The sequence below is a fragment of the Streptomyces sp. NPDC088400 genome (genome assembly GCF_044753355.1).
GTDB lineage: Bacteria > Actinomycetota > Actinomycetes > Streptomycetales > Streptomycetaceae > Streptomyces.
This window is the reverse complement of record NZ_JBIVMZ010000003.1, coordinates 266,599-324,269: the sequence shown is the minus strand read 5'-3', so window position 1 is coordinate 324,269 and position 57,671 is coordinate 266,599. Positions and strand designations below refer to the sequence as shown.

The window sequence follows — 57,671 nt, the reverse complement described above, 5'->3', positions numbered from 1 at the left end:
CTCGCCCAGCCCACTGCGGATCGCCCCCCGTTGATGGACTACCGGGGGGCCGTATAGGGCCTCACGTACCGCGCGGCTGAGCGCGGAAGTAGGAGGCATCGCCGGATTCCACCAAGGAATCCGGAACCGACCTCCGGGGGCGAACCTGCTCCCAGCATGCCGGAGTAGCGGTGGGTTCCCACCTGCTTCCTCCTTGTTCACGGCGGTTCCCGCAGCCGTGCCGCCCATCCTGCAAACCGAGGTTCCTATGCGCACGTTCCTGTTGTTCGGACTGGCCGGCCTGCTGGCCCAGCTTGTCGACGGCACCCTGGGCATGGCGTTCGGGGTGACCGCGACGACCACGCTGCTGGCCGTGGGCACCGCCCCGGCGGCCGCCTCGGCCGCCGTGCACCTCGCCGAGGTCGGCACCTCGCTGGCTTCCGGCCTGTCCCACTGGAAGTTCAAGAACATCGACTGGAGAACCGTCGGCATCCTGGCCGCGCCGGGCGCGATCGGCGCGGTGCTCGGCGCGTACGTGCTGACCTCGCTGTCCACCGAGAACGCCGCGGTGTGGATCACCACCATCCTGCTGCTGCTCGGCCTGTACGTGCTGATCCGGTTCTCGTTCCTCAAGATCGGCAAGTTGATCACCGGCGAGCGCCCCGGCGCCAAGTTCCTCGCGCCGCTCGGCCTGGTGGCCGGGTTCGTCGATGCCACCGGTGGCGGCGGCTGGGGTCCGGTGGCCACCACCACGCTGTTGTCCTCGGGCCGGCTGGAGCCGCGCAAGGTGGTCGGTTCGGTGGACACCTCGGAGTTCATCGTCGCGCTGGCCGCCAGCATCGGCTTCCTGTTCACTCTGGCGCAGGAGGACAGCCTCAACTACACGGTGGTCCTCGGCCTGATGATCGGTGGCATCATCGCCGCCCCGGTGGCGGCCTGGCTGGTCCGGCACCTGCCGCCGCGGTTGCTCGGCGCGCTGGCCGGTGGGCTGATCGTGTTCACCAACGCCCGCACGTTGCTGCACGAGTTCGAGGCCGCGGACTGGGTGTTCGCGGTCATCTACACCGCCATCGTGGCGTTGTGGGCGGCCGGGGTGGCCGCCGCTAACCGATCACTGCGCGAGGAACGCCGACACGAACCCGCAGCCCCTGAAAAACAGTTCGCCCTACCAGCAGCGGAGGATCACACCACATGACGGCGGGCACTTATCAGCTCTCCCATCTGCACACACTCGAAGCCGAATCAGCACACGTTTTCCGCGAGGTCGCGGCCACCTTCGAACGGCCGGTGCTGCTGTTCTCCGGTGGCAAGGACTCGGTGGTCATGCTGCACCTGGCGCTGCGCGCGTTCTGGCCGGCCCCACTGCCGTTCCCGGTGTTGCACGTGGACACCGGCCACAACTTCCCCGAGGTGCTCGAATTCCGCGACCGGGCGGTGGCCCAGCACGGCGTCCGGCTGGAGGTCGCCTCCGTCCAGGACGACATCGACGCCGGGCGAGTGGCCGACGAAGCCAGCCGGAACCGGTTGCAGACCACCACCCTGCTGCGGGCGATCAACGAGCACCGTTTCGACGCCGTGTTCGGCGGCGCCCGCCGCGACGAGGAGAAGGCCCGAGCGAAGGAACGGGTGTTCAGCTTCCGCGACGAGTTCGGTCAGTGGGATCCCCGCAACCAGCGGCCGGAACTCTGGCAGTTGTACAACGGCAGGCACCGCCGCGGTGAGCACATCCGGGTCTTCCCGCTGTCCAACTGGACGGAACTGGACATCTGGCAGTTCGTGCTCGACGAGGAGGTCGAACTGCCCCCGCTCTACTACGCCCACCGGCGGCAGGTCTTCCAGCGCGACGGCATGGTGCTCGCGGTCAACCCGTACCTGACACCCGGCTCCGGCGAGCAGCCGTACGAGGCCACGGTTCGCTTTCGCACGATCGGCGACGCGACCTGCACCGGCTGTGTGGAGTCCGCCGCCGCCACCCCGGAGGACGTCGTCGCCGAAGTCGCCGCCAGCCGGATCACCGAACGCGGTGCCACCCGCGCCGACGACCGGATTTCCGAAGCGGGCATGGAAGACCGGAAAAGGGAGGGGTACTTCTGATGGGCATCGATCTGCTGCGGATCGCCACCGCGGGCAGTGTGGACGACGGTAAGTCCACACTCATCGGCCGGCTGCTGTTCGATTCGAAATCGCTGTTCTCCGATCAGCTGGCCGCGGTGGAACGCGCCAGCCGGGACCGTGGCGAGGCGTACCCGAACCTCGCCCTGCTCACCGACGGCCTGCGCGCCGAACGCGAACAGGGCATCACCATCGACGTGGCACACCGCTACTTCGCCACGCCGAGGCGGCGGTTCATCATCGCCGACACCCCGGGCCACCTGCAGTACACCCGCAACATGGTCACCGGGGCATCCACCGCCGACCTCGCGCTGATCCTGATCGACGCCTCCAAGGGCGTGCTGGAGCAGTCCCGGCGGCACGCGCTGCTGGCGTCCCTGCTCGGCATTCCGCACCTGGTGCTGTGCGTGAACAAGATGGATCTGGTGGACTTCTCGCACGAGCGGTTCGAGGAAATCCGCGCCGAGTTCGCCTCGTTCGCCGCCAAACTGGACGTGCACGACCTGAGCTTCGTCCCGATGTCCGCGCTCACCGGCGACAACGTGGTGCACCGCGGCGACGCGATGCCCTGGTACGAAGGCACTTCGCTGCTGCACCACCTGGAGGAGGTGCACGTCGCCTCGGACCGCAACCTGATCGACGCGCGTCTGCCGGTGCAGTACGTGATCCGCACGCCGGGCGAGTCCGGGTACTTCCGCGGTTACGCGGGCACCGTCGCGGGCGGGGTGTTCAAACCGGGTGACGAGGTGCTGGTGCTGCCGTCCCGCGCGCGCACCACCATCGCGGCGATCACCGGGCCCGGCGGCGCGCCACTCGACGAGGCCTTTCCGCCGCAGGCGGTCACCGTTCAGCTCGACGGCGAGCACGACATCGGCCGGGGCGATCTGATCTGCCGCCCGCGCAACCAGCCACAGGCGATCCGCGAGTTCGACGCGATGGTGTGCTGGCTGACCGAACACAGCGAGCTGGCCCCGGGCACCAGGTACCTCGTGCGGCACACCACCCGCACCACCCGCGCGCTGGTGGGTTCGGTGGACTACCGGCTCGACATCAACACACTGCACCGCGACGAGGACGCGGATTCGCTGGCGCTCAACGAAATCGGCCGGGTGAGCCTGCGGACGCAGGAGCCGCTGTTCGTCGACGAGTACCGCCGCAACCGTGTCACCGGCAGTTTCATCCTGGTCGACGAACAGACCAACAACACCGTCGCCGCCGGGACCGTGCTGGCCCAGACCACCCGGCCGGAGGTGGTCTGGCACGCCACCGCGGTGAGCCGGGACGAGCGGATCTCGCGGGGCGCCACGATCTGGTTGACCGGACTCTCCGGAGCCGGGAAATCCAGTGTGGCGGTGGAGATCGAGCGACTGCTGATCGCCGCCGGCCGCCCGGCCTACCTGCTGGACGGGGACAACCTGCGGCACGGGATCAACGCCGGGCTGGGATTCGGCGAAGCCGACCGTGCGGAGAGCATGCGGCGCGCGGGCGAAGTGGCCAGGCTGCTCGCCGACGCCGGGCTGGTCACGGTGGTTTCGCTGATCAGCCCGTACACCGAAGACCGGGCGAAGGTGCGGGCGGCACACGAACTCGCCGGGCTGCCGTTCCTGGAGGTCTTCCTCGACACTCCGCTGGCGGTCTGCGAGTCCCGGGACCCGAAGGGGCTCTACGCCAAGGCCCGCGCGGGCGCGATCACCGGTTTCACCGGGATCGACGATCCGTACCAGGCGCCCGAGTCGCCGGAGCTGGTGCTGCGGCCCGAGGACGGTGATCCCGCCGCGATGGCCGCCCTCGTGCTGAACCGCCTGGTGGGCGGAGTTCCCGATTGACCCGGCGATCCAAGCCGCCGACGACCCAGAGGAGTACCCCTGACATGACGACATCCCAGTGCCCGGCCGGAAACACGATCCCCGACTCCGGCGACGGAGTGGTCGATCTCGACGAAGCCTTCATGAACGATCCGTACCAGCTCTACGAACTGCTGCGCACCCAGCGCCCGGTGACCAGGGTGCGGGTGCCGATGGCGCCGCCGTTCTGGCTGGTCACCAAATACGCGGACGTGCGCGCCGGAATGACCGACCCCCGGCTGAGCAAGGACGGCGGCGAGATCGCCAGGATCCTCCGGCGCGCCGCCGAACTGCCCGAGGACGCCGTGGACCTGGACATGGGCCTGCACGACCACATGCTCAATTCGGACCCGCCCAAGCACACCCGGCTGCGCAAGCTGGTGAACAAGGCGTTCACCGGACGGGCCATCGACCGGCTTCGCCCGGGCATCGAGCAACTGGCCACCGATCTGACCGAGGCGATGGCGGCGAAGCTCGCCGCCGGGGCGGACTCGGTCGACCTGATCGAGGAGTACGCGTTCCCGCTGCCGATGACGGTGATCTGCGAGATCCTCGGCGTGCCGGACGACCGGCGACGTGAGTTCGGCGAGTGGTCCCACACGATGCTGACGTCGGCGACGCCGCAGGAGCAGATGGCGGCCGCGGCGGCCATGCGGGAGTACCTGGACGAGCTGGTGGCCGCCAAACGGGCGGCTCCCGGCGAGGACATCTTCTCCGCGATCCTGGCCCCGGGAGAGGGTGCCGACCAACTCTCGCCCGACGAGGCCACCTCGATGGCGTCACTGCTGCTGATGGCCGGGCACGAGACCACGGCGAATCTGATCAGCAACGGGGTGCTGGCCCTGCTGCGCGACCCGCACCAACTCGCGCGGCTGCGTACGGACCCGGCGTTGCTCCCGAGCGCGGTGGAGGAGTTCCTCCGCCTGGAGAGCCCGGTCAGTATGGCCACCATGCGGTTCACCGCCGAGCCGGTGACCATCGGCGACACGACGATCCCGGCAGGCGAGCTGGTCCTGCTGGGGATCGGCTCGGCCAATCGTGATCCGGAGGTGTTCGACCGGCCCGGAGAGCTGGACGTTGGCCGCCCCAAGGGCGGTCATCTCTCCTTCGGGCACGGTATTCACAACTGCCTGGGGGCGGCGCTGGCCAGGGTGGAGGGCGAGATCGCCTTCCGTGTGCTGCTGGACCGGTTCCCCGAGCTCACCCTCGCGGTGGCCCCGGGCGACCTGAGGTGGCGCAGCAGCATCCTCCTGCGGGGGCTGACCAGCCTGCCGGTGCGCGCGGGCGCCCGGTAACAGCCTGATGACAGGAGTGTGGCTTTCCCTGCGAATTCGCAAGGAAAGCCACACTCCTGTCATCCGGTGTGGCGTCGGCGCTGTGGGATTCGCGACGTAGCGGAATGGCTCTTCCGGATGCTAGGTTGATTTTACTTCGGCTTGACCAGAGGTGAATCGGCCCACGCCCGGTTCCGCGATATCGACGTTGGCTCGTGAGGAGGCTGTGGTGGATTACTCAGCGAGTGGATGTTTGGCTCATTTAGGTAGATCTCCCAGCGTTTCCTGGAGAGGGAATGGTGGTACCGGGCTCTCGCGCCATATGACGGCCAGGATCGGCTCCCCCCGTCATCACCAGGCCGGCCCTGGGGCCAGTGGAACCGGTCTTCCAGTCGGCGCTCCCTTTGTCGGAAACCGTGACCCGGTGGTCCAGGGATGCCATGAAAATCATGAAATTCCCAGGACGAATATGCCGGTGCGAGCCGGTTCGGCACTGGATGGGAAAGAAGCGGGCGGCGCCGGATTCGGACTGGGGCGACCTCCCGAGGCCGGCGGCACTGGACTGAGGTAGCTCCGGCGAACACCGACCGAGATCCGGCAGGCGCGCATCTCCTCCGTAGGCGGGCCCGGCCCGATCCCTGACTCCGTGTAGTGCTTGTGACTTCAAATTAATTGCCGTTGGTTTTTATGGTCTTCTGGCAGCCGTCAACGTGGACAGGCAAGGAATACCCCCGGCGCGCGAGTATGCAGCCAGGATTGATGATCAACGTGCGTGAATCATGTGACGTATCGTCACCGCCCTGCCGCCGAGTTCGCCGGGCGCATGATTCCTCTCTGTGCCGGAAATTCCCGGGCTGAAGCACGCCTACCGTAGCGCGAGTAATTTTCGCGTTAAGATCGCATTCGCCTTCGGTGTGACGTGCGGCTGATTTTCCCCGTGTGCTCTGCGACGCCTGTTCTGGCTGTCCGCCCCGGTCGAGGCCCGAAGAATTCAGTCAAGAGCGTACCCAGATAGCTGATCTTGGCATCTGTGACGGATTCGTTCACTGTCGAACGTATCGAACATTCCACCTAGTCCGGCGTATACGGGCGCGAAGTTTCCCATTCTTTACCCGAGCCCTCGATTCGCCGCCGGATACCCATTGCGGGCATGAATTTCCGGGGTGAGGCAGATGAACGGCGGGCAAAATCGTGTTCCGGGGCCGAGCGGACAGGAGGCTCAGCGAACCCGTGTCCCTGCGGCCGCCCGCCGCCCTCGCAGGGACTGACGACAGCAGATGTGCACCGCCGACAAGGGAGAGAATGTGGAGCCTCGGATTCTCGAGAAGCTCACGGAGCCGGCGACACCGCAGACGCAGTCGGTCAGCTGGTCGTTGCACGGCCGTGAAGAACAGGTACACCGCATCGAGGAGTTGATGCGCGCGACGTCCGAGGACCACCGGGGACACCTGGTGGTCCTGGAGTCCGGCGTCGGCACCGGCAAGACCAGGCTGCTGTTAGAGGCCATGGCGCTGGCCGAGCGGAAAGGGTTCGCGGTGCTCGACGGCGTGCCGAAGTCGCTCACCATGATCGGCCCCCGCCAGGGCCGGCACGACACCGACCGGATCAGCTGGCTGGCCGCGCAGGTCGAGGCGGAGCTCGACGGCGATCTCCGGCGTGGCCCGGTGCTGATGGTGCTCGACGACGCGCAGTGGACGGACCCGGCGGTGCTGCGGGCGCTCGGCGGCCTGATGTCGAAACTGGACGACTCGCCGGTCCTGTGGCTGTTCGCGCTGCGTGCCGAGCGGGGCGAGTCGGCCGGCAGCCTGGTGCTGCGGGGCATGGCCCGGGCCCACCGCAGCGACTGGCTCGGGCCGCTGGGCCCGCTGCCCGGTGACGCCGTCGTCGGCCTTGTCGGCGACCTCTTCGACGCGGTTCCCGACAGGGACCTGGTGGAGCTGTGCGAGAGCGTCGGCGGCACCCCGCAGGCGATCGTGGACCTGGTGCACCAACTGCGCGAGGAACACTGTGTGGCGATCAGTGACGGGGGCGCGTCGCTGGCTTCGGGGCCGATGACCTCGGGCATCGCCGTGGCCGTCGCGGAGGATCCGGTCGGGCGGTTGCCGCAGCCGTTGCTGCGGTCGGTGCGCGGCCGGCTGGACGAGCTGTCCCAGCGGGCGCAGAACATGTTGCAGGTCGCAGCGGTGCTGGGCAGCGGATTCGCCCCGCGCGACCTCGCGGAGATGCTGGGCGAACTTCCCGTCCAACTGCTGGGGCCGTTGCAGGAGGCGATGGACGCGGGGCTGCTCAGCAGCGACAGCGAGGGATTCGTGTTCCACCGCGAACCGGTGTGGCGTGCGGTGCTGGGGACCGTCCCGGCGCCGTTGCGGTCGATGCTGCACCAGCAGGCTGCCACCATGCTGCTCGCCAGGGCGGGGGAGCCGACCGTGGGCGCGGCGGTGCATCTGGTGCACTGCACGGAGGCCGGTGACGCCGAGGCGGTGGCCACCATCGGCGAGGCGGCGCGGCGGTTGCTGCCGTCGTCACCCCAGTCGGCCGCCGCGCTGGCCCTTCGCGGCCTGGGGGTCACCGAGCCCGGCGGGCCCGAACACCTCGCGCTGGGGACCACGGCCACCGCGGGTCTGGTCCGGCAGGGCAGGCTCACCCAGGCCGCCGAACTCGCCGAAAAACTGCTGCAGGCGGCCGGGCCCGCCCCGGTGGAGTCCATTCGCCCGCTGCGCACCTGGCTGGCCATGGCGCTGATGCTGCGCGGCGACGCCTCCGCCGCGCGGCAGATCTCTCAGGAGGCCTTCTCCGCCACGGCTCCCGAGGACGGTCCGGACCCGAGCCTCGAACTGTTGGTGCTGAACACGTTGTCGCACGACAACCAGGCCGCGAAGGTCGGCCTGGCCGACCGGGTGCTCGCTGCCACCGGCGCGTACACCGTCGAGGTGCGGGTGGCGGCGTTGAATGTGCGGGCGATGGCGAAGTGGCGCGAAGGCCGGATCGACGAGGCGCTCGCCCGCGTAGAGGACGCGGTGGGGCTGCGTGGGCAGCTTACCGAGACCTGCCAGAGCGATCCACTGTGGACCAAGGCGTGGATGCTGACCAGGCTCCACCGGGTCGACGAGGCGCTGGCCGCGGCCGACACCGCCCGCCGCACCATCGACTGTGACGGCACGGGTGTGCTCACCCCGGTCCCGCTGGCCCTGCGCGCGATGATCTTCTTCGTCAAGGGAGACATCGCCGCGGCCGAGACGGAGGCGGCCGCGGGACTCGCGGCATCGAGGCGGGCGGAGATGCCGCTCTACGACCCCCCGCTCCGCGCCGTTCTGGTCTTCTGTGCGCTACGCCGTGGTGACCTGGCCGCGGCCGCCGACGGGCTGCGGCGGCTGGACGAGTCGATGCCCCCGGAACTGGTCCATTGGTGGTCGGCGATGCGGCGACTGCTCACCGGTCTGGTGTCCTCGGCCAAATTGGGCGCGCACGCGGCGATCGACGAGATACGCGAGCTGGCACAGGACTCTTCCCTGCGCAGGCAGTTGGTGCTCGAAGCGCCGGTGGGCATCGCGTGGTCGGTACGCACCGCGCTGGCGGTGGACCAGCGGCCGTTCGCGGAGCGGATCGTGGCCACCGCCGAGGAGCTCGCCTCCGTCAATCAGGCGCACGGCCCGGTGGTGGCGGCGGCGCGGCACGGCCGGGCGCTGCTGGACGGCGATCTCACCGCGCTCGCCGGGCTCGGGGAGTTCTACGGCGATCCGTGGGCAGTGGCCTCGGTCGCCGAAGACCTCGGCTCACTCCGGCGTGAGACCGACCGCGAGCAGGCCGTGAAGGAACTGAACCGCGCGATGGTGATCTACGAGGAGGTGGGTGCGGAATGGGACTCGGCGCGGGTCCGGCGCAAGCTGCGGCGACTCGGAGTCCGACGCCGCCACTGGAGCCACGAAAGCCGGCCCGAAACGGGCTGGGACAGCCTCACCAGCACCGAAACCAAGGTCGCCCGGCTCGTCGCACAGGGGCTGACGAACCGCCAGGTCGCGAGCGAACTGTTCATCTCCCCGCACACCGTCGGCTTCCACCTGCGCCAGATCTACCGCAAGCTCGCCATCCAGTCCAGAGTGGACCTGGCACGCATCGTGCCATGACGGCCGAGACGTACAGGTTCTCGGCTTTCGCTCAGCCCTTGACGGCAGAGCTTGCGACGCCCTGGACGAACCAGCGCTGGAAGAAGGCGAAGACCACCAGGACGGGCAGGACCAGAAGGACGCCGAAGGCCAGGATCTGGCCCCAGTCCGGGGGCTGCTGGCCCTGGAAGACACTCATCTCCAGCGGCAGCGGACGGACCGACGGGTCGGAGACCATCAGCACCGGCCACAGGAAGGAGCCCCACTGGATGAGGAAGGTCAGGATCGCCACGGAGGCGAAGGCCGGCTTCGACATGGGGACGACGATGGCGAAGAAGGTGCGCCAGGGGCCCGCCCCGTCGATGCGGGCGGCTTCCTCGATGCTCGGTGGGATCGAGCGGAAGAACGTGTGGAACTGGTAGACCGAGAAGGCGTTGGCGATGAACGGGAGCGCCAGGATGTAGAGGGTGTTGCGCTGGTCGTTGAACATGTAGAAGAGCGGCACGGCCACCGACTCGAACGGGACCAGCATCAGCAGCAGGATGAGTGTGAAGACGGCTTCACGGCCGCGCCACTTCAGCCGGGAAAGGCCGTACGCCGCCATCGAGTTGACGAACAGGCCGCCGGTGACGACGACGAACGCCAGCAGCAGCGAGACGCCCATGAAGCGCCAGAAGTAGCCGGTGCTGTCGGAGTTGAGGCTGCTCAGAACGGCGGAGTAGTTGTCGAAGGACAGGTTGGTGGGGAGGAAGCCCGACAGGCCGCCCAGGACCTCGTCGGACGGCTTGAGGCTGCCCAGGAACAGGTAGATCACGGGCAGTACGAAGACGAAGGCCGGCACGCTGAGTACGGCGTAGTCCATGAAGCGGCGCAGGGACGTAGGGGTCGTGCCCATGGAGTCAGTCCTCGTTTCCGGGCCGGACGACGCGGCGCTGGATGAGTGTCAGGACGACGACGATCAGGAAGAAGACGACGGTGATCGCGGACGCCTGGCCGATGTTGTTCTGGTCGAAGGCAGTGGTGACGGCCTGGTACATCACGGTGCGGGTGGCGTCCTCGTCGAGGCCGCCGCCTCGGACCAGGACGTAGACCTGGTCGAAGACCCGGAAGGAGAGCACCGAGGTGAGCATGGCGACGAAGACGAGGGTGCCGCGGATACCGGGCAGGGTGACGTGGCGGAACTGCTGCCAGCGGCCGGCGCGGTCGAGCTCGGCGGCCTCGTAGAGCTCGCCCGGGATCTGTTGGAGGCCGGCGAGGAGGATGATCATCTGGAATCCGACGCCCTGCCAGATGGACAGGACCATGATCGAGGCCATCGCGGTGGCGGAGTCGCCGAGCCAGTCGAAGGCGCCCCAGTTGCCGAAACTCACCGCGTGCAGCGCGGAGTTGAGCATTCCCTGGTCGCTGCGGGCGAGGATCAGCCGCCAGATCACGGCGACGAGCGCCATGGGGAAGACGACCGGCATGAAGAACAGGGACCGGAACAGGCCGATCGCCTTCAGCTTGCGGTTGAGCAGGATCGCCAGCCCGAGGGCCAGGGCCGTCTGGACGGGTACGACGACCGCGGCGAAGGTCAGGTTGTTCAGCAGCGCCCTCAGGAACGGGCCGGACAGGTCGGGGTCTGTGAACAGCCGCCGGTACTGCTCGACACCGAACCAGGTCGGTTCCAGCGGGGAGCCGAGGCGGACGTTGTAGAAGGAGAGGACGACGGCGTAACCGAACGGCACGCCGACGAAGACGATGAGTCCGACGACGGCCGGGGCGGACATGAGCAGTCCGTGCGGCCAGTCGCGGTTCTTGCGGCCCGGCCGCGCTGATCGCGTAGACCGCGCGGGCTTCACGGGTGTCACGGATGGGCTCTGCTCAGGGCCGGGCGGCGCGGAGTGCGCGGGTTCCACGGATATCACGGGAGGGTCCTGTTCCCGGAGGGGGCGGACGCGGCAGCCGCGCCCGCCCCTCCGCTGGGTCCTACGGGATCTTGTAGCCGGCGTTGTCGGAGAAGTCCTGGTCGATGGCGCGGGCGGCCTTCTCCAGGGCGTCCTTGGGGTCGGCGCGGCCGTAGATGGAGTTCAGGGCCTCGCTGAACTTCGAGGTGATCACGGGGTATCCGGCGGTCACCGGGCGGGTGACGGCGACACAGGACTTGGTGATGTCGCTGTCGCCGCAGGGCTTGGCAAGCTGGTCGGCGAAGAGCTGGAGCGGGCCGCCCTGCTTGTAGAGGCTGCTCGTGGCGAGCGCCGTCCTGGTGGCGGGCACCGCCCCGTTGGCGGTCGTCATGGCGGTGACGTTGGCGTCGTTCAGGAGGGTGTCCAGGAATGTGCCGGCGGCCTTGGCGTTCTTGGTGTCGCCACCGATGCCCCAGGCCCAGGAGCCCTGGCCGGTCTTGGGGCCGTTGCCGAAGTCGGGCAGCGGCAGCACGACGAGCTCGTCGCCGAGGGCCTCGCTGTAGGCGGGGTACATCCAGTGGCCGACCCAGCTCAGGGCGACGCGGCCCTTGGCGAAGGCGTTGCCGTCGGTGTTCGGGTCGACGTAGGTCTTCCAGGACTGGAAGGTCTTCATGGCCGAGATCACGGCCGGGGTGTCGAGGGCGCCTTCCGCCTTGCCGTCCTTGAGGAGGGAACCTCCGGCGGACCAGACGATCGGGGCGAAGCCGTAGGTGCCCCACTCGTACGCATAGCCGCCGGTCTCCTGGAGGTCGAGGGTCCTGCCGTCGGAGTCCTTGGCCTTCAGCGCTTTGAGCGCGGCGGTGAACTCCTCGGCGGTCCAGCCGTCGGAGAGACCGGTCGGGTACTTCACCCCGGCCGCGTCGAGCAGCTTCTTGTTGCCGTAGATACCGAGCCCGGAGTCGAACATGCCCAGGCCGTAGTGCTTGCCGTCGACCTCGCCCTGCGCCTTGCTCGCGTCGGTGGCGTTGTCCATGGTCCTGGCGGAGACGTAGGTGTCGATCGGGGCGAGCTTCTTGTTGTAGACGAAGTTCGCCATGGTCGGGCCGTCGAACTCCATCACGTCCGGCAGCTCGGCGGCGTCGGTGGCGGTGATGGTCTTGGTGTAGTCGGCCTCGGGGATCAACTTCAGGTCGACCTTGATCTTGTTCTGCGAGGAGTTGAAGGACTTGACCGCGTTCTGCAGCGCACCGGCCTCGTTCTTCTGGCCCTGATGGGCCCAGACACTGATGGTGCCCTTGCCGCTGCCGGCCTCGGCGGAGGCATCGGTGCCGCCGCCGGAGCCGCAGGCGGCCAGTGCCACCAGGGGGGCCAGGGCCAGGCCCGTACATACGGCGCGGCGGTACTTTCTGCTGGTTGAGCTCATGGCTGTGCCTCCGTGCTGGCCGAGGGTTCGGGGGGCTGACGTGCTTTCCGGGCGTGGGGTGTGGGGCTCAGGGAGTTACTGCGGTCCGCGCGGGCGCGGCGGGGCGGTGGTCTCGCGCAGGACGAGACGGATGGGCATCTGCACCTGCTCGGCAGGGGGTTCGGCGTCGGGCTCGTCGAGCTGGCGCAGCAGCAGCCGGGCGGCCTCGGTGCCCTGCCGGGCGACCGGCTGGGCGACGGTGGTCAGGCCCACCACGTCGGCGAGTTCGTGGTCGTCGAATCCGACGACGGACACGTCGTCCGGGACCTTCAGCCGGTGGCGGCGCAGGGCACGCAGGGCGCCCATCGCCATCTCGTCGGACTGCGCGAACACCGCCGTCGGCGGGCGGGAGGCGGCCAGCAGCTCGGTCATGGCCCGCTCGCCGCCCTCGACCGTGTAGTCGCCGTCCGCCTCCAGTGCCGGATCGTGCTCCACCCCGGCGTCGGCCAGGACTTCCAGGTAGGCGTTGCGGCGTTCGACGGGCGTGGTCCAGTGCAGCGGCCCACTGGCACCCGAGATCATGCCGATGCGGCGGTGGCCCAGGTTCACCAGATGCCGTACGGCACTCTCGGCGCCGGCCCGGTCGTCGATACCGACCACGGTGAAGCCGGGCCGGGCGCCGCCGACCGTGGTGGCCAGCGGCACCCCCAGAGAGCGCAGCCCGGCCGATTCCGCGTCGTCAGGAATGAGGAGCGACAGCACCGCGTCCACTCGCTTGCGGACCGGCAGCCTGGTGAAGAAACGCTTGCGCGTCTCCGGCGAGCCCAGGTTGTACAGCAGTACGTCGTAGCCGGCGGCGCTGAACTCCTTCTCGGCGGCGTCCAGCACGGTGCCGAAGAACCAGCGGCCGACATACGGGACCACGACCCCGATGGTGAAGGTACGCCCGCTGGCCAGGCTGGAGGCGGAGCGTGAGGCGGTGTAGCCGAGCTGGGCGGCGAGCGCCGCGATCTGCGCCCGTACATCCTGCGACACTCCCGGCCGGCCGCGCAGCGCGCGGGACACGGTGGACGCCGAGACTCCGGCGGCGCGGGCGACATCGGTGATGCTGGCCGTCACGGCGGATTCCTCCCGCTGATTTCACGTCGATGTGATCTCTGAGTGACTGACCGTAAACCCGCCCATGCTGTTGCGCAAGCGTTTGCGTTCATATCTACTTGGGCCGATCCCCAGGGGACCTATTTGTTGTCAAGTGTCAGCGCACACGTTTGGGCGCTGTGGAGCGACAGGAACTGTGCATGCGATACGCCCCGCCCGGCCTCTGTGTGAACGACTTCGCCGTCCTGCGCGACGAGGAGGGCACGTACGCGGTGCTGCATCTGCAGGGGCCCTGGACACCGGAGTTCGACCATCTGCGGATGGAGACCTCCTTCGGCCGGGCCACCTCCACCGACCTGGTCCGCTGGCAGCCGCAGGGCACCGCGTTCGGCAACGGACTGCCCGGCCGATTCGACCAGCAGGCGGTGTGGACCATGCATCCGATCCGGCACGGCGACGGAATGGCGATGTTCTACACAGGCGTCTCCGGTCTCACGCCGGACGGCTGGCCGCTCCAGTCGGTCGGGCTGGCGTACTCCGACCGCACGGACGGCACCGGATGGCGGCGCCACGGGACCGTGCCGGTCGTCGAGGCGGATCCGCGCTGGTACCGCACCGGTGAACGCATGGGCTGGCGTGACCCGTTCGTCGTACGCGACGACGAGTCGGACGGCTGGTTCATGGTCGTCTGTGCCAGTGACGCCTCCCTCCCGGCCGAGGTCAGCGGCTGCGTCGCCTGGGCCAGCTCCGACGACCTGGAGCACTGGACCGTCCACCCGCCGCTCATCTCCCCGGGCGACGTCGACGAGCTGGAGTGCCCGGTCCTGGAACGCCTCGATGACGGAACCTGGCTGCTGCTGGGCTCCGTCGGCGCGACCCGTGGCTTCGAGGCATGGACTGCCCCGAGCGTGCGGGGCCCCTGGACCCGGCGCGGCCCTCTTGGCCCGACCGGCGCTTACGCTCCGCGCGTGATCGCCGCGCCCGACGGCTCCCGCGTCGTACTGCACACCACGCCCCGCCATGTCGGCCTCACCGACACCGGGGAACGCTGCCGCGGCATGCTCGCCCAGCCCAAGTCCCTCGTCATACCCGTCGATTCGGCCCCCCGCCTGGGATGGTGGCCCGGCCTGAACTCATGGCTCGGTGAGGAGACGAACGGCCCCGTCGCGCACGCGGTCGGCGACATCCGCGTAACCGGGCCGGTCGACATCACCCTGCGCACGAAGAACCCGGACAGCAACGATCCCGCACTCGCCGTGGGCTGCGACCGAAAAAACCTCTGGGTCACCGGCCCCGACGGGACCCGCCTCGGCGAAACCGTCCTGACGGACCCCGCCACCACGCTGCGCATCCTCACCATCGGCGAGTACGTCGAGATCTACGCCGACGGTGTGTTCGTCCTGACCACCCTGTGCTACTCCGGGCACCCCGCCACGTGGACAGCCGTCACCGAGGGACGCGAACACACCATCCCGGTCCGCCCGGTCCGGCTGCCCGACCCGCACCGCGACGACGCCTCGGCCATCTGGCCCGGCCCGTCACCGCGCTGACCCGAACTCCCCTCCGGAAAGGCCGGCCATGCCCGCCGTGAGCGTCGAAGATCTCGGTGATCGTGGCCAGGTGCGTCACCCGTAACTGGCGGGTGCGCTTGGGCTGTCGAGCGGGCCGCAGAGCAAAAACAACCTCTGGCATGCGTCCTTCGGTCGGGTTGACGGCGTAGGGGCGGGTACGTCCGTGTTCCGCGAGAGCTCAACCATGACATGAGGCTGACGCGCCCTCTGTTTCGCGCGCATGGACACGAGTTCGCGAAAGTATTTCGTAACCGGGGCATTTCGCGTCCTTGTCCCGGCCGTGAATTCCGTGTCAGTGTCCCGGCCAGCAGGCAGGCCGTCGGCAGCGTGGCTCCCGAAAAGCTTTCGTACCGGTCTCCGATCCGCCTGGCTCACCGACGGCATGTGAGAAGAAGAGGGGCACACCATGCGGGGAATCCCGGTCAACGGAAGTCTCGGAAGCCCGAGAACGCGACGCCTCGTCGCGTCCGCGGTCGCCCTCACGGCGGCCATGGGCCTTGCCGCGTGCGGGACTTCGGGACCGTCCCGATCGTCTACGGACTCGTCCGCGAAGAACCTGACGATGTGGGCGCTCAACGACCAGACGATTCTCAAGGAGTCCGTCGACGCCTACAACAAGGACCACCCCGACGAGAAGATCACTCTGCGGCTGTTCGCGAACGACGACTACAAGCAGAAGCTGCGCGTCGCCTTCGGGGCGAACCAGGCCCCGGACATCTTCTTCAGCTGGGGCGGCGGGGCCCTGAACGACTACGTCACGGCCGGCAAGGTCGACGCGCTGACGGCGGCCGAGGCGCACACGGACCGGTTCACCCCGAGCGTGATGCGGAGCGCCACCTTCGACGGCAAGGTCTACGGCGTGCCCGCCAACGGCGTCGCCCCGGTCGTCCTCTACTACAACAAGAAGGTGCTGGCCGACGCGCGCGTCGAGCCGCCGAAGACGTACGACGACCTGCTGGCGGCCGTGAAGAAGCTGAAGGCCAAGGATGTCGTGCCGCTCTCCCTCGCCGCGAACTCCAAGTGGCCGACGCTGATGTACCTGGAGTACCTGCTCGACCGTCAGGGCGGCTCCGAGGTGTTCTCGAAGATCGCCTCCGGTGACACCTCGGCGTGGAAGGACGCGTCGGTCACCAAGGCCAACCAGTATCTCCAGGACCTGTCGAAGTCCGGGGCCTTCGGGGACAACGCCTCCTCCGTCAACTACGACCAGGGCGCCTCCACGGCCCTGCTCTACACCGGCAAGGCGGCCATGGAGGTCATGGGCACCTGGGAGTACGCCAACATAGCCAAGGCCGCGCCCGACTTCCTGAAGAGCGATCTCGGCTACACCGCCTTTCCGTCGCTGTCCGGCGGTGCCGGCGACCCGAACAGCATTGTCGGCAATCCCTCGAACTTCCTGTCGCTGAACTCGTCGACCGAGCACAGGCCCGCGGCCCTCACGTACCTCAAGGACTACGTCCTGAACGACTCCCAGACCGACGCCTACCTCGCCGCCGGCAGCGTCCCGCCGGTCGAGGGCCTGGAGCCGAAGCTGGCGGCGGTGAAGTCGTCGTCCGACAAGGCGTGGCTGACCTTCGTCCACGACCTGGTGGAGAAGTCGCCGAGCTTCCAGCTCTCCTGGGATCAGGCACTGCCGTCGGACCAGGCGGACCCGCTGCTGACCAACACCGACAAGTCGTTCCTGCGTCAGATCTCTCCCTCCGGCTTCGGTGTGAACATGAGCAAGGTGGGGTCGTGACCGTCACTCTTCCGGCGCGCCGGAGAGGAGGCCGCGCCGCCGGCAGCGGCCTCCTCATGGCCGCCCCCGCACTGCTTCTCTTCGGCCTGTTCGGTCTGGTCCCCCTCGTCGGGGTGGTGGCGCTCGGCCTCGCCCGCTGGGACGGCCTCGGCTCCATCGGCTGGGCAGGCCTCGCCAACTGGGGCACAGTCCTGACCGACGGCGCCACCTGGCAGGCGCTGGGGCTCACGGTCAAGGTGATGGCGGTGAGCTGGCTGGTCCAGACACCGATCGCGCTGGCCCTCGGTGTCTTCCAGGCACCGAGGGGGAGGATGCGGGCGCTGTTCGCCGTCCTCTTCTTCCTCCCGCTGCTGCTGTCCGCCGTGGCGATCGGCCTGACCTGGCAGGCGCTGCTCGATCCGTCCTTCGGTATCGGTGCCACGCCCGGCCTGCACTGGCTGGCGAAGCCGCTGCTCGGCTCGCCGGACCTGGCCCTGTACACGGTGATCGCCGTGATCGCCTGGCAGTTCGTGCCGTTCCACGCCCTGCTCTACCAGGCGGGCATACGCCAGATCCCGACGGCTCTGTACGAGGCCGCGGCGCTCGACGGCGCCGGGCCCGTGGCCCGCTTCCTGCACATCACCCTGCCGCAGCTGAAGTACACGATGGTCACCTCCAGCACGCTCATGCTCGTCGGTTCACTGACGTACTTCGACCTGATCTTCGTCCTGTCCGGCGGCACCGGCGGCCCCGGCACCGCCACCCGCGTCCTTCCCCTCTCCATGTACATCACCGGATTCCAGGCCCACGACATGGGCCGGGCCAGTGTCGTCGCCACCCTCCTGGTGGTCTTCGGCCTCGGCCTGTCGCTGCTGACCACCCGCCTGTCCGGCTTCACCCGGATGGACAGCCGGCAGGAGGGCATGTGAGCACCACCGTGACCAAGATCCACGCCGTCACCCGGCAGGCGGACGTCCCCGCGCCCGGAGCGGTCGCACCCAGGCCCGTCCGGCCGAAGTCCGTGGCACGGATCCTCCGCCGCGCCCTCACCGGCAGCGGCGCGCTCCTCTGGGCGGCAACCGTCGTCGTACCCGTCTACTGGCTGGTCGTCACCAGCCTGCGCAGCCGTGCCGACTTCACCACCGACAGCCCACTGGCCCTCCCCGGCCCCCCGACGCTCGACAGCTACCGGACCGTCCTGGACGGCGACTTCACGACCTATCTGCTCAACAGCGTCGTCGTCACCGCGGGGACGGTCGTCCTCACCGTCACCGTCGCCCTCATGGCCGCCTTCGCGATCGTCCGGGGCGCCGGCGGCCGTCTCTCCCGGGTGTCCTTCCGGCTGTACCTGCTGGGCCTGGCGATCCCGCTCCAAGCGGTGATCATCCCGGTCTACCTGCTGATCATCAGGATGCGGCTGTACGACAGCCTGCTCGCGATCGTCCTGCCCTCGGCGGCGTTCGCGCTGCCGATCACCGTGATGATCCTGGTGAGCTTCCTGCGCGACGTGCCCCGCTCCCTGTTCGAGGCGATGATCGTCGACGGGGCCGGCGACTGGCGCATGCTCTTCTCGCTCGCGGCGCCCCTGGCCCGCCCCGCACTGATGACCGTCGCCGTCTACGACGGCCTCCAGGTCTGGAACGGCTTCCTCTTCCCGCTCATCCTCACGCAGAGCGGCGACAAGGCTGTGCTGCCGCTGGCGCTGACCCTCTACCGGGGCCAGTTCGGCATCGACGTACCGGCCACGATGGCCGCGGTGGTGCTCTCCACCCTGCCGATGCTGGCCCTGTTCATCCTGGCCCGCCGTCAGCTCGTCGCCGGACTTACCGCCGGGTTCTCCAAGTAGCCCCCACCACCGGGCAGTTCATCTCCGCACGACGCCCTGGCCATGCGCCCGGCCCCGTCGGCGTGCCCGCGCGACACCGAGGAGTCGTGAATGACGACCACCATGCCCGACCACGGCGGCCTCCCCCAGAGGGAGGACGACCGCCCCTGGACCGACCCCGCCCTGCCCACCGCCGAACGCGTCGAGGCGCTGCTCGCCCGGCTCACGCCGCCGGAGAAGGTCGCGCAACTCAGCAGCACCTGGGAGGACATCGAGGCCGACGGCCCGGAAGTAGCGCCGGGCAGCAACCACTTCGGCCGGGTCGGCGATCTCGACGATACCGCCCGGCACGGCCTGGGCCAGCTCACTCGCCCCTACGGCACACTGCCCCGGCCCGCGCTCGAACACGCCCGTCTCCTCGCCGAACACCAGCGGCAGGTCATGGCGCAGAGCAGATTCCGCATTCCGGCCATGGCGCATGATGAGTGCCTGACCGGTTTCACCGCCTACGGGGCGACGATCTACCCCACCTCGCTCGGCATGGCGGCCACCTTCGACCCGGAGCTGATCCGACGGGTCGGCGAGGCCATCGGCGCCGACATGGCCGAGGCGGGCGTCCACCAGGGGCTCGCCCCGGTCGTCGACGTGATCCGCGACTATCGCTGGGGACGCTGCGAGGAGACCTACGGCGAGGACCCGTACCTGGTCGGAGAAATGGGGGAGGCGTACGTCACCGGTCTGCAGAGCGCCGGGGTGTACGCCACCCTCAAGCACTTCGCCGGATACTCCGCCTCCATGGGCGGCCGCAACCACGCCCCCGTCCACGCGGGCCGCCGCGAGCTCTTCGACGTCATCCTCCCGCCCTTCGAACGGCTCGTCGCCGCGGGCGTCGGCTCGGTCATGAACTCCTACGCCGAGATCGACGGCGAGGCGCCCGCCGCCAGCCGGTGGCTGCTGACCGAAGTGCTGCGCGACGCCTGGGGTTTCGAGGGCACCGTCGTCTCCGACTACTGGTCCCTGCCCTTCCTGGTCAGCGCCCACCGGGTGGCCGCCGACCTGTCCGACGCCGGGGCGCTCGCCCTGCGCGCCGGCATGGACGTCGAACTGCCCGACCAGCGAGGCTTCGGCGACGCCCTCGTGCACGCCGTCGAACAGGGCGCGGTCGACGACGACCTCGTCGACCGCGCCGTACGCCGGGTGCTGCGGCAGAAGGCCGAGCTCGGGCTCCTTGACGCAGACTGGGACCCGCGGCCCCCCGCCCTGCGCGCGGGCGGGCTCGACCTGGACAAGCCGGAGAACCGCCGGCTTGCCCACGCCGTGGCGCGGTCGAGCGCCGTCCTGCTGTCCAACGACGGGACCCTGCCCCTCCCGGCCGGCGGCCGGATCGCACTGATCGGCCCGTGCGCCGACGACGTACGCGCCATGTTCGGCTGCTACAGCTTCCCCAACCACGTCCTCGCCGAGCGCGACGACCTCGGCAACGGGGTCGAGGCGGTCTCCCTGCGTACCGCGCTGGCCGAGGAACTCCCGTCCGTGGAATGGGAGTTCGTCCAGGGCTGCCCGATCCGGGACGAGGACGGCTCCGGCATCCCGGCGGCCGTGGCGGCCTCGACCGCCGCCGACCTCACCGTCCTCGTCGTCGGCGACAAGGCGGGGATGTTCGGCATCGGCACCTCGGGGGAGGGCTGCGATGCCGAGGACCTGCGGCTGCCGGGAGTCCAGGAGGAGCTGGTCGGGGCGGTGTTGGCGACCGGGAAGCCCGTGGTGCTGATCGTCAGCAGCGGCCGGCCCTATGCCGTGGGCCGGTTCGCGTCGGCCGCCGCGGCCATGGTGCAGGTCTTCCTGCCGGGGGAGGAGGGCGGCCGGGCGGTGGCCCAACTCCTGTCCGGCAGAGCGAACTTCAGCGGCAAGCTGCCCGTGCAGATCCCCGCCTCGCCGGGCGGACAGCCGTACACCTACCTCCACCCGGCGCTCGCCGACCGGCAGAGCTTCCTGTCCAACCTGGACCCCACCCCCGCGTTCCCCTTCGGTCACGGGCTGTCCTACACCGACTTCGAGGTCGACCTGCTCGCCGTCGACCGCGAACAGGTCCCGACGGACGGCGAGTTCACGGTCCGCGCGCGGGTGCGGAACACGGGGACGGCCGCCGGCGCCGAGACCGTCCAGCTGTACGCCGTCGACCCGGTCGCCCAGGTCACGCGGCCCGTGCGCGCCCTGCTCGGCTTCGCCAAGGTGGCCCTCGCCCCAGGCGAGCGGGCCACGGTCCGCTTCCACGTCCACACCGACCGCCTGGCCTTCACCGGCCTGGCCGGCCGCCGCATCGTGGAGCCCGGCGAGATCGTGCTCCACGCGGGCTCCTCCAGCCTGGACACACCGGTGCGGGTGGTCGTGCGGCTGGTCGGCGAGGAGCGGGACGCGACGGTCCTACGGCAGCACGCCGTGCCGGTGACCGTCGAACGGGAGTGAGCCGCGGGGACGCGTGAACGAGGGCGGCGCCACCGGTCGGTCCGATCCGGTGGCGCCCTGTTCTCAAACGGTGGCGCCCTCTTCTACAACACGGCCTGGCCCCGGCTCCACTGCTGGGTGGCGTTGCCCAGCCCGGTCCACAGTGCGACCTTCGAGCCGTTGGCCGTGCCCCAGTCGGTCACATCGACGACCAGGCCGTTGGAGCGGTTGCCGATGGTGCCGTCCACGCGGAACGCCCACTTCTGGCCGGTCTTTCCGTTGCAGGCCCAGAGGATGACCTTGGTGCCCGCGGTGGTGCCGTCGCCGTCGGCGGCCAGGCACTTGCCGGACACGCGCAGTTCGCCGGCCGTGGTCCGGGTGATGGTCTGGTTGGCGTTGCCAGAGCAGTCGTAGATCTGCGCCTGAACGCCCGTCTGGCCGTTGGGGACGTCGAGGCAGCGGCTGGAGTACGTGCCCTTCAGAATGAAGGCCGCGTCCGTGGGGAGGGGGTCCCGGACCAGCTGCCAGTCCTGTGAGCCGTCGGTGGTCGACGCGGCCACGGTGACGGAGCCGCCCGCCGTCGAACCGGTCATGTACAGGCTGGTGTTGAGGACCGAGCGCAGCTTGTAGTACCCGCTGGTCGAAGAGGCGAGGGTCCACTGTTTGTCGGTGGCTCCGTCGTCCACCCACTGGGCCAGCTTCTGCCCGGCCGTCGCGGTACCGGTCCAGATGGCGACCGAGCGGCCCCCCGCCTTGTTGAGCAGCGTCACGTTGCCGCCCTTGGTGGTGAGGTGCCAACGCTGAGTGTCGGACGTGGAGTTGGCGGCGCCGAGGACGAGGTCGGGGGTGTTCCCGGTCAGGCTCGCGTCCTGTGTCTTGCCGGACGCGGTGGCGAGTACCTGGCCGGTCAGCCGGTTGACGAGACTGTAGTAGGCGCCGTCGGACCGCCCGAGATCGACCTCGGCGTACTTCACCGGCCCGATGCTGCCGCCGCTCCAGGCCGCCTGGAGGATGAGGACGCGTCCCGTGCCGTCGACGTACTGCAGGTTACGGCTGTACCCGCCGGGCATCGTCGTCTTGTACTGCTTCCACGCGCCGGTGCTCAGCCCGGACTCGTTCACCCAGACGTCGCCGCTGCCGGAGGCGTTGTAGACGATCCGTCCGTCCGGCATCGGGAGGACGACCGGGCTGCCGCCGGTGGACAGCGTGGCCCCGCCCGAGGGCACGGGCAGCGAGGTGATCGCGGCGTCCGTGGCCGAGAAGAACTTCGTCGGGTCGTCGGAGATCCGGTAGCGGACGTTCGTCCCGCCGCCCCAGTACTCGTACGTCAGAAGCCACTTGCCATCGGTCGTCGGGGCGATGGTCGTCATGCCCGGGCGACCGCCGCCGATCTCCGTCTTGCCGCCGCCCATGCTCACCGTGGAGCCCGGGACATCGACGACGGGACTGCTCCAGGACGTGGTGCTGCTGCCGTTCCAGGTGCGGTGGAGGAGGACCTGGCCGGCGGAGTCCCTCGCCGTGTCGTTGGCCGGGTCGAGAGTCGGGGCGCCGGTGCTGGTGTCGTAGCCCGTGAAGTCGCGCTCGTCCGAGTAGTAGGCGATGAGCCTCCCGTTGTGGGCGAGCAGGTGCGGCTCCCAGATGGGGTCGACCTGGGCGTGGCTGTTGGCGGTCGAGACGCGGCCGATGCTGCCCGCGCTGCCGCCCTGCCAGCCGCCGGCCTGGATGATGTTCTTGAAGCTCCAGGTCGCGCCGTCGTCCGTGCTGGCGTACAGGGCGAGCGCCACGTCCTTGCGGTCGCCGTCACCGGTCGGCGTCCAGCTGGAGTTGGCGGCCTTCTGCTCCTGGTAGTAGGAGTCGTCGCCCGAGACGATGCTCGCCAGCAGCAGCGTGCCGGCGCTCAGGGAGCCGACGTCCTGCGGGAGCACGTAGAGATACGGGTTGGTCCAGTTGCTCGTGTACTTCGCGTACGCGCTGTCGCCCGACAGGTACGCCGGAGCCTTGACGTCGGCCAGCTTCGCCCATGTCGTGCCGTCGTCGTCGCTCTTGTAGACGGGCAGCGTCTGGCCCACCGGAGCGCTCTGACTGTTCTCGAACGTCGCCACGACCCGCCCGCTCGGCAGTTGGGCCGACTTCGGGTAGAGCACGCACGGCCTCTTGTTGCACGCGGCGGTGTTGTCCGCCGTATACAAGTTCGCGGGGCTCGGCTGATACGCCGACGCGGTCGTCGCGGAGGCGACGGCGAATGCCACGCCTATGCAGAAGGCCGTCGCCGAAGCGAAAACCTTTCGTGCCCAGGATCTTTTCAACGGCGTTCCCTTCACCGGGGGGATCCCGCTCCCCGTTCCATGAGGGTTCCCTGGGGGTTCGATGGGGGTTCCATGGGGAGGGGAGCGGGGGTGCGGGGCAGGACGCCAGTATTCGCAGGCGACATCGAGCTGTCACCGGCACGTTGCGAAAGGGTTTCGCGAAGTCGCGGGCTACGGGGTATTGACGCGGCCGCGCGGGGACGTCGAGGTCCGCACGACGAGTTCCGTGGCCAGCTCGATGCGCGGCGCCGCGGGCGGCCGGCCCTCGGCGAGATCCATGAGCACCCGGGTCGCCTCGCGGCCCAGCTCCTCGAACGGCTGGCGCACCGCGCTCAAGGGCGGACAGGCCATGGCCGCCACGAGCGTGTCGTCGAAGGACATGACCGACAGGTCGTCCGGTACGGAGAGCCCTCGCTGCCGGGCGGCTTCCAGCACGCCGAGCGCCTGCGCGTCGCTGGCCGCGAAAACGGCCGTGGGCGGATCGTGGGCCCGCAGGATCCGCCCACTCGCGGCGAGCGCCTCGGTGTAGTCGAAGTCGGTCGAGCGGACGATCGCCGGGTCGTAGGCGACCCCGGCCTCCTCCAGAGCGGCCCGGTAACCGTGCACCCGCGCCGCCCCCGCCAGCGAGTGCGAGCGGCCCGCGACCATGCCGATACGGGTGTGTCCCAGCGCCAGCAGGTGCTGGACGGCGTCCCGGGCTCCGCTCCAGTTCGTCACGCCGATGCTGGGAATGTCCTCCGAAGGGGCGCTGAGAGGGTCGATCAGCACCACCGGCAGCCGCTGCTCGACGATCCGCCGCTGGTCCTCCTCGGCCAGCATCGAGATCACGATCACGATCCCCGCCGCGCCGAGCGCCACGCACTCCTCCAGCCACCCGGAGACCGACCGCCGGCTCGTCGTCCCGGTGACCACGTCGATGCCGAACTCTCCGGCCGCGTCCACGATGCCCCGGGCGACCTCCAGGGTGTACGGGCCGGACAGGTCGCGGAAGACGACGATGATCTGCCGGGGCGTCGCGGGATCCCGCTCCCACGGGCGGACGTACCCGTACCGCGCCAGCAGTTCCTCGACCCGGTCCCGGGTCGCCGTGCCCACGTCCCGGCGCCGGTGCACCACCTTGGACACGGTGCTGAGCGAGACCCCCGCCTCGGTGGCGATGTTCGTGAGCAGGCCGTGCTGTGCTTCCTGCCGGTCCTTGCCTCGACCTGTCACCCGATGTCCGTTCCGTACCCCGAGCGTCGGTACACCGGACGCACCGCGCACCTGGCCAGAAACTCCGCCGCAACGTAACGGGCCCGGATCGGCGAGGCAAGACCGGTGCACGCTGTTCTGTGACGTCGGGAGGTTCCCGCCAGGAGGAATCGGCGCAGCACTCGCTGATCATCACGGGGGCGTGGGTGTTGCCGGAGGGGACGGCCGGCATGACCGAGGCGTCCGCGACGCGGCGGCTGACACTTCCCCAATCAACACTTCCCCGTTCAACGACAGAACTCGGAAGTTGAGCCACGACCGCTGCCTTGAACAAGTCACGGGTCTTTTCGGGCAGGGACACATCCCGTGAGAGCGGGCATCTGAGCCATTGCCACACCAGGGTGGATGTTTCGCCTTGATCGCGGCAATGTAGTGGGCGTTCTTGCCGGGAAGCGGAAGTGGGCAGTCCTGCAAAGCGCCGGGGCAGACGATCAATTCAAGCCAGACTCCAAAGAGGAGCACGACCGATCGGGCGCGGATGGTGCCCGAACAAGACGACGGGCGGGCCCGTTCGCCGCCCGCGTCGAGTAGCTGGAGATCCTCCGCGAGGACCGCCTGAAAGGCGACGGCGCGGCCAGACGTCACGCTCGGCATCGTCCGCCTGTACAACCTCAGGCAGGCCGGATGAGGGGCAGTGGCGCTGGTCAACCGGCATGCCGTGGTCATTTACGGGACAATTCTCGGCCACGACCAATGAGGAGGATCCGGGATGGGGAGTTACATGAACCTCAAACCTCCCAAGCTGGGGAAAAATTTGATCACCATCGACAAGCCGTGCTCGAACAGGTCGAACGCCTGCCGGCGATCCTGGGTGCGGGGCTCAAAATACATCGTCACCCCGTGGCCTCCCCTGATTCCTATTGCTGCATCGTTGACACGACTGGGAAAGATCACCCAGACTCAAATCCGGTAGCGCCGATTTCGGGTTATGTGAAACTCGGGGGCAGCGTAACCAGTGACCAGCGGTGATGCCGGGCGATTAGGAGCTTTTGGATAAGCCTCCATTCACCGGGATGTCACTGCACGGCTACGTGGAACAGGAGGTGAAGAGGTGTGAGGATGTGCGTGTGGCATATTCGCCACAATGGCGAGATCTTGGTGGTTCAATTTCTGAACGATTTGTGCTTCACTTGCGCGGCCGGTGGGGAATCGTGATGAGTGCACATGTCGCCTCGTCCACCGGTTCTCAAGCCCTCCTGCCGCCCGGGGTGGTGCGATCCACTATATTTCCCGTTATTCAGCAGCAGATTTCTGTGCAGTAGCCGACCCTGGCCCGGATCTGCGGTTGCCACTTGCGCTTCATTGACGAACATGGCGACACCGGCGGCGGAGGGGGCGGCAAACCGATCTGCGTCGGCCTCGTGATGGCGGCGGCAGGCACCCACAGCGTGCCACAGAAGAATACGAGTTCGCTCACCGTCGAGTAATCGCGGAGAAAACAGACGCGCAGTGCCATGGACCATGGGTTGACGATTGCCGAGACACTTACGCCTGCGGAGTGGATGGATTCCCTGGACAGCCGATGGAACGTCACCTGGCGTGCTCGGCGCCGGGAGCGGCCGGCCGAGAGCAAGGGGCTCAACTCGCTGATCTCCCGGCCGACCGCCTTGAAGTCGGTAAAATTCCGTTCCTTCTGATCCGGACTGTCTTGCCATTGATGCCGATCCGGATGGGCGCGAAATCGAGTTCCCGGCACGGTCACCCCTTCGCACCAGCCCTGCGCCACCCACCGAGAGGAAGCTATCCGTGACCACCCTGCCCGACGTCGTACGGTCCGCGACAAACGCGGTCGCGCACGAACTCACCACAGATTCGCTGCTCCAGCTGGCCAACCGAGAGATCGCCGCGATCCACGTGCGCGGCTATTACCCGATCGAGATCGCGGCCGAGGCCGCCAAAAAAGCAATCAATCACCAGGAACTCGGCCATTACCACAAGCAGTACACCAGCAGTGTCGGTCGTGTCTACATGCCTCACATCGATACCAAATGGGACAAGGAGCTGACGGACAAGTACCACGAGCAGGCGCTCCCGGCGATTGAAGACGTCCGCTCGCTGTTCCATCCCTACATAGCGCCGGTGGACCGCATCCGACTGGAGCTGCAGGAACTGTGGCCGGCAGGCGCCAACCTGCTGCGCCTGCGGGACCGGACCTGCTTCGTCGGTGCCCTCCGCGTCTTCCAGCCGAACACCTCGGAGTTCTGGCCGCACAACGACGCGATCGACCAGGAGACCGACGCCCCCGAGATCGAAGGCGTGCTCAATCAGCTCGTCGCCAACATCTACTTGCAGTCCGCGGACGAGGGCGGCGATCTCCAGCTCTGGCTGCGTGAGCCCACTCCGGAAGAGACGGAGCGGATCCTGGAGGTCGAGGGCCTGGACCCGGACACCATCGAGAAGCCGGCGCTTCAGATCCACCCGGAAGCCGGTGACCTCATTCTCATCAGCCCCCGTCAGCTGCACGCGGTGACGCCGGCCAAGGACCAGCACCGGGTCGGGGCCAGCACCTTCATCGTCACCAAGGGCCCGCAGGAACCGCTCCTGTTCTGGAGCTGACGCACCACCACCAGCCGCCCGGCCACGAGTCGACACCCAGAGGACGACAGTAGATGCTCCCGGCTCACGTCCAAGCGCACGCGAGAGCCCACCCGAACCGTACGGCTGTTGCCGTGGGCCACGATCGTCTGACCTACGCACAGCTCGACGTCCGGGTCTCGCGACTGGCCCGCCGTCTGCGTCACCGAGGCGTCGGCCGCGGGCACCTCGTCGGCGTGTACCTGGACCGTACGCCTGCGACTGTCGCCGCGCTCCTGGCCGCGCTCTCCGCCGGTGCGGCATACACCGTGGTCGACGTGACCGATCCGGTCTCCGAGGGGGCGGGCCGTCTCGCCGCGGCCCGCCCCGACGTGGTGATCGGCGAGGCACCGTATCTCGACGAACTACGTCGACACGGACTCGACGTGGTCGATGTCCACGAGACCGTCCACGAGACCGTCCCCGGGGACGAAGGGGAGCCTCCCGAGGAGGGTGTGACCACCCCCGCCGCGCAGGACACCGCGTACGTGTTGCACACGTCCGGCTCCACCGGGCTGCCCAAGGGCGTCATGGTCTCGCACGCCAACATCAGGCACTACACCGAGTCTCTGCTGGAGCGGCTCGACATCACCGAGCCGCTCCAATATGCCCACGTCACCACGCTGGCCGCCGACCTCGGCAACACGTGCGTCTTTCTCGCCCTGTGGACCGGTGGCACCCTGCATCTGGTGGACGACGCCACACGGCGCGACCCCGCAGGTCTGCTCCACTATCTGCACGCTGAGGGGATCGACTTCCTCAAGACCACGCCTTCGCACTGGAGCGTCCTGTTCCAGGCTTACGGGCTTGACGGTGCCACCAGGCCAAGGCTCCGGCATCTGTTGCTCGGCGGCGAGATCCTGCCCCTGCCGCTGGCCCGAAAAGTCATCGCTTCCGGTATCACCGCCACACTGGTCAACCACTACGGCCCGACCGAGACGACGGTCGGCGTCTCCGTCCATCTCGTCACCTCCGAGACCGACCTCGACGCCCTGGGCGACGCGGCGTCGGTACCGATCGGCCGCCCGCTGGGTGCGAACCGCCTCTTCGTCCGCACGCCGGACGGAGCCTTCCACGAACGGGACGCGACCGGCGAGCTGTACGTGGCCGGCCCTTCGGTCGCACTCGGCTATCGCGGCGCCCCGGAAGCCACCGCGGCGGAGTTCACCGGGGAAGTGGCCGCGCGACATCCCGGTGCCGGCGTGGCCTATCGCACCGGCGACCGGGTCCGGGCCGACTCCCACGGTGTGCTGGAGTTCCTCGGCCGCGGCGACCGGCAGGTCAAGGTGCGCGGTCACCGAGTCGAACTCGGCCACGTCGAAGCCGAGTTGCGACGGATGCCCGGCGTCACCGACGCCCTCGCGATGCTGCTGACCGGCGGGCACGGCCGACTGGTCGCCGTGGTCAGCGCACCGGGTACCGGTGAGCGAGAGGCCTCGCTCCGAGCCCGGGCCCGGGAAGTGCTGCCTTCGTACATGGTCCCGGACCGGATCGAAGTGCTCGAAGCCTTCCCACGGACCGCGAACGGCAAGACCGACCTCGCGACGCTACGTCAGTTGGTCGAGGAGAGCCCCACCGAGGGCCGAAGGGGCCGTTGTTCCTCGGAGGATCCGCTGCTCGACGAGGTGCTGACGGCTTGGCGACGCCAACTGGGGCACGACGACTTCACCCCGCACGACGACTTCTCGTCGGTCGGCGGAAACTCCATCGATGCCATCCAGGTGATAGCGGATCTGCAGTCCCGCGGCCATCGGGTGTCCGCTGCCGCCTTTCTGGCCGAACCCACAGCAGCTGCCCTGGCCACCCTGCTACGGGCGGGCGCGGCGGGCGAGGGCCCCTCGACCACGGACCGGCCGGTGGTTACGTTCGTGGCCGAGGACACCGCGCTGTCCCCCGCCCAGGAATGGTTCTTCCGGCAGCATTTTTCCCAGCCCGACCAGTGGAACCAAGCGTTGTTGCTGGACGCCGACCCGCCCGTCCGACCGGAGATCATGGCCGCCGCGGTGGCCGACGTGATGCGTCTGCACCCGTTGCTCCGCACCGCTTTCCGCCCCGGATCGAGCGGTGTCCGCCGCGTGCTCACCGAGCCCGGCACTCCCTTCACCAGCTCCACCCTGCCCGTCACCTCCGGAGAGGCCGAACGGCACATCGAGGAGACGGCGACCGCCTGCCAACGGAGGATCCGGGTCGAGGACGGCACCCTGTTCCAGGTCCACCTGTTCCTCGGCACGCGACGGAGCCACCTGTTGCTGGTGGCCCATCACCTGTGCGTCGACGCCGTCTCCTGGCGCATTGTCACCGGCGACCTGGCCCACTGCTACGCCGAACGGCTGCGCGGCAGAGCCCCGTCCCTTGCTCCCGCACCCACCGACTTCGGCGACTGGGCGACCCACCTGCGCGTTCAGGCACCTGTCCTGGCCGACGACCTCGCGCACTGGGCCGATATCGCCACCTCGGCTCCGGCCTCTGCCCTCGCCGACGACAACAGCGAGGGCAACGCCGAGACGGTCTGGTTCCGTCTCTCCCGCGCCCAGACCGACGCGCTCAACAGCACCAGGCTGCCCCCTCATGCCGTCCTGCTCGGCGCTTTCGCCCAGGCACTCGCCACAGCGCGCGGCACCGACGAGATCGTGGTGGATGTCGAGAGCCATGGACGACTCCCACTTGACGAGGCCCTTGACGTCTCCCGCGTGGTGGGCTGGTTCACCTCCACTTTTCCGGTCGGCATCGCTGCCGTCGCCGACGACATCACGGCTACCGTCAAGGCCGCTGAGGTCGCGCTGGCGGATGTGCCCCGACTCGGCATCGCCCACGGGCTCCATGGCCGGCCAACGCGCACCGACGTGTGCTTCAACTACCTGGGCACGCTCGCCTTCCCTCAGGACGACGAGCTTCGGCTGTCGCCCTCACGGCACCGGCTCGGCCCTGTCCGCGGGCCGGAGAACGACCGCGGTTACGCCCTCAAGCTCACCGCGCGCCTGTACGACGGCCAGTTGGTCGTCGACCTGTCCTATCCCTCACGCCCGCACGACGTCAGGCAGTTGGCCGACCTGGCACGCGACACCCGGGCGCACCTGCTGGAGGCGGCCGGACTTCCACTGGAGGAAGGGCAGTTCGTGGTGGAGCCCGGCTCCTCCACGGGTCTGCTCGTCCAAGTCCCGCGCACGCTGCAGTTCGAGCCGCCGGCCGGCGGTGGCCCCGGACGGACCGGCGTTCGCGAGTACGGCACGGTGCTCCTCACCGGGGCCACCGGCTTCATCGGTGCCCACCTCCTGCACCTGTTGCTCACCCGTACCAGCGGCACGATCCACTGCCTGGTCCGCGATCGTGACGGCCGCCCGGCCGCCGAGCGGCTGCGCGAGACGCTCGCCTGGTACCTGCCCGATGTCGACTTCGACCGTTACGCCGACCGACTCACCGTGCTGGCCGGTGACCTCGCCGAGCCCGCGTTCGGCCTGTCCGACCAGGAGTACGAACAGCTGGTCCGTGAGGTCGAGGCCGTCTACCATCTTGCCGCCGATACCCGCTTGTTCGGCGACCGCGAGACCTTCATCCGTCTCAACACCGAGCCGGTGCGTGCGGTCGTCGCTCTCGCCTCCACCGGCCGGCCGAAGGACCTGCACTACGTTTCCACTCTCGCGGTCTGCGGTACCGGGCCGGAGGGCGAACCGGCGGTCTTCTCCGAGGAGAACCTCAACATCGGCCAGCGCTTCCTCAACGAGTACGAGCGCAGCAAGTACGACGCGGAGCGGATCGTCCACGAGTTCGCCGCGGCCGGCGGCGCGGGTTTCGTCTACCGGTCGGGCAACGTCACCGGACACTCGGTCACCGGCCGCTTCCAGCGCAACGGCGGTGACAGCCGGCTGGTCCAGCTCCTGCGCGCCACGGTACAGATCGGCCGTGTGCCCAGGGTCGACGCGCGGACGGTGGCACTCAGCCCGGTGGATGTGGTGGCTGAAGGAATCCTGGCGATCTCGCGGAGCGAACGGGTGTCCGGCGGCACCTTCCATGTCGACACGCACCACGAGGTGCTCTACGCGGACCTGTTCGCCGCCCTGCGCGAGCTCGGGTTTGTCCTGGATCCCGACGAGGCCGCCGACTTCGCGCCGCTGTTCGCGGACCATCTGGCCGGCGGCGACGAACAGATCGCTCTGGCGCACTTCTGGGCGAGCCGTCCGGAGCGCAATGTCCGCTACGACCACAGGCGCACCCGTCGCCTGCTCACCCGCCTGGACGTGCTGTTCCCCGAACCGGACCGCACCTGGCTGCATGCCTGGTTGACCGGCCTCATCGACCGGGGTGAGCTGCCGCGCCGACCCGTTCCACTCTCTCCATGAGCCAGCCGATCGATGAATCACAGGGACTCAACATGACAGACCGACGCATCGCAGTCGTGACCGGAGCCTCGTCGGGGATCGGGCGGGCCGTCGTCCGTCACCTCGCCCATCAGGGCGAGCACGTGGTGGCCGCCGGTCGGCGCGCCGAACAACTGACGGAACTGGCCGAGGAGTTGCGTACGGCGCCCGGCCGGGCCGTACCGGTGGCCGGCGACATCGCGGAGGCCGGCCATACCGAGGAGCTGCTGGCCACGGCCGAGCAGGAGTGGGGACCGGCCGACGTGTTCGTCGCGGCCGCCGGGCAGGGCCTGCCCGGCACCGTGCTGGGCTCCGACCCGGAGCGCTGGCAGCAACTGGTGGAGGTCAACTACCTCGCCATGCTGCGTCAACTCCGTGTGGTCGGTGCCGAGTTCCGCAAGCGGGCGGAGGCCGACGGCGGCGTGCGAGTGCGGGACATCGTGGTCATCGGCTCGACCGTCGGACGGCAGGTGTCGGAGGCGAATCCGGTCTACGGCTCGACCAAGTTCGCGGTGCACTCGCTGGTGGACGCACTGCGGCAGGAGGTGTGCTCCTACAACATCCGGGTGACCCTGATCGAACCGGGCTTCGTACGCTCCGGGTTCCAGGAAGCCGCAGGATACGACGCGGCGTGGTTCGAGGCGATCGCCGAGGAGAACGGGCCGCTGCTGGTCCCGGAGGACGTCGCCGACGTCGTCGGGTACGTGATCGGACGCCCGACGCATGTCCACCTCGACGATATTCGTCTGCGCCCCACCCGCCAGCGGGCCTGACCGGTCGTTCGGCCCGTCAGCCGGACCTGCCCGGCCACCGCCCACGTCGGCCGAGTCACGTTTCTCGAGCACCGGATGACAGGCGGCGTCTCAGGGGCGTGCCCGTTTCCCGCGAGGCGGTCTCGGTGCGCAGGGCCTTCACCGACCCCGACATCCTGCTGGCCGGGCCCATAGGCATGGGCAACGCGGAATGGAGTTCCGATGTCTTCGAACGAGAATTACGCCCGCCGGGTGCTTGAGGCGCTGGCATCCGATCCCGACCGGATCGCCCTGTGGCGGGAAGGCGACGAGTTCACCGCGGGCCAGTTCTCCCAGGCGGTTCTCGCGGCGGCGGAAGTCCTGCGTCGGCACTTCACGGAACGCCGGCCTCCGATTGCGGAAGCCACGGATCCTGTTATTGCGGTGCTGACCATCGCCAACAGCCCGGCGACCATCATCTTCCGCTACGCGGCCAACCTCGCCGGGGCCACCCTGGTCCACCTGCACTCCACGAACGCGGTGGATCCCACCGATCAACTGGCCGCCGCCGCCCGGCAGCAGATCCTCAGCAGGACCGGGGCGACCTTCCTGGCAGTCGACAAGGAGAACATCGACGCGGCCCGCGAACTGTGCGACCGGCTGCCCGAGCCACCGCGTCTTGCCGCGCTCGGCGCCCTCGGTCCCGATGTCCTGGACCTCTCGTCGGGCGACCCGGACGCCTTCGACCTGGACGCAGTCGAGACCGACCCCGAACAGCCGGCCGTGGTGATCTGCACCAGTGGTACCAACGGCACCCCCAAGGCCGTCACGATGCCGTACCGCGTCCGCAGCCTCTACCTCCAGGTGGGCCTCAAGGTGGGCTTCCAGGCCCCGGAACCCCTCGTGTACCTGTCGACCCTGCCGGTGAGCAACTCCAGCGGCTCCATCGTCGACCTCGCGCTCGCCTCCGGCGGAACGGTCGTCCTGCACGACGGGTTCGAGGCGGGCGAAGTGCTGCGGGCCGTGGAAACGCACCGCGTCTCCACGCTGACGATCACCCCGCCGCAGCTGTACATGCTGGTCGATCACCCCGACATCGCCACCACCGACCGGTCGAGCATCAGGACCATCACCTACGTCGGCTCTCCCGCGGCCCCCGCCCGCCTGGCCGAGGCCGTCGAGGTGTTCGGCCCGGTGCTGCTCCAGATCTACGGGACCACGGAGACCAGCCCCATCAGCGTCCTGACCCCGCCGGACCACTTGGACCCGGAACTCCGCCGGACTGCCGGGCGCCCGGCCGCCGAGATCCGCATCCGCGACCTGGACGACGACCGTGACGTCCCGCCCGGCGGGATCGGCGAGGTGTGCGTACGGAGCCCGTCCACCATGCTCGGCTACTGGGGCGAACCGGAGCTGACCGCCGTGACCATCCGCGACGGCTGGGTGCACACCGGCGACCTCGGTTCCATCGACGAGAACGGCTTTCTGCGCCTGCACGGCCGGATGGGGGAGGTGATAAAGACCAACGGCATCAAGGTCCGTCCCACGGATGTGGAGAACGCGCTGCTGACCCATCCGGAGGTCGCCCAGGCCGCGGTGTACTGCGTGGTCGACGACGATCGCGTGGAGCACATCCACGCCGCCGTCGTGGTACGGCCGGGCCGCACCACCGACTCCGGGACGCTGATCGGTCACGTCGCCGCCGAGTTGTCCCCGAAGCACGTACCGGCCGTGGTGACGTTCCACGACGCGCTGCCCCTCACCGGAGCCGGTAAGCCGGACAAGCGGATGCTGGCCGCACGGCACAGCGGCGCGGCCTGACACCGACCGCCGCGCCCGTACCGGCCGAGTCCGCCGCGAGCAGCCGCACGCCGCGGAGGGCGCCTGACGGGTGTCAGGCGCCCCTTTCTCGTACCTCTAGAAGAAGCCCAGCTTCTTCGGCGAGTACGACACGAGCAGATTCTTCGTCTGCTGATAGTGGTCCAGCATCATCCGGTGGTTCTCGCGTCCGATGCCGGACTGCTTGTAGCCACCGAACGCGGCATGCGCCGGGTAGGCGTGGTAGCAGTTCGTCCAGACCCGGCCCGCCTGGATCGCGCGCCCCGCGCGGTAGGCGGTGTTCATGTCCCGCGTCCACACGCCCGCACCGAGTCCGTACAGCGTGTCGTTCGCGGTCTTGATCGCGTCGTCGAAGTCGCTGAACGACGTCACGGCGAGGACGGGACCGAAGATCTCCTCCTGGAAGATCCGCATACGGTTGTGGCCCTCGAAGATCGTGGGCTGGACGTAGTAGCCACCGGCCAGTTCACCGTCGTACTCGATCCGCTGACCACCCGTCAGGACCTTGGCGCCCTCCTGCTGCCCGATGTCCAGATACGAAAGGATCTTCTCCAGCTGGTCGTTGGAGGCCTGGGCGCCGATCATCGTGTCGGTGTCCAGGGGGTTGCCCGGCACGATCGCCTCCGTGCGGGCCACGCCCGCCTCCAGGAACTCGTTGTAGTGCCCGTCCTGGATCAGCGCCCGCGACGGGCAGGTGCACACCTCGCCCTGGTTCAGGGCGAACATGGTGAAGCCTTCGAGTGCCTTGTCGCGGAAGTCGTCGTCCGCGGCCCAGATGTCGTCGAAGAACAGGTTCGGGCTCTTGCCGCCCAGTTCCAGGGTGACCGGCTTGATGTTCTCGGAGGCGTACTGCATGATCAGCCGCCCCGTCGTGGTCTCGCCGGTGAAGGCGACCTTGGCCACGCGCGGGCTGGACGCCAGCGGTTTGCCCGCCTCGACGCCGAAGCCGTTGACGATGTTGACGACGCCCGGCGGCAGCAGATCGGCGATCAGGCTCATCCAGAGGTGAATCGAGGCCGGGGTCTGTTCGGCGGGCTTCAGTACGACGGCGTTCCCCGCGGCCAGCGCGGGTGCCAGCTTCCATGTCGCCATCAGGATCGGGAAGTTCCACGGGATGATCTGGGCGACCACACCGAGCGGCTCGTGGAAGTGGTACGCGACGGTGTCGTCGTCGAGCTCGCTCAGCGTGCCTTCCTGGGCGCGCAGCCCGCCCGCGAAGTAGCGGAAGTGGTCGATCGCGAGAGGGATGTCGGCGGCGAGGGTCTCCCGTACCGGCTTGCCGTTCTCCCAGGTCTCCGCGACCGCCAGTTCCTCCAGGTGCGCCTCCATCCGGTCGGCGATCCGGTTGAGGACGGAGGCCCGGTCCGAGGCCGATGTCTTCGCCCAGGCCGGGGCCGCGCCGTGTGCCGCGTCCAGTGCGCGCTCCACGTCCTCGGCCGTGCCACGGGCGATCTCGGTGAAGGGGCGGCCGTTGACCGGGCTGGGATTCTCGAAGTACTGGCCGCGGGCCGGAGGCACGTACTCGCCGCCGATCCAGTGGTCGTAGCGCGATTGGTACGAGACGATCGCGCCCTCACTGCCGGGCGCTGCGTAACGGGACATCTCTGTGGCCTCCCGGGTTCCGGCGCCGCCCGCCGTTGGACGGCGCCCGCGCCCCAGGCTAGAGACCGGGATGTTGCAAGTACGTTGCGTCGGGCCGATGTTGACCGTTCGGATCACATCGGCGCATTGTTCAACTCGGCGCGCTGCCGGCCTTTACCATGTCCGCGCACTTCTCGCCGATCATCATCGTGGTGATGCAGGGATTGACGGCCGGCAGGAACGGCATCACGGACGCGTCGGCCACGCGCAGCCCTGTGACGCCCTTGACCCGCAGCTCCGGGTCGAGCGGCGAGTCGGGGTCGCCCGGTGCTCCCATCCGTACGGTGCCCGCCGGGTGGTAGACGGTGTTGTGGGTCTGCCGGATGTACGAGAACAGCTCGGCGTCGGTCTGTGCGGACGGCCCAGGAGCCAGCTCGGCGCCGGTCCAGTCGGCCATCGGTGCCTGGGCGGCGATCTCCCTGGCCAGCCGCAGTCCGTAGGTCATCACCCGGATGTCGTGCTCGTGCGTGAAGTAGCGGGGGTCGACCTCCGGCTTGTCCCGGAAGTCGCGGGTCCGCAGCCGGACCGTCCCCAGGGACCGGGCCCGGGTGACATTCGGTGTGAGACAGAAGGCGTTGTCCGTGGTGGGATAGCCGCGCCGGTAGGTGTTCATGTCGAACGGCACCGAGCCGTAGTGGAACATCAAGTCCGGCCGGTCCAGGCCCGGTTCGGTGTCGGCGAAGATACCGATCTCCCACCACTGGGTGGAGGAGGTCACCATGGGCCGCTTCGCCTCCCACATGATCACGCCTTCGGGATGGTCCTGGAGATGCGAGCCGACCCCGGGGGAGTCCACCCGTACGTCCACCCCGACGTCCCGCAAGTGGCCGCCCGGACCGATGCCCGACAGCATCAGCAGCTTCGGCGAGTCGATGGCCCCGCAGGAGACGATCACCTCGCGCCGTGCCGCGACCCTGCCGCTGTGGATGGTGTCGGGCTCCAGGTACTCGACCCCCGTACAGCGCCGTTCGTCGTCGAACAGCAGCCGTCGGGCCTGGAGACCGGTGCGGATCTCCAGATTCGGCCGCGTGCCGAGAACGGGATGCAGATACGACACCGAGGCGGAGGAACGGGTGCCGTCCGTACGGGCGTTGATCTGGAACCAGTGCGCGCCACGCACCACCGTGGTGCCGGTGTTGAACGGTGTGGTGGGAATCCCCGCAGCGGCGCAGGCGGCCAACAGGGCCGTACCGCACGGGTCGTGGGGAGGGACGGTACGGATGGTGACCGGTCCGGAGCGGCCGTGGTGGTCCCCGGGCGCGTCGTTGGTCTCCAGCCGCCGGTAGAGCGGGTAGCAGTCCGCGGCGCTCCACCCCGTACAGCCCAGAGCGGCCCACTCGTCGAGGTCCTCGGCCGGGGCCCAGAAGGCGATGCAGGAATTGTGGGAGGAGCAGCCGCCGAGCACCTTGGCGCGGGCGTGCCGCATGAAGCTGTTGCCGTTCTCCTGCGGCTCGACGGGGTAGTCCCAGTCGTAGCCGGACTCCAGCAGCGCCATCCACCGGTCGAGCCTGAGAATGTTGTCGTCGCCGACGTCCGAGGGACCGGCTTCCAGTACGCAGACGGTGACATCCGGGTCCTCGGTCAGCCGCGCGGCCACCACCGCCCCGGCGGTACCGCCGCCGACCACCACGTAGTCGAACTCGTGCAGAGGGTTTTCCGCTGACATCGCTGCTCCAGATCGAGAGGTCCGACTCAGGGGGTGGGGGCGGCCGGCGGCGGTTCCTCCGCCGGTGACCGGTGCGCTTCGAGCGTGCCGGTGCGCCCCCGCTGGACCAGCCAGTAGTACGCGAAGCCGCCACCGGCGACGATGCCGACGAACAGGAACGCGCCCCAGCGCAGATACCAGTGGAACGGTGCGGTCGCGTTGTACACCTCGGGGCGCGGCCAGGCGAGGTTGAGCGACATGGCGAAGCCCCACAGCACGGCGAGGATGTTGACCGGCAGCCCGAACCTGCCGAGCGTGAAGTGCCCCTCGGCGGGCATCCAGGTGCCGCGCAGCCGCTGGATCAGCATGGGTGTGGTGACCAGGAGATAGGCGACATAGATCATGATGATCGCGATGCTGGTGATCACCGAGAAGATCTGCGGCTGGTTGATGTTGATGACCAGGATGGCGACGGCGACCAGCCCGATGAAGATCGCGGGTACCACCGGGGTGCCGAACCGCGGGCTCACCTTGGCGATCAGCGAGGACGCGGGCAGACAGTTGTCGCGGGCCATCGCGAACGCCAGCCGGATACCCGCGGCGTGCACCGCCAGCGCGCAGACGGTGATGGCGACGACCACGCACCACAGCACGATCTGGCCCACGGTCGAGCCGAGCGTCGAGAGCACCACGTACTGGAGTCCGTCCACGGACAGGCTCTTGGAGTGCAGATCGGGCACGGCGAGCAGCGCGAACAGGAGGATGAGGCCGCCGATGAGGAAGGAGGCGATCAGAGCCCGCAGGATCGCGCGCGGCGCGTTGCGCCTCGGGTTGTGCGACTCCTCGCCCAGCGAGGACGCCGTGTCGAATCCGTACATCACATACGCGGAGGCCAGCGACGCGGTCAGGAAGGCGCCGAAGTAGCCGAGCGACTGCCCGGAGCCGAAATCGTCGGTTTGGACGAGCGCGCCGGGGCCGCGGGTGATGTGCGCGGCGAGCAGCCCGATCAGGACGACGGCGGCGATCAACTCGACCATCACTCCGGTGGAGTTGATGGTGGCCATCAGCTTGACGCCGAAGGCATTGACCAGAGTGGTGAAGACGATCAGTACCGTGCCGAGCAGGACGGCGTTCTTCGCCGCGTCGGTCGATCCGCTGCCGTCCCCGACGAACTGGAAGGCGCTGGAGATCTGCGGCAGCGTGATCTGGTACGCGAGGGCGACCGCGGAGAGCGAGACCATGGTCGCCGTCACCATCATCCAGCCGCCCAGCCAGCCGATGTGCGGTCCGCCGAGCTTCTTGGCCCAGTTGTAGATCGAACCGGCGACGGGATAACGGGCTGCCAGCTCGCAGAAGCACAGCGCCACCATCAGCTGGCCGAGAAACACCATCGGCCAGGACCACCAGTAGCCGGGCCCCGCGAACTTGACTCCGAAGTAGAAGAGCTGGAAAGTCCCGGTAAGGATCGAGATGTAGCTGATCCCGGCCGCGAAGGTATGGAAGTTGCCGAGGGTACGCTTCAACTCCGGCTTGTAGCCGAAGGCCTTGAGCGAATCGTCGTCGTCCTGGCTCTGGATGTCCTCGGCGGTACGGGCCTGCGACGCGGGCACGGACGGTTCCGAGGGATCGGGCCCGGACGGCTCGGAGGGCCCCTGGCCGTCTCCCGTACTCACTCGAACCATCCCAGCGGCCGCGGGGCGAGATTGCGCCACACATGTTTGGCCTCCTGGTACTCCGCCAGCCCGGCGGGCCCCAGCTCACGGCCGAAGCCGGACTGCTTCATCCCGCCCCACTCCGCCTGCGGCACGTAGGGCTGGAAGTCGTTGATCCATACGGTGCCGGCCCGCATCCGGGAGGCCACCCGGTGCGCCCGGCCGACGTCCTGCGACCAGACCGCCCCCGACAGCCCGTAGACCGTGTCGTTGGCCAGCGCGACGGCCTCGTTCTCGTCCCGGAACCGTTCGACCGTGAGGACCGGGCCGAACGACTCGTCACGCACCACGGACATCTCCGGGGTGCACTCGTCCAGCACGGTCGGCAGATAGTAGAAGCCGTCACTCAGCGCCGGGTCGTCGGGCCGTGCGCCACCGCAGCGCAGCACCGCGCCCTCGGCCAGACCGGCCGCCACATAGGCCTCGATCTTGTCGCGGTGAGCGGCCGAGATCAGCGGCCCGGTGCGGGCATGCTCGTCGAACGGACCGCCCAATGGGATGGCGCGGGCGCGGGCCACCACGTCCTCGACGAACCTGTCGTGCATCTCGTCCTGGACCAGCAGCCGCGCTCCGGCCGAGCAGACCTGACCCGAGTGCAGGAACACCGCCGTCAGGGCGTAGTCGACCGCGGCCTCGTAGTCGGCGTCGGCGAAGACGACATTGGGGTTCTTGCCGCCCAGCTCCAGGGCGATCTTCTTCACGGTCGGGGCCGCGGCGGCCATGATGCGGCGGCCGGTGACCAGCCCGCCCGTGAAGGACACCATGTCGACGCGCGGGTCCTCGGTGAGAGGCGCGCCGACGGCCGGCCCGGTGCCGAGGACGAGGTTCGCGACGCCGTCGGGCAGCCCGGCCTCGGCGAGCAGCCGCATCAGGATGACGGCGGTGTGCGGGGTCAGCTCGCTCGGCTTGAGAACGAAGGTGTTGCCCGCCCCGAGCGCCGGGGCGACCTTCCAGGCGGTCTGGAGGAGCGGATAGTTCCAGGGAGTGATCAGCGCGCACACACCGACCGGCTCGTGCACCACCCGGCTGTCCACCTCGGGGTTGCCGGTGTCGACGATCCGGTCGGTCCCGCCGGCCGCCGTCAGACTGCCGAAGTAGCGGAAGCAGTTGGCGATGTCGTCCATGTCGTACTCGCTCTCCACGAGCCGCTTCCCGGTGTCCAGGGACTCGGCTCTGGCGAGTACCGCCTTGTCACGTTCCAGCAGGTCGGCGACGCGCAGCAGCAGTCTGCCCCGCTCGGCGGCGGGAGTGGCCGGCCAGGGACCCCGGTCGAAGGCGTCACGCGCGGCGACGATCGCCGCCGCCGCGTCCTTCGGCCCGGCCTCGTCGACGGTCGCGACCAGGGTGCCGTCCGCGGGGCAGCGGATCTCGCGCACCTGCCCGCCGACAGCCGCGGTCCACCTACCGCCGATGAACAGCTCCCCCATGAAGGTTCCTCCTGTCCGGATGGGAACACCCGGGGAGGTCCGGCCAGTCGTACGGGCCACGCACCGGGGTGCTCTATCCCATGACAGTAAGGAGGTATGCCCGGTTTCGCCTGCGGGAGTCGCGCGGAGATACAGGGGGCGAGCGTCGGCCGGTCGAGGCCGCCGGCCATCGGGAACGCGTCGTGCGGAGCGTGCCGGTCAGGAGCGCTGCCACCGGAAACCGGGAGTCAGGAGCCCTGTCACCGGAAACCGCGAGTCAGGAGCCCTGCCGCGCGTCGAGTTCGTCGACACGCGCGAGCGCGGCCGGCCGCTGCGGTACGGGCAGCACGGAGGCGAGCGCGCGCCACACGGGCAGGTCGTCCTCGCCCCAGGGGCTGTACGCCCAGTCGGCCAGCAACCCCGGATCCCCGCGTGCGATGAGCGCCGCCCGGAGCTGGTCGGCGAGGCGCCGCCGCAGCCGCACCACCGTGGGCGCCCGCGAGGAAGGCAGCAGCGGACCCGCGTACGCGCTCATCGCGGAGGCCACCGCCCCGGAGGCCAGCCGCCGGGCCACGGTGTCGGCGTCCGAGTCGACCGGCGCGGCCAGCCGGTACGGGCGCGAGCGCAGCAGTCCGGGGCCGAGCAGACCGCGCAGCCGGGAGAGTTCGGCGCGCAGCGTGACCGGGGTGACCGACTCGTCCTCGTACAGATCCATCAGCAGTTCGTCCCCGACGACTCCCTCCGGGCGGCGCGCCAGCAGGGTGAGGATCTCGCTGTGCCGGCGGCTGAGCCTGACCTTGCGGCCGTCGGCCACCAGCAGCGCTTCGTCCCGCCCCAGTGCGGCGAGCCGCACGGATCCGGTCGTCGGCGGTGGCGCGAGCAGGGCCAGCTGCGATTCCGCGGCCCGCGCTACCGCGCCGACGAACGCCAGACTGTGGGGGTGTGCCAGCCGGTCCCCGCCGGTGATGTCCACCGCGCCGAGCAGCCGTCCGGTGTGCGGATCGTGGACGGGCGCCGCCGCGCAGGTCCAGGGGTGCGCGGGCCGCTGGAAGTGCTCGGCGGCGAAGACCTGCACGGGGCGGTCCACCGTGAGGGCCGTGCCCGGTGCGTTCGTACCGGTCGCGGTCTCCGACCAGCGGGCTCCCGGTACGAAGTTCATCCGGCTCGCGAGCAGCCGGGTCGCCCGGTGGCCCTCGACCCAGAGCAGCCGCCCGTGCGCGTCGCAGACCGCCATCAGATGCTCGCCGTCCATGGCGTACGCGCCCATCAGCTCGCGGAAGAGCGGCATCACCCGCGCCAGCGGATGGGCGTCCCGGTACGCGACGAGTCCGTCGTCGGACAGCTCGACGCTCGCGCCGCCGTCCTGACTGACACGCGCGCGGGCCGACCGCTGCCAGGAGGCGGCGACGACGGACCGTACGGGCCGCTCGACCCGTCCCGCCGTCGCGAAGGACTCGTACGCCCGGCGCAGGGCACCACGGCGTCGCGCCGGATCGGCGCCCGCTTCCAGCGCCACCCATGTGTCGGTCAACGGGGCCTCCCGGTCGGATGTCACCGGACCCGACCATCCTCGCTCCGGCGGCCCCGGGCGGGCAACCGTCCCGCAGAGCGCCCTTCAGCCCTGTTCAACACGCCCTGGCTGAGCGACAGGACCTCGCTCAGCCGGTGCCCTCCTCGCTCAGCAGGTCCGAGCTCAGCAGGTCCGACAGGGCCGCGGCGGGATCGTGACCGGCGGGGCCCGCCGGGGCCCAGCGGCCGTGCTCCTCGCGGTACGGCCACCAGCGTCCGTCGGGTCCGTAGCGCAGCTGGACGCGCGCGTCGCTCAGGGGCCGGCGACCGCCGTCCGGGGCCCCGCTGTCGGCCCGCAGCCGTGGGCGGTCACCGTCTTCCCAGGCCGCTTCGAGAGCCGCCGCCGCCCGCGCGAGGGCCTCGGGCGCCGGCGTCCATTCCCCTTCCAGTACGGCGAGCGACGGCGCGCCCCCGTACCGCCAGGCGCGCACCGCGAGGTCCAGCTCGGGACGCTGCCGGCCGGTGCCCGAGGCGAGGCGGGCGCAGAGGCGGTCGGAGAGACGGGGATCGGGGGCCGAGGCGGCGAGTCGCACGGCGTCCTGACGCATCGTCAAGTCCGGTTCCAGTGGCTGTTGTCCGTGATCAGGTGACAGTGCGTCGGCCAGCAGCCGCAGGGCCCGTGTCGCCGCGTCGGCGGCCAGGAGCTCCAGGGCGTCCGCGTCCACGCCCGACGGCGCCACGCCTTCCGTGCCGAGGGCCGGAGGCTGTCCCGGTGCCGACGGGAGCGGCGGGGGGACGGGAAGGGGCGGCAGCCGGTCGCCCGCCGCGAATGCCTCCGCGGCCGGTACACCCGGCACACTCGAAGTTTCATCGGCCGCTTCCTCGTCGCTCCACGTCCGGGGGGACACGCGAGTGGCGCGCGCGACGCTGCGTACGTGCAACTCGTCCAGGAGCCGTCGCTCGCCGCGGCCGCGCATCAGGAGCAGGACGAACGGATCCTGATCCAGCAGCCGGGCCATCTGATAGCAGAGAGCCGCGGAGTGCGGACAGTGGTCCCAGGCCTCGCAGCCGCATTCCGGCTCCAAATCACCTATGCCCGGGAGCAGTTCAACCCCGGCGCCCGCCGCGTCCTCCACCAGGTGCGGCGGCATCTCCCGGTCCAGCAGAGCGGCGATATGGCCCGCCCGGTCGACCGCCATGTCCAGAAAGCGGTCCCACTCCTCCTCGCTCAACGGCTGCCACAGCACATCGCTGCGCTGTGCGGTGCCGTCCCGGTCCTGTACGACCGCGGTGATCCGACCCGGCCGTACGGACACGGCGCCGACGGCACCCTCGCGGGCGCGCCCGCGCCCCTTCTTCAGCTGCTGGCCGTCGAGCGCGGTGTCCTCCAGTGCCTTCAGCCAGGCCCGGCCCCACCAGGTCCGGGCGAAACCCCGGCCCGGGACGGGCGCCAGCGCGGCGAACGTGCGTTCGTGATCGTCCGGAGTCGCGGCATCGTCCGCCACGTCGCTTCCGACGTTCCCTGTGGTGTCATTCGTACGGTCGTTGTCATCGTTGACGTCGTCATGCGCACGGCTCGTCGAACGGCTCATCGCCCGCCCCCTCGCAGTTCCACCAGATCCGCCAGTTCGGCGTCGGTCAGTTCGGTCAGGGCCGCCTCGCCGGAGCCGAGCACGGCGTCGGCCAGCGCCTGTTTGCGGGCCAGCATGCCGGCGATCCGGTCCTCGATCGTGCCTTCGGTGATCATGCGGTGCACCTGTACGGGCCGGTGCTGTCCGATGCGGTACGCACGGTCCGTCGCCTGTGCCTCGACCGCGGGGTTCCACCAGCGGTCGAAGTGCACGACATGTTCGGCGCGGGTGAGATTGAGCCCGGTGCCCGCCGCCTTCAACGACAGCAGAAAGACCGGCACTTCACCGTTCTGGAAGCCGTCGACCATCGCCTCGCGCTCGGCGATCGGCGTGCCGCCGTGCAGGAACCGGGTCGGCACGCCACGCGCCGCCAGATGCCGTTCGAGCAGCCGCGCCATCTGCACGTACTGGGTGAAGACGAGCACGCTCGCGCCCTCCGCCAGGATGGTGTCGAGCAACTCGTCCAGCAGCTCCAGCTTTCCCGAGCGGTCGGCGAGGCGCGGCAGCTCCTCCTTCAGATACTGCGCCGGGTGGTTGCAGATCTGTTTGAGCGCGGTGAGCAGCTTGACGATCAGTCCTCGGCGTTCCATACCGTCGGCCTCCGTGATCGCCGCGAGGGTCTCCCGTACCACCGCTTCGTACAGCCCCGCCTGCTCCTTGGTGAGCGAGACGGCCCGGTCGGTCTCGGTCTTGGGCGGCAGCTCGGGGGCGATGCCCGGATCGGACTTGCGGCGGCGCAGCAGGAAAGGACGGACCAGCGCGGCGAGCCGTTCGGCGGCCGCCGGATCCTCGCCGCTCTCGACGGACCGTGCGTAGCGGCTGCGGAAGGTACCAAGGCGGCCCAGCAGGCCCGGAGTTGTCCAGTCGAGGATCGCCCACAGCTCGGACAGATTGTTCTCCACGGGGGTGCCGGAGAGCGCGACCCTGGCCCTGGCGCCGATGGTGCGCAGCTGCTTGGCGGTGGCGGAGAAGGGATTCTTGATGTGCTGGGCCTCGTCGGCGACGACCATGCCCCAGTCCGGCCCGGCGAGTTTCGCCGCGTCCAGCCGCATGGTGCCGTACGTGGTGAGGACGAACTCCCCTTCCCCGAGGGTCTCCAGGCCGCGCGAAGCACCATGGAAGCGGCGCACGGGAGTGCCGGGTGCGAACCGCTCGATCTCCCGTTGCCAGTTGCCCATCAACGACGCCGGGCAGACGACCAGGGTGGGCCCCGCGGCCGACGCGTCGGTCTGCCGGTGCAGATGGAGCGCGATGAGGGTGATGGTCTTGCCGAGCCCCATGTCGTCGGCGAGACACCCGCCGAGACCGAGCGAGGTCATACGGTGCAGCCAGTTGAGGCCGCGGAGCTGGTAGTCGCGCAGCGTCGCGTCGAGCGCCGCCGGTTGTTCGATGTCCTGCTCCGGGTGCTCGGCGCCGCGCGTGCCCTCGGGGTCGGAGATACGGTCGCGCAGCTGGGCGAGCGGGCCCACCGCCCGTACCTCGACCCGTTGTCCGTCCACTTCGGTGGAGCCGGTCAGTACGGCGCCGAGCGCGTCGATCGGGGCGATCGCGCGGTCCTGGTTCTCCCGGGCGCGCCGGGCCTGCGCCGGATCGATGAGCACCCACTGGTCGCGCAGCCGTACCACCGGGCGGCTCGATTCGGCGAGCCGGTCCAGCTCGGCACGGGTGAGCGGCTGATCGCCCAGTGCGAAGTGCCAGTCGAAGGCGAGGAGAGCGTCGGCGGAGAGGAAGGACGGGAGATCCGCTTCGGTGCGTCCGCCCCAGCGGCGGCTGCCGCTGGGATCGTCGTCGGTGTGGCGGCCTGGGTCGGCCGGATCGTCCCTGGTGTCCGGCAGGCCGATGACCGCCCGTGCCGTCAGCGTGCGCGCCAACTCCTTCGGCCAGTGCACCTGGACGCCGGTCGCGGCGAGTGCCTCGGACGCCTCGCCCAGCAGTTCCGTGACCTCCTCGTCCGCGAGCTCGATGGAGTCGGGTACGGCGGCCGAGAGCAGCGGGGTGAGCGGCGGCCAGACACGGGCGGCTCGGCGCAGCGCGAGCAGGGCGTCCATCCGGGCGCGCGGGCCGAAGGCCGTACCAGCAGTCGCTCCGGACCATACGTCGGTGGCGTCGGCGACGACCGAGGGGTCACTGACACTGTGTATCTGAGGCACGGCACGGAAGGTGGACCCACCTGTCATGTCGCCATCTGTGCGGGGGAGTTCGCCATCCGCCGGTTCGCCGTCCGCTCGCGTGCCGCCCAGGATTTCGCCGTGCGGGAGGCCGGGCAGCTCCACCCGCAGGGAGAGCCGTACGCCCGCGTCGTGCCCGGCGGCCACATCGGCGGCCCAGTCCCGCAGTCCGGGAAACCGTCGCGGCGGTACGGCGGCGAAGGCGGATCCCGCCGTGGCGATCGGCGCGGCGGGTGTGCGCGGCAGTCCGTCGATGATCGCGTCGAGGAAGTCCTTCAACAGCCGTGCGGGCTCGGGCAGAAGGAGCGGTCCGGAGGGTGCCGAGGAGAGCGGGACGGCGTGCGCGGTGGGCGGCATCGAGGCGGCGAGCGCCCGGATCCGCTCCCCGTCCTCGGCGGTCAGGGGTCCGGCCCGCCACGCGTCGTGATCCGTACCGCTCAGTCCGGGCAACAGCCTTCCACGGGCCGCTAGTTGAAGGCCGAGCAGTGCGGCGGCGCCCCAGAACGCCGCCGACGGCGAGGCGTCCGCCGCGACTCGGGCCCTGGTCAGGAGCGGCAGCGCGTCGGGTACGGGGATCAGGAGCGCCCTGACCGTGAGAGGCCGGGCGTCGGTGTCGACGACGGTCAGCTCCGCCACGGAGCCGGGGGCGGAGGACGTTTCCGTGCCGGACGGTGGTTCGGCGCCGGGCTGCGGTGCCGTGCCGTCGGGATGCCAGTAGGCGATGCGGCCGGTACGGGCCGGATCCGCCGGGAGGAAGACCGTGGAACAGCGGGCGAGTTCGGGGATCCGGGAGAGCGTTGCCGCGGGGAGCCTGTGCACAGCGAAGACGCATTCCTCAAGTTTGACTACTTCGGGTCGGAGCCGCCGAGGGTACCTCACGGCGATGACATCCGGGTCGCGGTATCCCCGTGACCTGACTCACGGTGCGGCGTGGGCGTCCCGGCTCGCGGGCCCGACGCGTGGACTCGGCCCGCCAAGACGCACGGGCCGTACCAGGAACCCGAATTCGCCGACCGGGGGGCAGCACCACCTCCGGCCACCGGAATACCCCCACCGTCCTCGGGTGGTGACCGCATGGTCCCGGACAGCTCGCCCCTCGTACGTTTCGAGGAGGCGAGCGCCGATCGGCGCGGCCCTTCCCAGCGCATCGGCCTACAAGACCGGAGACCGAACATGTCCCGAGCCGCCCCTGCTCCCAGTGCGGAGCCCGTATCCGCCCCCGTTCCGGTCGCGGAGGCCATTTCCGCTACCGCCCCCGCCGGCGGGCGCGGTGGCGGCAGTGACTTCGCGCCTCTCCTGCGGATGGTCAGGGAACAGGGTCTCCTGGAACGCCGGACAGCCTGGTACGCCCGGGGGATCACCGTCAATCTCGTCTTCCTGGCCGCCATCATCACCGGCATGGTGCTTCTCGGACCGTCCTGGTGGACGCTGCTCCTCGCGCCCGCGCTGGCCGTCGTCTCGGCGCGGATCTCGTTCGTCGCCCATGACGCGGGGCACGCCCAGATCACCACCGACCGGGGCAGGAGCCGAGTCATCCAGCTCGTCCACGCCAATCTGCTGCTCGGCATGAGCCAGGAATGGTGGAACGACAAGCACAACCGGCACCACGCCAACCCCAACCACATCGACAAGGACCCGGACGTCGCCGCGGACATCCTCGTCTTCACCCGGCACCAGACCGCGGGCCGTTCAGGACTGCGCCACTGGCTCACCCGTCACCAGGCAGGACTGTTCTTCCCGCTGACCACGCTGGAGGGCATCGCCCTCAAGGTGTACGGCTTCCAGGCGATCCTCTCCCGCCAGGACAACCGCATACCCGTCCGTCGGCGGGTACTGGAGGGGCTGCTGCTCATGGCCCATGTCGTCGGCTACGCCGCGCTGCTCCTCACCACCCTGACCATGGGCCAGGCCGTCGTCTTCGCACTGATCCACCAGATGCTCCTCGGCCTCCACCTGGGCATGGCCTTCGCGCCGAACCACAAAGGCATGGAGATGCCCGGCCCGGAGAACAGCGAGGGCTGGGGACACCTGCGCCGACAGGTCCTCACCTCGCGGAACATCCGTCGCGGAGCGCTCACGGACTGGTTCCTCGGCGGGCTGAACTATCAGATCGAGCACCACCTCTTCCCCAGCATGCCGCGCCCCCACCTGCGGCTCGCCCAGCCGCTGGTGCGCGCGCACTGTGCCTCGCTGGGGGTCCGGTACACCGAGACCGGGCTGATCGACTCGTACCGCCAGGCCCTCGGACATCTGCACGATGTCGGCGAACCGCTGCGCACGGGCGCATAGTGGAACTGGCGGACGACGGTGTGCGTTCACTGGGCAGAGAGCGGCCCTGGCCGCGAAGGAGGCGTCGAGATGTCGACAAGAGCAAAGATCGCCATCGGGGGAGTGGCCGTAGGCCTTCTGCTGATTCCGCTGATCGGATTCTGGTTCTCGCTGCTGGTGGTGCTCGGAGTGCCGGCGGTCGCGTACCTGATGCTGGACCCGTCGCAGCGGCAAAGGCTGCGCCGGATCAGCCGCAAGGAGATAGGCCGCTGAGCCGGCCGGACGCCGGGCCGAGCGCACCGTGACCGTCGTCCGTGGAGCCGATCGTCCGGGGCCGATCGTCCGTGGGGCTGTGGGCCGGAGTGTCCGGGGCCCCACGGACGGCTGTCGTGCCCCCGTCGAAAGGGTGATGCGCCACCTCGGCCCGGTGCGTAGGGTTACGGGCCGTGGAGATCCGCGCCGTGGCCTATGACCATCCCGATGCCATAAAACTGAGCGAACTGGTGCAGGCGGAGTACGTGAGCCGGTTCGGCTACGACGACACGACGGCGCTACGCGCTTCCTACTTCGATCCGCCCGAGGGGCTGTATCTCGTGGCGTACGACGAGGGCGGGCCCGTAGCCTCCGGCGGATGGCGGTCCCAGGAAGCGGAGGACGACGGATACACCTGCGGCGACGCCGAGCTGAAGCGGATGTACGTGGTGCCCGAGGCGCGAGGCAGGGGACTGGCCCGGCGGATGCTGGCCGCACTGGAGGACAGTGCACGGGAGGCCGGGCGGGTACGGATGGTCCTGGAGACGGGCACTCCGCTGACCGAGGCGCTGGCTCTGTACCGGTCCAGCGGATACGTGCCGACGACCGGCTTCGGCGTGTACCGGGGGCATCCGGACAGTCAGTTCTTCGAGAAACCGCTGTGAGCGACGTCGCCCAGGGCCGCATCGGGATTCAGGCCGGGCGTACGGCCGTCTCGTCGAGCGCCTTGAGCAGCCCGGGAAGTTCGCTGCCCCGGCCCACCGGCAGCACCTCGCCCGGTTCCTCGTCCAGCAGGACGAACGCGATGTCGTCGGTCCGTGCGACGAAGGACCAGCCGGGGCCGTCGGCGCGCAGCATCCGCGCCTCGTCCGGGGCGAAGCCGGAACGGACCCGGCCGGGCGGCGGAGCCGTATCCACGTAACCGCGCAACTCCTTGAGTACGCGCAGGACCCCCTCATGAGAGGGTGTCGCGCCGGGAGAGGCCTTGGGCGCGTCCGTTGCGTTGTCGAGCTGTTCCCGCCACTCCGACCAGTGCTTGGCGATCTCGTCCGCGCCGAGGCGCCGCTGGGCAGGGCCCCAGGTAGTACCGGTGTCGGGCGGTACGAGCGGTGGGCGTGCGCCGTCCTCCTCCTCGGAGCCGGGTTCGGGCTCCGGATCGTGCGGGGCCGGTATGCCGGGCGCCGCGACCGCGAGAGCGATCGGCCAGCCGGGCAGCGCGGCGACCACGGAGCGCTCCTCCGGCGACAGGTCGTGCTCCATACCGCAGTCCCAGGACGCGATCGCGACGGCGACCAGCGACACGTCGTCCACCACCACTGTCCAGCGGGCGCCGTCGCCGTCCTGGCCCAGGATCAGGCCGTATCCCTGGGGGTACGGCTCGACTCCGAGGGCGGCGCATGCCTCCGGATAGTCGTCGCCGAGCGCGGCCGGGAACTGCGCGGGCGTCAGCAGCGCGGCGGTCAGCACATAAAGCGCGTCATCGTCCACGGACTCGCCTGAGGAACTGTCCATGGAGTCGTCCATCCCGGCCACAGCGTCTCCTCGTCCGATCGGTAGTCGGCGCACCTTAACCAGTGAGTAACCCGGACGTCGAGGCTCCGGAACGACCCGGTTCCGCAGGCCGCGCGGCGACCGGATTCGCGGGCTGCGGGGCCAGGGACAGCGGCTGTCGCCGAGGTACCGGGAGCCGGGCCGTCACGCGGCCGGCAGGCCGAGCAGGCTGCGTGCCACGGTCTGCGGCGACTCGTCCCGTTCGCGGGCGAGCGCGATGACCGCCCGGCAGGCGAGTTCACTGACACCGAAGGAGAGCGCCTCCGGCGAGACCCAGCCCGACGACTCGTCGATCTGCCGCTGATCGTCCTCCGCACACGCCGACACATAGGTGGCGGCGGCCTCGAATATGTTGTGCTGTCGCGTTCGGGGCCGCTCCTCGGACGGTGTGCTGACACGGTCCGACACAAGGATCCTGCGCAGTCTGCTGAACACCGGAACCACCTTCCCTCTGCTGCCTGGCAAGGAACGGACCGTACGGCTGTCACGGACCGTACTTCCAACGTACGGTCCGCGGCCCCCGGACAGAAGAGGTCCTGTCCGGGCCCTGGCCATGCCCTGTCGCGGAGAGCGGCGGCGGATCGTCAGTCCTGGCGGGTGGCCAGGGCCAGAAAGCGGGAGTCCTCGTCGGTGTACGACTCCAGCCGCCAGCCCGAACCGGCCAGCAGGGGGCGCAGATTGGGCTCCGCGCGCAGATCGTCATCCGTGATCCGCCGTCCCTGGCGGGCGGCCAGCGCGGCCCTGCCGATGGGATGGAACAGCGCCAGCCGGCCGCCAGGCCGTACGGCCCTGGTCAACTCCCTCAGATTCTCGGCCGGTTGCGGCAGATGAGCGATCAGTCCCGCGGCGAACACCGCGTCCAGCGCCTGCGAGCGCAGCGGCAGCCGACGCACGTCGGCGAGCAGTAGCCGCCCGCTGCGCCGACGTCCGGCCCGTACGGCCGCATCGAGCATCGCCGGAGTCAGATCGACGCCGAGCACGGTCCCCCCGGGGCCGACGGCATCCCGCAGGGGCGGCAGCGCGCGTCCCGTCCCGCACCCGGCGTCCAGCACCGCGTCGCCGGAGCGTAGTCCGAGGTCGGCGACGGCGGCGGCAAAGGCGGGGCCGTCGTCGGGGAAGCGCGTGTCCCAGCCCGCCGCCCGGGAGCTGAAGAATTCCTGCACATGCGTGTGGTCATGAGCCATGGAGACATGATCCCGTGACGCGGACAGTGCGGACAGGGCGGACGGTGCCAATGGTGCGGACTTTACGGGCGGCTGGACGGCCGGGTGGGTTCAGTCCGCCACGTCCGCGTAGGCCAGGACCTTGTCGATCCGTACCCGCACGACCAGCTCGCCGGGCACGCCGTTGCGCTCCCCGAACTCCTTCGCCCGCTCCTCGCCCACGTACCGTGCGGCGATCCGGGTCGCCCAGGCGAGCAGTTGCTCGGGTTCCTCGTCGATTTCGGCCCGCCCCTGAATCACCACGAAGGCGAACGGCGGCTGTTCGTCGTCCACGCACAGCGCGATCCGGCCGTCACGCAGCAGGTTGCGGCCCTTCACGGTGTCTTTGCCGGTATTGAAGACAAGATCATCACCGTCCAGTACGAACCAGATGGGTGCGATATGAGGACTCCCGTCGGCCCGGACGGTGGACAGCTTGCCGGTGCGTGTGCCGTGGGAGACGAAGTTGTGCCATTCGTCCTTGCTCATGTTTGTCGCCATGCCGCCATTTTCCGACGCCCGCGCATCCGGCGCGACGTGACACGGCGCGAGGTGAGGCGGAGTGACGCGACGTTCCGGAGACGTGAGAGTCAAGGGATCCGGGGTTCTGGTGTCCCGGGACCGCTTGCCCGCAGGCGGCCGGTGCGAAAGGCTACGGACGTTGTGAGAGCGGGGGACATATGGAGGGGGAGGAACGGCAATGCCGCTGGAAAAGGGACTCGACTGGCTGCTGGACGACTTGACCGAACGGGTCGAGCACATAAAGCACGCGCTGGTGCTGTCCAACGACGGCCTGGTGACGGGAGCCAGTACGGGTCTGGCGCGTGAGGACGCCGAGCACCTCGCGGCGGTCTCCTCGGGGCTGCACAGCCTCGCGCGGGGTTCAGGACGTCACTTCAAAGCGGGCAAGGCACGGCAGACGATGGTCGAGTTCGACGAGGCGATCCTCTTCGTCACCGCGGCCGGTGACGGCAGCTGCCTGTGCGTCCTGACGTCGGCCGAGGCCGACGTCGGCCAGGTCGCCTACGAGATGACTCTGCTCGTCAACCGGGTCGGTGAACATCTCGGTGTCGCCGCCCGGCAGCCCGGAAATACCAGCCTGAGCGGTCTCTGAGCGTGCTCCGAACTGGTCCGATCGGCCTTGTGAACGAGCCTTTGAACTGAGGTTCCCGCTCGGCCCTCGGCGGTTATCCACAGGCCGCGCGAAGAATGGCGTCGTCGCGCTACGGTCGTCACCGAGAGTAGTTACGACTCGCGGGGGAGGACCAGTATGTCTGTCAGTGATGTCCGGAGCGGAGTACGGAGCGGAGTACGGAGCCAGTCTCCGGCCGTCGGGCCCGTGGCCGGAGCCGGGGGTGGTGCCGGGGCCGGAACCGGAGCGGGGGGCAGAGCACAGGCCGTCGGCGTCACGCGGGCCGCTCGGGAACTGTGCCTGAAGCGCGGCGAGTTCGAGCTCGCCGCGCAGCTGGGCCATATCCGTACGATCTCCGGGGCCACCCCGGGCCGGAGGCAGGTCACCCGGCGGGAGATCGACCGTCTGCGGGCGGCGGAGGGATTCCCGGACACGTTGCGTGAGCGGGTACGGACCGTGGGCACGGCCGAGGGAGCGGCGCTGATGCCCGTCAGCCCCGGCCGCTTCGCCAGGCTCGCCAGGGCGGGATTCATCACGCCGGTCAGGTTCTACCTGAATCGTTATCGAGCGGTCGTATGGCTCTATCTGGCGGATGAGCTACGGGCGTTCGCTGCCCGGGAACCGGAGCTGCTCACCGGACGGCTCCCACGGACGCTCTGTGGCGGACTCGACGCGGGTGACGACCTGCGTCCTCGGAACTGGCGGGGCAGACGTATCGGCCATCTGCTGCACGAGAGCGACGGCCCCTGGGAGCGCGCGGCGGTCGTGAGCTGTGTGCTGGACCCGGCCCAGCTCGCCGAGCTGGCACGTGACCCGTACGAACGGGCGTATCTGAACCGGCTGCGACCGGATCTCGCCCATGGTTACCCGGAGTCGGAGGCGGCGCAGGCGACGGTGCGGCGCCTGGTGACGGCGGATCATCCGGACGAGATCCGGTGGCACCGGGCCAGTCTGCACACGCTGTTGGCGGAAGCTCGGCGCACACACCCTGCACCTCGATCGGGCACGCACCCGGTCCCTCGACCGGAGGGCCCCGCTCCCGACGAGGGCATCGCACCCGGCGGTGACGGAGCAGGACCCCTGCCGGTGGAGGCGTGCGAGCCGGCATGCGGAGGTGACCGCAGAGGCCTGCTGGCCCGGCTGCGTATCAAGAAGGGCCGCCGGCCCGGAACCGCGTCCCGGCCATGAGCCGGAACCCTGTTCCGGCCGAGCGCCGGATCCATGGTCCGGCCATCAGCCGGAGAACGGGCATCGGATCCGGGGGCCGGACGTCAGGAGGCGACACGCAGGACGAGCTTGCCACGGGTACGTCCCGACTCGCCGCGGCGGTGGGCCTCGGCGGCGTCCGCCAACGGCAGTACGTCCTCGACCTCGACCTTCACGATGTCCTCGTCGATCAGCCCCGCGATCCGGGTCAGGGCCGGCCCGTCGGGCTCCACCAGGAAGGCGCTCGCCCGCAGCCCCTGGGCATGGGCCGAATCCACCAGCTCGGGAGAGACTCCCGAGGGGACGGCGACGATGATGCCGCCGGGCCGGAGGGTCTTCAGCGAGCGCGTGCTGGTCGCGTCGTGGTCGTCCCCGACGAGGTCGATCACGACATCGACATCGCCTACGGCATCCTCGAACCGGACCGCCGTGTAGTCGATGAGTTCATCGGCTCCCAGCGAGCGCAGCCAGTCGTGCTTGGCGGCGCTCGCGGTGCCGATGACCCGCGCGCCGAGGTGCTTGGCGATCTGCACCGCGAAGTGGCCCACACCGCCCGCGGCGGCGTGGATGAGGACCCGTTGTCCCGGCTCGACCCGTGCGGCGTCGACGAGCGACTGCCACGCGGTGAGCGCGGCCAGCGGCACCGCGGCGGCCCGGTCATGGTCCACGGTCGTCGGCTTCAGCGCGAACTGGCGCGACGGTGCGGTCACATACTCGGCATAGGCCCCGGCCTGCCGGGGAAACCACGGCATGCCGTACACCTCGTCGCCCACCTTGAGGGTATGGACACCGAAGCCGACCTTCGTCACCACGCCGGAGACGTCCCAGCCCAGTACGAAGGGAGGTTCGCCCAGCACGCCGGCCATCCCGCCGCCCTCGCGGGTCTTCCAGTCGACGGGATTCACCCCCGCCGCGTGGACGCGCACCTGGACCTCGGTCGGCAGCGGTTCCGGGCGTTCCTGCTCGGTGAGGTGGAGGACCTCGGGGCCACCGAGGGTGTCCTGGCTGATCGCGCGCATGGTCGTACTGCTGCTCATCGCGTTCTCCTGGGGTGCTGGCCGGGGCACGTACGGGACCGTCCGGCCGGTTGTTGATCGACACCTGCACGCTAGTCCTGGGGTAGTGGTATCCCGCAAGGATGATTACTATCCTTAGGAAAGCATGCAGTTCAGGACAGTATGGAGGGAGACGTCATGGCCATCGCATGTACGACGGGCCGACATGCTGAGCACGATGTCTATGCGGCACAGTGTCCGTGCCGGAATGTGCTCGATCTGCTGGCCAACAAGTGGGCCGCGCTGGCCATCGGCGCGCTGGAGGACGGTCCACGACGCTTCGGCGCGCTCCAGCGACGGCTTCAGGGCGTGAGTCCCAAGGTTCTGACGAACACCCTGCGCCGTCTGGAGGATCACGGATTCGTCGACCGCACGGTGTACCCGGCCGTTCCGCTCCATGTCGAGTACGCGCTGACGGAGCTCGGCCACGGTGTGGCCGAGCCGCTCGGGCAGGTGCGTGCCTGGGTGGAGAACCACCTCGACGAGATCACGTCTTCGGGTACGGAGGAGGGGGCCTGTGTCACCGCTGGTGATGGCTCATCACATTGACCACGCGGCCGTTCGGGTCGATGACGAAGAACCGTCGTACGCCCCAGGTCTCGTCCCGCAGGGGGTGCACGATCTCGGCGCCGCGACCGGCCACGCCCGCGTACACCGCGTCCACGTCGTCCACCTCGATGCTCAGGTCGGGGACGATGGCGGAGGTCTCGTCGTGCCGCAACAGTGTGATCTGGGCGGTGGGCTGCGAGGGTGAGGCGAGTGTGATGACCCAGCCCTGGTTCATGACCTCCTCCAGTCCGAGAAGTACGTAGAAGTCCCGGCTCTCCTCCATGGCTTCGGTCCGGATGTCGGGCACGACCCTGCGGACGGACATCGGCATTTCCTCTCGGGGAATCGGGGGAGCCCGAGCGGCTCGGGGTACGGGTCGCCCCGCGGGTCTCATCCTTCCCCGGTGTCGCGGTCCTCGCCCGGCGCGGACGGTCCTCGCCCCGGGCGCCTCTCGTGTGCGGACGCGTTCCGCGGGGAGGTCAGGGCCGGCCGCCGCCGGTGGTGACGGTGAGCTCCGTGGAGAACGCGCCCCAGTTGCCGTCGGGCAACTGGGCGCGGAGCTTCACCCGGTAGGTCCCGCCGCTCTTGCCGACCTGGATGCTGTGGGTGGCCCGGCCCCGGGGAGGCTCACCGCCCCAGGCCAGCGTGGTCGCGAACGTTCCGTCGAGATAGATCTGATAGGAGGGGACCCCGGTGCTGTCGCCGGTCTTCGGCGCCAGCCAGGACAGATCGAGGTAGTACGCGCCGTCGGCGGTGCGCGTCGTGGCCCGGAACGCGGTCGGTGCGGTGTCGGGATCGTCGCCGGCGCCGCGCGGGGTGGTGATCTCGACGGAGCGGCTGGCGGGTGAGATGTTGCTCGCGGCGTCCCGGGCGGTGACCGTGAAGCGGTAGCGGGTACCCGGCCGCAGCCGGGTGACGCGTGCGGTGGACGTGTCGCCACCGACGCTATGGATCTTCGAGCCTCCCTGGTGGATGTCGTACGAGGTGATGCCCTGATCGCCCGTTGCCTTGCCCCAACGGAGCAGTACGGCCCGCGCGCCGTCGCTCTTTCCCGTGAGTCCGGTCGGCCGGGCGGGTGCCTTCCTGTCCTCGGTGACCGTGCCCGGAGTGGTGACAGGGGTGCCGGTGCTGTGCGGTGAGAGCGTGCCGTGGGTGTCCCGGGCGCGGACGGTGAAGGTGTAGGCGGTCGACGGCTTCAGCCCGGTGACATCGGTCATGTTCCGCGTGGCCGGGACGTCCTTGACCTTCGCTCCGCCCCGGTACACCGTGTAGCCGCTGATGCCGGCCTTGGTCGGGGCCTGGTTCCACATGACATGGACGGAAGTGGCGCTTCCGGCCTGGGCCGTGACCCCGCTCGGTGCCGAAGGCGCCTTCGGTTCCTCGTCGTTCGAGCCGCAGGCGGCCAGGGCGAGGACGGCGGCGGATATGAGCGTGGCAATCCTGAGGATCTTTCGCATGGCCGTGTCCTCCACCCGGGGGAAATGGTCTAGACATATATGGCACAGGTGTCGGGGCCGCATCAAGGGGGCGGGCAGTGGAGTGACCGTCAACTCCGTACTCGCGGGTCGACCCAGGCGAGTGGCGTCGAGGACTTCGTCTATGAACCGGCGGGCTCCTCGCTGCCCATCGTGCCCTGACCGAAGAGGCGCTGACCGAAGAGGCGCTGACCGAAGAGACCCTGACCGAAGAGGCCTTGACCGAACGGAGGCTGTCCGTAACAGCCTTGGCCACTGGTTGGTGCCGGGGTGGTAGTTGTCTCACCCTTGAATCAACTGTCCGTCGTACAGCAAGGGTTCACCGTGAACAGAGTGTTGTGTCAGATGTCGTCCGGTCGCGTTCCCCATGACGTGCCTCTCCTGTGACTCGCTGCGGAGTGAGGAGGATGAGGCAAGGGCAGCCGTCGATTGTGGTTGCATGGTTCGGTGAATCGACAGACTATGCCGACGGCAGATGACATCCCCATGTGTGAGGTCCGGCGGCGCGACGAGGGCGACCTCGAAGAGTGTGTGCGGATGCTCGCCGAAGTGCATAAGAGTGACGGTTACCCGGTGAACTGGCCGACGTGTCCCACGGACTGGCTGGCGCAGCCGACGCAGTTCGGGGCCTGGGTCGCCGAACTGGACGGCCGGATCGTCGGCCATCTGGCCCTGTCCCCGGCCTGCGCGGACGATGTGGCGCCCGCGCTCTGGGGGAGCCGTGCGGGAACGGGCGCGGAGGCCACCGCGGTGGTCAACCGCCTTTTCGTCTCTCCGTCGGCAAGGAGCCATGGCATCGGCGCCCTGCTGATCTCCCAGGGTGCGAAGGAGGCGCGGGGGCGGGGGCTGCACCCCGTGCTGGACGTCGTGGCCTCCGACACGGCGGCGGCAGCGCTCTACGACCGCCTGGGCTGGAACCTGTTGGCAGTGGTCGACCAGCGCTGGAGCCAGGACCAG

General features: G+C 69.5%; 43 protein-coding genes and 1 pseudogene (2 of these 44 only partly in view). 23 read left to right on the top strand and 21 right to left on the bottom strand.

All coding sequences use genetic code 11. The annotated features are described in order from the left end of the window. The 6 genes and pseudogenes from ACIQD6_RS09485 to ACIQD6_RS09460 form a co-directional block, all read left to right on the top strand. A pseudogene (locus tag ACIQD6_RS09485) lies at window positions 1-57 on the top strand (type I polyketide synthase) (its annotated part extends 10,338 nt beyond the left edge of the window); the annotation flags it as partial. A gap of 190 nt (window positions 58-247) precedes the next feature. Next, complete coding sequence (locus ACIQD6_RS09480) at window positions 248-1,174, top strand: sulfite exporter TauE/SafE family protein (RefSeq protein ID WP_401880162.1); 927 nt, start codon at window positions 248-250, stop codon at window positions 1,172-1,174. Beyond that, a complete protein-coding gene (cysD, locus tag ACIQD6_RS09475; RefSeq protein WP_401880160.1) occupies window positions 1,171-2,073 on the top strand; it encodes a sulfate adenylyltransferase subunit CysD in 903 nt (300 codons plus the stop codon). Before ACIQD6_RS09480 ends, cysD begins: the two co-directional genes overlap by 4 nt. Continuing rightward, the gene (cysC, locus tag ACIQD6_RS09470; protein WP_401880158.1) at window positions 2,073-3,917 is read left to right on the top strand and encodes an adenylyl-sulfate kinase; all 1,845 of its coding nucleotides are present in this window, start codon (window positions 2,073-2,075) and stop codon (window positions 3,915-3,917) included. The genes cysD and cysC overlap by 1 nt, the downstream gene beginning before the upstream one ends. Window positions 3,918-3,961: 44 nt before the next feature. Then, window positions 3,962-5,230, top strand: a complete 1,269-nt coding sequence (locus ACIQD6_RS09465; RefSeq protein WP_401880156.1) for a cytochrome P450 — start codon at window positions 3,962-3,964, stop codon at window positions 5,228-5,230. Window positions 5,231-6,513: 1,283 nt separating this feature from the next. Continuing rightward, complete coding sequence (locus tag ACIQD6_RS09460) at window positions 6,514-9,333, top strand: LuxR C-terminal-related transcriptional regulator (protein ID WP_401880155.1); 2,820 nt, start codon at window positions 6,514-6,516, stop codon at window positions 9,331-9,333. A 31-nt stretch (window positions 9,334-9,364) separates the two neighbouring features. Here the strand turns inward: ACIQD6_RS09460 and ACIQD6_RS09455 are convergent, their stop codons facing one another. From ACIQD6_RS09455 to ACIQD6_RS09440, 4 genes are all read right to left on the bottom strand, one after another. Then, window positions 9,365-10,207 (bottom strand): carbohydrate ABC transporter permease, encoded by an 843-nt coding sequence (locus ACIQD6_RS09455; protein ID WP_401880154.1) that lies wholly within the window; start codon window positions 10,205-10,207, stop codon window positions 9,365-9,367. A 4-nt stretch (window positions 10,208-10,211) separates the two neighbouring features. Then, entirely contained in the window at window positions 10,212-11,219 is a 1,008-nt protein-coding gene (locus ACIQD6_RS09450; RefSeq protein WP_401880152.1) for a carbohydrate ABC transporter permease, read from the bottom strand. Between the two features lie 61 nt (window positions 11,220-11,280). Continuing rightward, the gene (locus tag ACIQD6_RS09445; RefSeq protein ID WP_401880151.1) at window positions 11,281-12,621 is read right to left on the bottom strand and encodes an ABC transporter substrate-binding protein; all 1,341 of its coding nucleotides are present in this window, start codon (window positions 12,619-12,621) and stop codon (window positions 11,281-11,283) included. A 75-nt stretch (window positions 12,622-12,696) separates the two neighbouring features. After that, window positions 12,697-13,719 (bottom strand): LacI family DNA-binding transcriptional regulator, encoded by a 1,023-nt coding sequence (locus tag ACIQD6_RS09440; RefSeq protein ID WP_401880149.1) that lies wholly within the window; start codon window positions 13,717-13,719, stop codon window positions 12,697-12,699. A gap of 179 nt (window positions 13,720-13,898) precedes the next feature. Here ACIQD6_RS09440 and ACIQD6_RS09435 point away from each other — a divergent pair, with 179 nt between their 5' ends. From ACIQD6_RS09435 to ACIQD6_RS09415, 5 genes are all read left to right on the top strand, one after another. Further along, window positions 13,899-15,248 carry a mucin-1 gene (locus tag ACIQD6_RS09435; RefSeq protein ID WP_401880147.1) on the top strand — a complete coding sequence of 450 codons (1,350 nt, stop codon included), beginning with the start codon at window positions 13,899-13,901 and terminating at the stop codon, window positions 15,246-15,248. A gap of 583 nt (window positions 15,249-15,831) precedes the next feature. Further along, window positions 15,832-17,007, top strand: coding sequence for an extracellular solute-binding protein (locus ACIQD6_RS09430; protein ID WP_401880146.1), 1,176 nt, complete (start codon window positions 15,832-15,834; stop codon window positions 17,005-17,007). Window positions 17,008-17,063: 56 nt separating this feature from the next. Beyond that, complete coding sequence (locus tag ACIQD6_RS09425; protein WP_401880777.1) at window positions 17,064-17,915, top strand: carbohydrate ABC transporter permease; 852 nt, start codon at window positions 17,064-17,066, stop codon at window positions 17,913-17,915. Next, window positions 17,912-18,832 (top strand): carbohydrate ABC transporter permease, encoded by a 921-nt coding sequence (locus ACIQD6_RS09420; protein WP_401880144.1) that lies wholly within the window; start codon window positions 17,912-17,914, stop codon window positions 18,830-18,832. Before ACIQD6_RS09425 ends, ACIQD6_RS09420 begins: the two co-directional genes overlap by 4 nt. A 90-nt stretch (window positions 18,833-18,922) precedes the next feature. After that, complete coding sequence (locus tag ACIQD6_RS09415) at window positions 18,923-21,277, top strand: glycoside hydrolase family 3 N-terminal domain-containing protein (protein WP_401880142.1); 2,355 nt, start codon at window positions 18,923-18,925, stop codon at window positions 21,275-21,277. An 83-nt stretch (window positions 21,278-21,360) separates the two neighbouring features. Here ACIQD6_RS09415 and ACIQD6_RS09410 read toward each other — a convergent pair whose 3' ends face one another. From ACIQD6_RS09410 to ACIQD6_RS09400, 3 genes are all read right to left on the bottom strand, one after another. Beyond that, on the bottom strand, window positions 21,361-23,505 hold the full coding sequence (locus ACIQD6_RS09410) for an RICIN domain-containing protein (protein WP_401880141.1): 2,145 nt from the start codon (window positions 23,503-23,505) through the stop codon (window positions 21,361-21,363). Window positions 23,506-23,733: 228 nt separating this feature from the next. Further along, entirely contained in the window at window positions 23,734-24,774 is a 1,041-nt protein-coding gene (locus ACIQD6_RS09405; RefSeq protein WP_401880140.1) for a LacI family DNA-binding transcriptional regulator, read from the bottom strand. A gap of 1,276 nt (window positions 24,775-26,050) precedes the next feature. Then, window positions 26,051-26,539, bottom strand: coding sequence for a hypothetical protein (locus ACIQD6_RS09400; RefSeq protein WP_401880138.1), 489 nt, complete (start codon window positions 26,537-26,539; stop codon window positions 26,051-26,053). Window positions 26,540-26,559: 20 nt separating this feature from the next. On the opposite strand from ACIQD6_RS09400, the gene ACIQD6_RS09395 reads away from it, so the two are divergent. From ACIQD6_RS09395 to ACIQD6_RS09375, 5 genes are all read left to right on the top strand, one after another. After that, the gene (locus ACIQD6_RS09395) at window positions 26,560-27,369 is read left to right on the top strand and encodes a 2OG-Fe(II) oxygenase (protein ID WP_401880136.1); all 810 of its coding nucleotides are present in this window, start codon (window positions 26,560-26,562) and stop codon (window positions 27,367-27,369) included. A 53-nt stretch (window positions 27,370-27,422) separates the two neighbouring features. Beyond that, window positions 27,423-31,724: an amino acid adenylation domain-containing protein gene (locus ACIQD6_RS09390; protein ID WP_401880134.1), complete on the top strand. Its 4,302-nt coding sequence runs from the start codon at window positions 27,423-27,425 to the stop codon at window positions 31,722-31,724. A gap of 32 nt (window positions 31,725-31,756) precedes the next feature. Beyond that, window positions 31,757-32,515: an SDR family oxidoreductase gene (locus ACIQD6_RS09385; protein ID WP_401880132.1), complete on the top strand. Its 759-nt coding sequence runs from the start codon at window positions 31,757-31,759 to the stop codon at window positions 32,513-32,515. A gap of 98 nt (window positions 32,516-32,613) precedes the next feature. Then, the gene (locus ACIQD6_RS09380) at window positions 32,614-32,754 is read left to right on the top strand and encodes a hypothetical protein (protein WP_401880130.1); all 141 of its coding nucleotides are present in this window, start codon (window positions 32,614-32,616) and stop codon (window positions 32,752-32,754) included. Beyond that, a complete protein-coding gene (locus tag ACIQD6_RS09375; RefSeq protein WP_401880128.1) occupies window positions 32,717-34,294 on the top strand; it encodes a class I adenylate-forming enzyme family protein in 1,578 nt (525 codons plus the stop codon). Before ACIQD6_RS09380 ends, ACIQD6_RS09375 begins: the two co-directional genes overlap by 38 nt. A 96-nt stretch (window positions 34,295-34,390) precedes the next feature. On the opposite strand, the gene ACIQD6_RS09370 is transcribed toward ACIQD6_RS09375, so the two are convergent. From ACIQD6_RS09370 to ACIQD6_RS09340, 7 genes are all read right to left on the bottom strand, one after another. Continuing rightward, on the bottom strand, window positions 34,391-35,914 hold the full coding sequence (locus ACIQD6_RS09370) for an aldehyde dehydrogenase family protein (RefSeq protein ID WP_401880127.1): 1,524 nt from the start codon (window positions 35,912-35,914) through the stop codon (window positions 34,391-34,393). A 130-nt stretch (window positions 35,915-36,044) separates the two neighbouring features. Beyond that, a complete protein-coding gene (locus ACIQD6_RS09365) occupies window positions 36,045-37,619 on the bottom strand; it encodes a GMC family oxidoreductase (RefSeq protein ID WP_401880125.1) in 1,575 nt (524 codons plus the stop codon). Window positions 37,620-37,645: 26 nt separating this feature from the next. After that, window positions 37,646-39,280: an APC family permease gene (locus ACIQD6_RS09360; RefSeq protein ID WP_401880775.1), complete on the bottom strand. Its 1,635-nt coding sequence runs from the start codon at window positions 39,278-39,280 to the stop codon at window positions 37,646-37,648. Further along, window positions 39,268-40,737: an aldehyde dehydrogenase family protein gene (locus ACIQD6_RS09355; protein ID WP_401880123.1), complete on the bottom strand. Its 1,470-nt coding sequence runs from the start codon at window positions 40,735-40,737 to the stop codon at window positions 39,268-39,270. Before ACIQD6_RS09355 ends, ACIQD6_RS09360 begins: the two co-directional genes overlap by 13 nt. Window positions 40,738-40,993: 256 nt before the next feature. Beyond that, the gene (locus tag ACIQD6_RS09350; protein ID WP_401880121.1) at window positions 40,994-42,247 is read right to left on the bottom strand and encodes a GAF domain-containing protein; all 1,254 of its coding nucleotides are present in this window, start codon (window positions 42,245-42,247) and stop codon (window positions 40,994-40,996) included. Between the two features lie 127 nt (window positions 42,248-42,374). Continuing rightward, a complete protein-coding gene (locus tag ACIQD6_RS09345) occupies window positions 42,375-43,817 on the bottom strand; it encodes an SWF or SNF family helicase (RefSeq protein WP_401880119.1) in 1,443 nt (480 codons plus the stop codon). Continuing rightward, window positions 43,814-46,843, bottom strand: a complete 3,030-nt coding sequence (locus tag ACIQD6_RS09340; RefSeq protein WP_401880117.1) for a DEAD/DEAH box helicase — start codon at window positions 46,841-46,843, stop codon at window positions 43,814-43,816. Before ACIQD6_RS09340 ends, ACIQD6_RS09345 begins: the two co-directional genes overlap by 4 nt. Window positions 46,844-47,197: 354 nt before the next feature. Between ACIQD6_RS09340 and ACIQD6_RS09335 the strand changes: the two genes are divergently transcribed. The 3 genes from ACIQD6_RS09335 (at window position 47,198) to ACIQD6_RS09325 (ending at window position 49,209) form a co-directional block, all read left to right on the top strand. Next, complete coding sequence (locus ACIQD6_RS09335; RefSeq protein ID WP_401880115.1) at window positions 47,198-48,313, top strand: fatty acid desaturase family protein; 1,116 nt, start codon at window positions 47,198-47,200, stop codon at window positions 48,311-48,313. Window positions 48,314-48,382: 69 nt separating this feature from the next. Next, window positions 48,383-48,565 carry a hypothetical protein gene (locus ACIQD6_RS09330; protein WP_401880113.1) on the top strand — a complete coding sequence of 61 codons (183 nt, stop codon included), beginning with the start codon at window positions 48,383-48,385 and terminating at the stop codon, window positions 48,563-48,565. Window positions 48,566-48,738: 173 nt separating this feature from the next. Beyond that, entirely contained in the window at window positions 48,739-49,209 is a 471-nt protein-coding gene (locus ACIQD6_RS09325; protein ID WP_401880111.1) for a GNAT family N-acetyltransferase, read from the top strand. Window positions 49,210-49,237: 28 nt separating this feature from the next. Here the strand turns inward: ACIQD6_RS09325 and ACIQD6_RS09320 are convergent, their stop codons facing one another. The 4 genes from ACIQD6_RS09320 to ACIQD6_RS09305 all read right to left on the bottom strand — a co-directional run bounded on the left by ACIQD6_RS09320 (window position 49,238) and on the right by ACIQD6_RS09305 (window position 51,798). Beyond that, a complete protein-coding gene (locus ACIQD6_RS09320) occupies window positions 49,238-50,056 on the bottom strand; it encodes a hypothetical protein (protein WP_401880110.1) in 819 nt (272 codons plus the stop codon). A gap of 183 nt (window positions 50,057-50,239) precedes the next feature. Continuing rightward, window positions 50,240-50,530 (bottom strand): hypothetical protein, encoded by a 291-nt coding sequence (locus ACIQD6_RS09315; protein ID WP_401880773.1) that lies wholly within the window; start codon window positions 50,528-50,530, stop codon window positions 50,240-50,242. A gap of 149 nt (window positions 50,531-50,679) precedes the next feature. Beyond that, a complete protein-coding gene (locus tag ACIQD6_RS09310) occupies window positions 50,680-51,279 on the bottom strand; it encodes a class I SAM-dependent methyltransferase (RefSeq protein WP_401880108.1) in 600 nt (199 codons plus the stop codon). Between the two features lie 90 nt (window positions 51,280-51,369). Beyond that, window positions 51,370-51,798 (bottom strand): PPOX class F420-dependent oxidoreductase, encoded by a 429-nt coding sequence (locus ACIQD6_RS09305; protein WP_401880107.1) that lies wholly within the window; start codon window positions 51,796-51,798, stop codon window positions 51,370-51,372. A 199-nt stretch (window positions 51,799-51,997) separates the two neighbouring features. On the opposite strand from ACIQD6_RS09305, the gene ACIQD6_RS09300 reads away from it, so the two are divergent. After that, the gene (locus ACIQD6_RS09300; protein WP_401880105.1) at window positions 51,998-52,411 is read left to right on the top strand and encodes a roadblock/LC7 domain-containing protein; all 414 of its coding nucleotides are present in this window, start codon (window positions 51,998-52,000) and stop codon (window positions 52,409-52,411) included. Between the two features lie 156 nt (window positions 52,412-52,567). Next, on the top strand, window positions 52,568-53,617 hold the full coding sequence (locus ACIQD6_RS09295) for a DUF6397 family protein (RefSeq protein WP_401880103.1): 1,050 nt from the start codon (window positions 52,568-52,570) through the stop codon (window positions 53,615-53,617). Between the two features lie 83 nt (window positions 53,618-53,700). On the opposite strand, the gene ACIQD6_RS09290 is transcribed toward ACIQD6_RS09295, so the two are convergent. Next, window positions 53,701-54,672 (bottom strand): NADP-dependent oxidoreductase, encoded by a 972-nt coding sequence (locus ACIQD6_RS09290; protein ID WP_401880101.1) that lies wholly within the window; start codon window positions 54,670-54,672, stop codon window positions 53,701-53,703. A gap of 156 nt (window positions 54,673-54,828) precedes the next feature. Here ACIQD6_RS09290 and ACIQD6_RS09285 point away from each other — a divergent pair, with 156 nt between their 5' ends. After that, on the top strand, window positions 54,829-55,239 hold the full coding sequence (locus tag ACIQD6_RS09285; protein WP_401880100.1) for a winged helix-turn-helix transcriptional regulator: 411 nt from the start codon (window positions 54,829-54,831) through the stop codon (window positions 55,237-55,239). Here the strand turns inward: ACIQD6_RS09285 and ACIQD6_RS09280 are convergent. Further along, window positions 55,211-55,564 (bottom strand): VOC family protein, encoded by a 354-nt coding sequence (locus ACIQD6_RS09280; RefSeq protein ID WP_401880098.1) that lies wholly within the window; start codon window positions 55,562-55,564, stop codon window positions 55,211-55,213. The two genes, ACIQD6_RS09285 and ACIQD6_RS09280, sit on opposite strands and share 29 nt — an antisense overlap. 154 nt (window positions 55,565-55,718) lie before the next feature. Then, complete coding sequence (locus tag ACIQD6_RS09275) at window positions 55,719-56,696, bottom strand: fibronectin type III domain-containing protein (RefSeq protein WP_401880096.1); 978 nt, start codon at window positions 56,694-56,696, stop codon at window positions 55,719-55,721. A gap of 480 nt (window positions 56,697-57,176) precedes the next feature. Here ACIQD6_RS09275 and ACIQD6_RS09270 point away from each other — a divergent pair, with 480 nt between their 5' ends. Beyond that, window positions 57,177-57,671, top strand: the 5' portion of a protein-coding gene (locus ACIQD6_RS09270) for a GNAT family N-acetyltransferase (protein ID WP_401880095.1). It continues 36 nt past the right edge of the window; only the first 495 of its 531 coding nucleotides appear in the window; the start codon lies at window positions 57,177-57,179; its stop codon lies beyond the right edge, outside the window.

Coding starts and splice junctions, on each gene's coding strand:
- ACIQD6_RS09480 (WP_401880162.1), top strand. CDS start 248: ATGCGCACGTTCCTGTTGTTCGGACTGGCCGGCCTGCTGGCCCAGCTT.
- cysD (WP_401880160.1), top strand. CDS start 1,171: ATGACGGCGGGCACTTATCAGCTCTCCCATCTGCACACACTCGAAGCC.
- cysC (WP_401880158.1), top strand. CDS start 2,073: ATGGGCATCGATCTGCTGCGGATCGCCACCGCGGGCAGTGTGGACGAC.
- ACIQD6_RS09465 (WP_401880156.1), top strand. CDS start 3,962: ATGACGACATCCCAGTGCCCGGCCGGAAACACGATCCCCGACTCCGGC.
- ACIQD6_RS09455 (WP_401880154.1), bottom strand. CDS start 10,207: ATGGGCACGACCCCTACGTCCCTGCGCCGCTTCATGGACTACGCCGTA.
- ACIQD6_RS09445 (WP_401880151.1), bottom strand. CDS start 12,621: ATGAGCTCAACCAGCAGAAAGTACCGCCGCGCCGTATGTACGGGCCTG.
- ACIQD6_RS09435 (WP_401880147.1), top strand. CDS start 13,899: ATGCGATACGCCCCGCCCGGCCTCTGTGTGAACGACTTCGCCGTCCTG.
- ACIQD6_RS09430 (WP_401880146.1), top strand. CDS start 15,832: ATGTGGGCGCTCAACGACCAGACGATTCTCAAGGAGTCCGTCGACGCC.
- ACIQD6_RS09425 (WP_401880777.1), top strand. CDS start 17,064: ATGGCCGCCCCCGCACTGCTTCTCTTCGGCCTGTTCGGTCTGGTCCCC.
- ACIQD6_RS09415 (WP_401880142.1), top strand. CDS start 18,923: ATGACGACCACCATGCCCGACCACGGCGGCCTCCCCCAGAGGGAGGAC.
- ACIQD6_RS09390 (WP_401880134.1), top strand. CDS start 27,423: ATGCTCCCGGCTCACGTCCAAGCGCACGCGAGAGCCCACCCGAACCGT.
- ACIQD6_RS09385 (WP_401880132.1), top strand. CDS start 31,757: ATGACAGACCGACGCATCGCAGTCGTGACCGGAGCCTCGTCGGGGATC.
- ACIQD6_RS09375 (WP_401880128.1), top strand. CDS start 32,717: ATGTCTTCGAACGAGAATTACGCCCGCCGGGTGCTTGAGGCGCTGGCA.
- ACIQD6_RS09370 (WP_401880127.1), bottom strand. CDS start 35,914: ATGTCCCGTTACGCAGCGCCCGGCAGTGAGGGCGCGATCGTCTCGTAC.
- ACIQD6_RS09365 (WP_401880125.1), bottom strand. CDS start 37,619: ATGTCAGCGGAAAACCCTCTGCACGAGTTCGACTACGTGGTGGTCGGC.
- ACIQD6_RS09360 (WP_401880775.1), bottom strand. CDS start 39,280: ATGGTTCGAGTGAGTACGGGAGACGGCCAGGGGCCCTCCGAGCCGTCC.
- ACIQD6_RS09355 (WP_401880123.1), bottom strand. CDS start 40,737: ATGGGGGAGCTGTTCATCGGCGGTAGGTGGACCGCGGCTGTCGGCGGG.
- ACIQD6_RS09345 (WP_401880119.1), bottom strand. CDS start 43,817: ATGAGCCGTTCGACGAGCCGTGCGCATGACGACGTCAACGATGACAAC.
- ACIQD6_RS09335 (WP_401880115.1), top strand. CDS start 47,198: ATGTCCCGAGCCGCCCCTGCTCCCAGTGCGGAGCCCGTATCCGCCCCC.
- ACIQD6_RS09330 (WP_401880113.1), top strand. CDS start 48,383: ATGTCGACAAGAGCAAAGATCGCCATCGGGGGAGTGGCCGTAGGCCTT.
- ACIQD6_RS09320 (WP_401880110.1), bottom strand. CDS start 50,056: ATGGACAGTTCCTCAGGCGAGTCCGTGGACGATGACGCGCTTTATGTG.
- ACIQD6_RS09310 (WP_401880108.1), bottom strand. CDS start 51,279: ATGGCTCATGACCACACGCATGTGCAGGAATTCTTCAGCTCCCGGGCG.
- ACIQD6_RS09305 (WP_401880107.1), bottom strand. CDS start 51,798: ATGGCGACAAACATGAGCAAGGACGAATGGCACAACTTCGTCTCCCAC.
- ACIQD6_RS09300 (WP_401880105.1), top strand. CDS start 51,998: ATGCCGCTGGAAAAGGGACTCGACTGGCTGCTGGACGACTTGACCGAA.
- ACIQD6_RS09295 (WP_401880103.1), top strand. CDS start 52,568: ATGTCTGTCAGTGATGTCCGGAGCGGAGTACGGAGCGGAGTACGGAGC.
- ACIQD6_RS09290 (WP_401880101.1), bottom strand. CDS start 54,672: ATGAGCAGCAGTACGACCATGCGCGCGATCAGCCAGGACACCCTCGGT.
- ACIQD6_RS09285 (WP_401880100.1), top strand. CDS start 54,829: ATGGCCATCGCATGTACGACGGGCCGACATGCTGAGCACGATGTCTAT.
- ACIQD6_RS09280 (WP_401880098.1), bottom strand. CDS start 55,564: ATGTCCGTCCGCAGGGTCGTGCCCGACATCCGGACCGAAGCCATGGAG.
- ACIQD6_RS09275 (WP_401880096.1), bottom strand. CDS start 56,696: ATGCGAAAGATCCTCAGGATTGCCACGCTCATATCCGCCGCCGTCCTC.